The sequence below is a fragment of the uncultured Halopseudomonas sp. genome (assembly GCF_963977355.1).
GTDB lineage: Bacteria > Pseudomonadota > Gammaproteobacteria > Pseudomonadales > Pseudomonadaceae > Halopseudomonas.
This window is the reverse complement of record NZ_CAXBOV010000013.1, coordinates 57,672-115,342: the sequence shown is the minus strand read 5'-3', so window position 1 is coordinate 115,342 and position 57,671 is coordinate 57,672. Positions and strand designations below refer to the sequence as shown.

51 protein-coding genes and 1 tRNA gene (2 of these 52 cut by a window edge) are annotated in these 57,671 nt (G+C 57.5%); 21 read left to right on the top strand and 31 right to left on the bottom strand.

The genetic code is table 11. The features are described 5' to 3' along the window. On the bottom strand, positions 1-89 hold the start of the coding sequence (locus AAC076_RS09175) for an alpha/beta fold hydrolase (RefSeq protein WP_339844721.1). Its footprint begins 535 nt before the window's first position; the window shows 89 of its 624 coding nt (coding positions 1-89); its start codon is at positions 87-89; its stop codon lies off the left edge, out of view. 202 nt (positions 90-291) lie between these two features. Here AAC076_RS09175 and AAC076_RS09170 point away from each other — a divergent pair, with 202 nt between their 5' ends. From AAC076_RS09170 to AAC076_RS09150, 5 genes are read left to right on the top strand one after another with little or no spacing between them, the layout of a single operon-like run. Continuing rightward, positions 292-744 (top strand): DUF1043 family protein, encoded by a 453-nt coding sequence (locus AAC076_RS09170; protein WP_339844719.1) that lies wholly within the window; start codon positions 292-294, stop codon positions 742-744. Between the two features lie 56 nt (positions 745-800). Next, the gene (locus AAC076_RS09165; protein ID WP_339844718.1) at positions 801-1,937 is read left to right on the top strand and encodes an ABC transporter permease; all 1,137 of its coding nucleotides are present in this window, start codon (positions 801-803) and stop codon (positions 1,935-1,937) included. Continuing rightward, positions 1,934-2,746 (top strand): ATP-binding cassette domain-containing protein, encoded by an 813-nt coding sequence (locus AAC076_RS09160; protein ID WP_339844716.1) that lies wholly within the window; start codon positions 1,934-1,936, stop codon positions 2,744-2,746. The genes AAC076_RS09165 and AAC076_RS09160 overlap by 4 nt, the downstream gene beginning before the upstream one ends. Further along, entirely contained in the window at positions 2,746-3,681 is a 936-nt protein-coding gene (locus tag AAC076_RS09155) for an MlaD family protein (RefSeq protein WP_339844713.1), read from the top strand. Before AAC076_RS09160 ends, AAC076_RS09155 begins: the two co-directional genes overlap by 1 nt. After that, complete coding sequence (locus AAC076_RS09150) at positions 3,678-4,307, top strand: ABC-type transport auxiliary lipoprotein family protein (RefSeq protein WP_339844711.1); 630 nt, start codon at positions 3,678-3,680, stop codon at positions 4,305-4,307. The genes AAC076_RS09155 and AAC076_RS09150 overlap by 4 nt, the downstream gene beginning before the upstream one ends. A gap of 46 nt (positions 4,308-4,353) precedes the next feature. Here AAC076_RS09150 and AAC076_RS09145 read toward each other — a convergent pair whose 3' ends face one another. The 3 genes from AAC076_RS09145 to guaB all read right to left on the bottom strand — a co-directional run bounded on the left by AAC076_RS09145 (position 4,354) and on the right by guaB (position 8,067). After that, on the bottom strand, positions 4,354-4,827 hold the full coding sequence (locus AAC076_RS09145; protein ID WP_339844709.1) for a DUF4112 domain-containing protein: 474 nt from the start codon (positions 4,825-4,827) through the stop codon (positions 4,354-4,356). 63 nt (positions 4,828-4,890) lie between these two features. Beyond that, a complete protein-coding gene (gene guaA, locus AAC076_RS09140; protein ID WP_339844706.1) occupies positions 4,891-6,471 on the bottom strand; it encodes a glutamine-hydrolyzing GMP synthase in 1,581 nt (526 codons plus the stop codon). A 126-nt stretch (positions 6,472-6,597) separates the two neighbouring features. Then, positions 6,598-8,067, bottom strand: coding sequence for an IMP dehydrogenase (gene guaB / locus AAC076_RS09135; RefSeq protein WP_339844703.1), 1,470 nt, complete (start codon positions 8,065-8,067; stop codon positions 6,598-6,600). Positions 8,068-8,191: 124 nt separating this feature from the next. Between guaB and xseA the strand changes: the two genes are divergently transcribed. The 4 genes from xseA to AAC076_RS09115 all read left to right on the top strand — a co-directional run bounded on the left by xseA (position 8,192) and on the right by AAC076_RS09115 (position 14,064). Beyond that, complete coding sequence (gene xseA / locus AAC076_RS09130; RefSeq protein WP_339844701.1) at positions 8,192-9,574, top strand: exodeoxyribonuclease VII large subunit; 1,383 nt, start codon at positions 8,192-8,194, stop codon at positions 9,572-9,574. Positions 9,575-9,576: 2 nt separating this feature from the next. After that, complete coding sequence (locus AAC076_RS09125; RefSeq protein WP_339844698.1) at positions 9,577-10,410, top strand: peptidoglycan DD-metalloendopeptidase family protein; 834 nt, start codon at positions 9,577-9,579, stop codon at positions 10,408-10,410. A 691-nt stretch (positions 10,411-11,101) separates the two neighbouring features. Further along, positions 11,102-12,772: a 2-isopropylmalate synthase gene (leuA, locus tag AAC076_RS09120; RefSeq protein ID WP_339844696.1), complete on the top strand. Its 1,671-nt coding sequence runs from the start codon at positions 11,102-11,104 to the stop codon at positions 12,770-12,772. Positions 12,773-12,948: 176 nt separating this feature from the next. Beyond that, positions 12,949-14,064, top strand: a complete 1,116-nt coding sequence (locus AAC076_RS09115) for an alkene reductase (RefSeq protein ID WP_339844694.1) — start codon at positions 12,949-12,951, stop codon at positions 14,062-14,064. A 72-nt stretch (positions 14,065-14,136) separates the two neighbouring features. On the opposite strand, the gene der is transcribed toward AAC076_RS09115, so the two are convergent. From der to trmJ, 12 genes are all read right to left on the bottom strand, one after another. Further along, on the bottom strand, positions 14,137-15,591 hold the full coding sequence (der, locus tag AAC076_RS09110) for a ribosome biogenesis GTPase Der (protein ID WP_339844692.1): 1,455 nt from the start codon (positions 15,589-15,591) through the stop codon (positions 14,137-14,139). A gap of 95 nt (positions 15,592-15,686) precedes the next feature. After that, positions 15,687-16,799: an outer membrane protein assembly factor BamB gene (bamB, locus tag AAC076_RS09105; protein WP_339844737.1), complete on the bottom strand. Its 1,113-nt coding sequence runs from the start codon at positions 16,797-16,799 to the stop codon at positions 15,687-15,689. Between the two features lie 32 nt (positions 16,800-16,831). Continuing rightward, positions 16,832-17,473 (bottom strand): tetratricopeptide repeat protein, encoded by a 642-nt coding sequence (locus tag AAC076_RS09100; protein WP_339844688.1) that lies wholly within the window; start codon positions 17,471-17,473, stop codon positions 16,832-16,834. Positions 17,474-17,510: 37 nt separating this feature from the next. Then, entirely contained in the window at positions 17,511-18,788 is a 1,278-nt protein-coding gene (gene hisS / locus AAC076_RS09095) for a histidine--tRNA ligase (RefSeq protein ID WP_339844686.1), read from the bottom strand. Positions 18,789-18,803: 15 nt separating this feature from the next. Then, positions 18,804-19,916, bottom strand: a complete 1,113-nt coding sequence (gene ispG, locus AAC076_RS09090) for a flavodoxin-dependent (E)-4-hydroxy-3-methylbut-2-enyl-diphosphate synthase (RefSeq protein ID WP_339844684.1) — start codon at positions 19,914-19,916, stop codon at positions 18,804-18,806. A gap of 12 nt (positions 19,917-19,928) precedes the next feature. Beyond that, positions 19,929-20,933, bottom strand: a complete 1,005-nt coding sequence (locus AAC076_RS09085) for a RodZ family helix-turn-helix domain-containing protein (protein ID WP_339844682.1) — start codon at positions 20,931-20,933, stop codon at positions 19,929-19,931. Next, complete coding sequence (gene pilW / locus AAC076_RS09080; RefSeq protein WP_339844680.1) at positions 20,930-21,694, bottom strand: type IV pilus biogenesis/stability protein PilW; 765 nt, start codon at positions 21,692-21,694, stop codon at positions 20,930-20,932. Before pilW ends, AAC076_RS09085 begins: the two co-directional genes overlap by 4 nt. Before the next feature lie 25 nt (positions 21,695-21,719). After that, entirely contained in the window at positions 21,720-22,880 is a 1,161-nt protein-coding gene (gene rlmN, locus AAC076_RS09075) for a 23S rRNA (adenine(2503)-C(2))-methyltransferase RlmN (protein ID WP_339844677.1), read from the bottom strand. Positions 22,881-22,907: 27 nt separating this feature from the next. Then, positions 22,908-23,336, bottom strand: a complete 429-nt coding sequence (gene ndk, locus AAC076_RS09070; RefSeq protein WP_339844674.1) for a nucleoside-diphosphate kinase — start codon at positions 23,334-23,336, stop codon at positions 22,908-22,910. Between the two features lie 133 nt (positions 23,337-23,469). After that, entirely contained in the window at positions 23,470-24,621 is a 1,152-nt protein-coding gene (locus AAC076_RS09065; protein WP_339844672.1) for an IscS subfamily cysteine desulfurase, read from the bottom strand. Positions 24,622-24,633: 12 nt separating this feature from the next. Next, positions 24,634-25,452, bottom strand: coding sequence for a serine O-acetyltransferase (gene cysE, locus AAC076_RS09060; protein ID WP_339844670.1), 819 nt, complete (start codon positions 25,450-25,452; stop codon positions 24,634-24,636). Positions 25,453-25,454: 2 nt separating this feature from the next. Next, positions 25,455-26,234 carry a tRNA (cytosine(32)/uridine(32)-2'-O)-methyltransferase TrmJ gene (gene trmJ / locus AAC076_RS09055; protein ID WP_339844667.1) on the bottom strand — a complete coding sequence of 260 codons (780 nt, stop codon included), beginning with the start codon at positions 26,232-26,234 and terminating at the stop codon, positions 25,455-25,457. Between the two features lie 147 nt (positions 26,235-26,381). Between trmJ and suhB the strand changes: the two genes are divergently transcribed. Continuing rightward, positions 26,382-27,197 carry an inositol-phosphate phosphatase gene (suhB, locus tag AAC076_RS09050; protein WP_339844664.1) on the top strand — a complete coding sequence of 272 codons (816 nt, stop codon included), beginning with the start codon at positions 26,382-26,384 and terminating at the stop codon, positions 27,195-27,197. Between the two features lie 162 nt (positions 27,198-27,359). On the opposite strand, the gene secF is transcribed toward suhB, so the two are convergent. From secF to queA, 5 genes are all read right to left on the bottom strand, one after another. Further along, entirely contained in the window at positions 27,360-28,274 is a 915-nt protein-coding gene (secF, locus tag AAC076_RS09045) for a protein translocase subunit SecF (protein WP_339844661.1), read from the bottom strand. A gap of 10 nt (positions 28,275-28,284) precedes the next feature. Next, positions 28,285-30,153, bottom strand: a complete 1,869-nt coding sequence (secD, locus tag AAC076_RS09040; RefSeq protein WP_339844659.1) for a protein translocase subunit SecD — start codon at positions 30,151-30,153, stop codon at positions 28,285-28,287. A 61-nt stretch (positions 30,154-30,214) separates the two neighbouring features. Next, on the bottom strand, positions 30,215-30,547 hold the full coding sequence (gene yajC / locus AAC076_RS09035; protein WP_339844657.1) for a preprotein translocase subunit YajC: 333 nt from the start codon (positions 30,545-30,547) through the stop codon (positions 30,215-30,217). Positions 30,548-30,605: 58 nt separating this feature from the next. Further along, entirely contained in the window at positions 30,606-31,724 is a 1,119-nt protein-coding gene (tgt, locus tag AAC076_RS09030) for a tRNA guanosine(34) transglycosylase Tgt (RefSeq protein ID WP_339844736.1), read from the bottom strand. A gap of 5 nt (positions 31,725-31,729) precedes the next feature. Continuing rightward, complete coding sequence (gene queA, locus AAC076_RS09025) at positions 31,730-32,779, bottom strand: tRNA preQ1(34) S-adenosylmethionine ribosyltransferase-isomerase QueA (RefSeq protein ID WP_339844654.1); 1,050 nt, start codon at positions 32,777-32,779, stop codon at positions 31,730-31,732. A 151-nt stretch (positions 32,780-32,930) separates the two neighbouring features. On the opposite strand from queA, the gene AAC076_RS09020 reads away from it, so the two are divergent. The 3 genes from AAC076_RS09020 (at position 32,931) to AAC076_RS09010 (ending at position 35,692) form a co-directional block, all read left to right on the top strand. Then, positions 32,931-33,017: transfer RNA gene (locus tag AAC076_RS09020), tRNA-Leu, on the top strand. Between the two features lie 204 nt (positions 33,018-33,221). Next, positions 33,222-33,722 carry a DUF3015 family protein gene (locus tag AAC076_RS09015; protein WP_339844651.1) on the top strand — a complete coding sequence of 167 codons (501 nt, stop codon included), beginning with the start codon at positions 33,222-33,224 and terminating at the stop codon, positions 33,720-33,722. 71 nt (positions 33,723-33,793) lie between these two features. Continuing rightward, positions 33,794-35,692 carry a DUF4105 domain-containing protein gene (locus AAC076_RS09010; protein ID WP_339844649.1) on the top strand — a complete coding sequence of 633 codons (1,899 nt, stop codon included), beginning with the start codon at positions 33,794-33,796 and terminating at the stop codon, positions 35,690-35,692. A 69-nt stretch (positions 35,693-35,761) separates the two neighbouring features. Here the strand turns inward: AAC076_RS09010 and trxB are convergent, their stop codons facing one another. Beyond that, positions 35,762-36,709: a thioredoxin-disulfide reductase gene (gene trxB / locus AAC076_RS09005; RefSeq protein WP_339844647.1), complete on the bottom strand. Its 948-nt coding sequence runs from the start codon at positions 36,707-36,709 to the stop codon at positions 35,762-35,764. A gap of 196 nt (positions 36,710-36,905) precedes the next feature. Here trxB and cysZ point away from each other — a divergent pair, with 196 nt between their 5' ends. After that, positions 36,906-37,649, top strand: a complete 744-nt coding sequence (cysZ, locus tag AAC076_RS09000; protein WP_339844645.1) for a sulfate transporter CysZ — start codon at positions 36,906-36,908, stop codon at positions 37,647-37,649. Positions 37,650-37,702: 53 nt separating this feature from the next. Then, a complete protein-coding gene (locus tag AAC076_RS08995) occupies positions 37,703-38,926 on the top strand; it encodes a glycosyltransferase family 1 protein (protein ID WP_339844643.1) in 1,224 nt (407 codons plus the stop codon). Here AAC076_RS08995 and AAC076_RS08990 read toward each other — a convergent pair. The 3 genes from AAC076_RS08990 to AAC076_RS08980 all read right to left on the bottom strand — a co-directional run bounded on the left by AAC076_RS08990 (position 38,910) and on the right by AAC076_RS08980 (position 41,386). Beyond that, positions 38,910-40,019 carry an NADH:flavin oxidoreductase gene (locus AAC076_RS08990; RefSeq protein ID WP_339844641.1) on the bottom strand — a complete coding sequence of 370 codons (1,110 nt, stop codon included), beginning with the start codon at positions 40,017-40,019 and terminating at the stop codon, positions 38,910-38,912. The two genes, AAC076_RS08995 and AAC076_RS08990, sit on opposite strands and share 17 nt — an antisense overlap. 125 nt (positions 40,020-40,144) lie before the next feature. Then, entirely contained in the window at positions 40,145-40,732 is a 588-nt protein-coding gene (locus tag AAC076_RS08985; RefSeq protein WP_339844638.1) for a TetR/AcrR family transcriptional regulator, read from the bottom strand. 168 nt (positions 40,733-40,900) lie between these two features. Further along, positions 40,901-41,386, bottom strand: coding sequence for a peptidylprolyl isomerase (locus tag AAC076_RS08980; protein ID WP_339844635.1), 486 nt, complete (start codon positions 41,384-41,386; stop codon positions 40,901-40,903). Between the two features lie 146 nt (positions 41,387-41,532). Between AAC076_RS08980 and AAC076_RS08975 the strand changes: the two genes are divergently transcribed. The 3 genes from AAC076_RS08975 to AAC076_RS08965 are packed head-to-tail and all read left to right on the top strand — an operon-like array spanning position 41,533 to position 45,833. Further along, a complete protein-coding gene (locus AAC076_RS08975; protein WP_339844633.1) occupies positions 41,533-42,723 on the top strand; it encodes an acetate kinase in 1,191 nt (396 codons plus the stop codon). Between the two features lie 21 nt (positions 42,724-42,744). Further along, positions 42,745-44,871, top strand: coding sequence for a phosphate acetyltransferase (pta, locus tag AAC076_RS08970; RefSeq protein ID WP_339844631.1), 2,127 nt, complete (start codon positions 42,745-42,747; stop codon positions 44,869-44,871). Positions 44,872-44,927: 56 nt separating this feature from the next. Continuing rightward, the gene (locus AAC076_RS08965) at positions 44,928-45,833 is read left to right on the top strand and encodes an acyltransferase (RefSeq protein ID WP_339844735.1); all 906 of its coding nucleotides are present in this window, start codon (positions 44,928-44,930) and stop codon (positions 45,831-45,833) included. Between the two features lie 112 nt (positions 45,834-45,945). Here AAC076_RS08965 and AAC076_RS08960 read toward each other — a convergent pair whose 3' ends face one another. The 4 genes from AAC076_RS08960 to AAC076_RS08945 form a co-directional block, all read right to left on the bottom strand. After that, the gene (locus tag AAC076_RS08960) at positions 45,946-46,605 is read right to left on the bottom strand and encodes an OmpA family protein (protein ID WP_339844628.1); all 660 of its coding nucleotides are present in this window, start codon (positions 46,603-46,605) and stop codon (positions 45,946-45,948) included. A gap of 207 nt (positions 46,606-46,812) precedes the next feature. Next, positions 46,813-49,443: a LuxR C-terminal-related transcriptional regulator gene (locus tag AAC076_RS08955; RefSeq protein ID WP_339844625.1), complete on the bottom strand. Its 2,631-nt coding sequence runs from the start codon at positions 49,441-49,443 to the stop codon at positions 46,813-46,815. Positions 49,444-49,593: 150 nt separating this feature from the next. Continuing rightward, entirely contained in the window at positions 49,594-50,958 is a 1,365-nt protein-coding gene (locus AAC076_RS08950) for a DUF1329 domain-containing protein (protein ID WP_339844623.1), read from the bottom strand. A 284-nt stretch (positions 50,959-51,242) separates the two neighbouring features. Next, the gene (locus AAC076_RS08945; RefSeq protein ID WP_339844621.1) at positions 51,243-52,925 is read right to left on the bottom strand and encodes a fatty acid--CoA ligase; all 1,683 of its coding nucleotides are present in this window, start codon (positions 52,923-52,925) and stop codon (positions 51,243-51,245) included. A 217-nt stretch (positions 52,926-53,142) separates the two neighbouring features. On the opposite strand from AAC076_RS08945, the gene AAC076_RS08940 reads away from it, so the two are divergent. Both AAC076_RS08940 and AAC076_RS08935 read left to right on the top strand, forming a co-directional pair. Next, positions 53,143-54,324, top strand: coding sequence for an acetyl-CoA C-acyltransferase (locus AAC076_RS08940; RefSeq protein WP_339844619.1), 1,182 nt, complete (start codon positions 53,143-53,145; stop codon positions 54,322-54,324). Positions 54,325-54,334: 10 nt separating this feature from the next. Then, positions 54,335-55,054 carry an SGNH/GDSL hydrolase family protein gene (locus tag AAC076_RS08935; protein WP_339844617.1) on the top strand — a complete coding sequence of 240 codons (720 nt, stop codon included), beginning with the start codon at positions 54,335-54,337 and terminating at the stop codon, positions 55,052-55,054. Positions 55,055-55,093: 39 nt separating this feature from the next. Here AAC076_RS08935 and AAC076_RS08930 read toward each other — a convergent pair whose 3' ends face one another. Continuing rightward, positions 55,094-55,768 (bottom strand): 7-cyano-7-deazaguanine/7-aminomethyl-7-deazaguanine transporter, encoded by a 675-nt coding sequence (locus AAC076_RS08930; RefSeq protein ID WP_339844615.1) that lies wholly within the window; start codon positions 55,766-55,768, stop codon positions 55,094-55,096. Positions 55,769-55,968: 200 nt separating this feature from the next. Here AAC076_RS08930 and gltS point away from each other — a divergent pair, with 200 nt between their 5' ends. Then, on the top strand, positions 55,969-57,165 hold the full coding sequence (gltS, locus tag AAC076_RS08925; RefSeq protein ID WP_339844612.1) for a sodium/glutamate symporter: 1,197 nt from the start codon (positions 55,969-55,971) through the stop codon (positions 57,163-57,165). On the opposite strand, the gene AAC076_RS08920 is transcribed toward gltS, so the two are convergent. After that, positions 57,162-57,671 carry the 3' portion of a prenyltransferase gene (locus AAC076_RS08920; RefSeq protein WP_339844610.1) on the bottom strand. 384 nt of this gene lie beyond the right edge of the window, so the window shows 510 of its 894 coding nt (coding positions 385-894); its start codon lies off the right edge, out of view — the gene reads right to left on this strand; it ends in the stop codon at positions 57,162-57,164. The two genes, gltS and AAC076_RS08920, sit on opposite strands and share 4 nt — an antisense overlap.

Below are 57,671 nucleotides of genomic sequence, written 5' to 3'. Positions count from 1 at the left end.
GCCACCGGATCGTCAACGCGTGTCACCAGCAATTCAAGGGGGCCAGCTGGCCCTGCAATGGTTATTCTTTCCTCAAGTTTGTCGCTCATTAATACCCCCGTGAACATGTCCGCTAAATCGCCTCGACCAGCAGCAATTCGGGCCTGTGGAGGAGACCCTGAGCGTTGCCGGATACAGGCTACCCCCAAAGGGTACTAGCCTTGGCAGAGAAATGTCGTTACCGTTAGTACATTAGCTGTTAAGCCGCTTTCGTGCGGGCCTGACACCCAATCGCTCAATAGGGGAAGCACAGTGGAAGCAAGCGAAAACCTGTGGATTGCAGTAACCATTGCTCTGGCAGCTGGCGTCATTATCGGCATCGTGCTGACTCAGATAGCCAGGCGCGTCAGTGGTTCGTATTCGTCCGGCACCCGATCACAACTGGAAAGTCTGCAGTTGCGATTCGAGGAGTATCAGCAGGAAGTTTCAAGTCACTTCAAAACCACCGCGAGCCTGGTAGCACAGCTTAATCGCAGTCATCAGGAGATTCAGGAGCACCTTTCACAGGGTGCGATGGATCTGTCCCCTGATGAAATGACCCGTCAGCGTCTGCTGGCCGCCCTGGAAGAGCCTCCTGTCTCTCGCAAAAGGCCCAATGGCGAGCCCCTGTTCGACAGCCTTGAGCCTCCGCGCGACTATGCCCCCAAGGGTCAGGACAGCCCGGGCACACTGTCGGAAGATTATGGGTTCGACCGCAAGTCCTGATGCATCCTGCGGTGACCTGACACGGCCACCAACTACAATTGCGGATACCGATAAAGATGTCGGGCGCTGAGCCTCATTTCTTCCAACGCAGTGAGCAGGACCCGGCGCATCTGATCATCAGCGGCGACTGGGTGCTTGCTCACTACGCAGTGTTGCGCGAGCAAATAGGTCAGCAACATAGCCAGACTTCTGGCGCACAGAGTGCCGACTTGAGCGGCCTCGGCAAACTGGATACGGCCGGCGCCCAGCTGCTCGCCGAACTGCTGGGGCCCAAACTGTTGGCAACATTGGCGGAGCATGGTGAAGGTCTGGACTCCAAGCAGGGAACCCTGCTGCAGCGAGTCGCCCAGACCATAGAAGCCGATCCACCGCACCCTGCCAGACCGGGACTCCTGATTGTCGACCTTCTGGCTCGCGTTGGCGACGCCACGCTAACCTTCTGGCACCACCTGATTGAGCTGCTCGGCTTCACTGGCCTGGTACTTGCCAGCCTTAGTCGCAACATCCTGCGCCCGCGAAACTGGCGGCTGACCTCGCTGGTCGCACAGATCGAAGTCACCGGCCTCAATGCATTACCCATCGTAGCGCTGCTGACCTTCATGGTCGGTGCAGTCGTAGCGTTTCTGGGTGCGACGATTCTGGAAAGCTTTGGTGCGACCATCTACACCGTGGATCTGGTCGCATTCTCGTTCATGCGCGAGTTTGGCGTATTGCTCACGGCCATTCTGCTTGCCGGCAGAACCGCGAGCGCATTTACCGCCCAGATCGGCTCGATGAAAGCCAATGAGGAGGTTGATGCAATTCGCGCCCTGGGCCTCAACCCAATCGACTTGCTGGTACTGCCCCGCGTGCTGGCAATGCTGATAGCGCTGCCGATTCTTACCCTGGTTGCCATGTTTTCAGGCCTTTTGGGAGGTGCCCTTGTCTGCATGCTCTCTCTGGACATTTCTCCCACCATGTTCCTGGGCACGCTACAGCAGAACATGGATGTTCAGCATTTCTACGTCGGCATGGCAAAGGCGCCCGTATTTGCCTTCTTGATCGCCCTGATCGGGTGCCTCGAAGGCTTCAAGGTCACGGGCAGCGCCCAATCAGTGGGCGAGCACACGACGTCTAGCGTGGTGCAGTCCATTTTTGTGGTTATTCTGGTGGATGCCCTGGCCGCACTCTTCTTCATGGAGATGGGCTGGTGAGCGATACCACAGATAACGACCCGCTGATTCGGGTACGCGGGCTGCTCAACCAATTTGGCACGCAGACGATTCATGAGAACCTTGATCTGGATATCCATCGCGGCGAGATACTCGGCGTGGTCGGCGGCTCAGGCAGCGGCAAGTCGGTGCTGCTGCGCTCGATTCTGGGCTTGCGCCGCCCCACCGGGGGTCGCGTCGAGGTTTTCGGCGAAGACCTGCAGACGCTTGATGACGAAGCTAGATCTCAACACGAAAGACGCTTTGGTGTGCTGTTTCAACAGGGCGCGCTGTTTTCCTCAATGACCGTTGCTGAGAATATCGCTTTACCCCTCATTGAACACGGCGGCTTGAATCGCGCAGACGCCGAACACCTGGCACAGATGAAGATCGCTCTTACCGGGCTCAATGCCAACGCCGGGAGTAAATATCCTTCAGAGTTATCCGGCGGGATGATCAAGCGTGCAGCGCTGGCCCGCGCACTGGCACTGGATCCGGATATTCTGTTCCTGGACGAGCCGACTGCCGGCCTCGACCCTATCGGTGCCGCTGCCTTTGATGAGCTGATACGAACTCTGCGCGATGCGCTGGGTCTGAGTGTATTCCTGGTGACGCATGATCTTGATACGCTCTACGCAATCTGCGATAGAATTGCAGTGCTGTCCCAGAAAAAAGTGCTGGTGGCCGACACCCTCGAGCGGGTAGCGGCCGTAGACGATCCATGGATTCAGGAATACTTCCATGGTCCCAGAGGCCGCGCCGCGGCCGATGCGACCGACCGTAACAGACACCCGCCGGAGTATGACAGCTGATGGAAACCCGAGCTCACCACGTGCTGATAGGGCTCTTTACGCTGCTCGCTGCCGGCGCTGCCGTCGTGTTCGCACTATGGCTTGGCAGCGCGGCTAACAGCCGCGAATACAAGGAATACATCGTCGTCTTCAAAGAGGCAGTTACCGGCCTGTCACGCGGCAGTGCTGTGCAGTACAGCGGGATCAAGGTCGGAGACATCTACTCGCTGCAACTCGACCCCGAAGACCCTCGCCGCGTCCTTGCGAAAATCCGGGTGGGTACCGATGTACCCATCAAGGAAAACACTCGTGCACGCCTGTCCTTCACTGGGATAACCGGCAACTCGGTCATCGAACTGAGTCATGGCACGCCTAACAGCCCATTGCTGACCAGTAACAACGGGACTCCTGTTATCGTTGCCGCGCCCTCGCCTATTTCCTCATTGCTGGCCGACGGCGAAGATCTCATGACCAACGTCAACCAGCTGATGTCCAATGCCCGAAGCATCATGTCAGATGAGAATGCCGACAGCATTGGCCGTACCCTGACCAACGTCGAGCGCGCCACGGGTGGCATTGCAGCCCAGAGTGAAGATCTTGCGCGCCTGCTCGCGGAACTGACCAAGGCCAGCGAGCAAGTCAATGAAACGCTGGAACGCAGCAGCGATCTGGTAGTAAGCGCTGACAGGCTGCTCAACCAACAAGGCGCGCGCACGTTGAATCAGGCCGAGGAAGCACTGACATCCATCGCCAGCGCCAGCGGAACCCTGGAAAGCCTGCTGGACGATAACAGTGAAGCTTTTACATCGGGTATGCAGGGCCTTTCCCAACTGGAACCGGCCATCAACGAACTGCGCGCCACACTTAGCTCATTACGCACCATTACGCGCCGTCTCGAAGATAATCCCACGCGCTTCATACTGGGTCGCGATAGCATGGAGGAGTTCGAACCATGAAACAGGCCCACCGCAAGCTCCTGACGGGTATTTCGTTGCTGAGTACTTTATGGCTTTCCGCGTGCACCATCTTCCCGGAAGCCGAGTCGCTCAAAATCTACCAACTACCCGCGCCGGACATGACCGTCGCCTCCGGCGACCCTGTCCCTTTCACATTGCGAATCAGCACGCCCAGAGCGGGCTCGGTGCTGAGTAGTCCGCGCATGGTAGTCAATCCCCGGGGTAACGAGCTGCAGAACTACAAGGGCGCGCGTTGGACCGATCCAGCACCAGCTCTGCTGCGAGACCATCTGGCGCAGGCCTTCGAGCAACGTGGAGCATTTACCGCAGTGAGCACGGATGAGAACGCCTTCAGCGCTGACATTCACATGAGCAGCGACCTGCGACGTTTTCAGGTGATCTACGGAGATTCCGGACCCTATGCCCTTATCGAACTGAACGCCCGACTGATTGACCCCACAAGCCGGAATATTATTGCGGGCAAGACTTTTATTACTCAACAGCCATTGGCCTCTGAGGCCGTTCCCGGGGTGGTGAGTGCTTTCAAAAAGGCTTCTGATGAACTTGCCGCTAGGTTGATCGACTGGACGGCCAGTGAACTCTCGGGGAGGGCTGTAAGCCCCTGAAATATATATGCTCAGTTGATGCTGCGGCCCGCGGCCTTTTTGCGGGTCAGACGCCGGCCAGGTTGAGCAGGGCCTGGAATAGAAGCAGAACCAAATAGCCGACCAGAGCAACCAAACCCAGAAGTACGCTAGCCAGCCCCCAGACAAAAAAGCGACTACTGACCTCCGTTTCACGGGGGCTGTCCAGGTATTGATTGAGCAGGTTCACGTTACGATTATTGGCCTTCCAGGCAAAATCGAAAAGATCGCCCACCAGCGGCAAAGCACCTACCACGGTATCCACCAGGATATTGAACGCCATCTTCAGCATCAAAGCCTTGGAAGCGCCCATGCGCGCGGCCTCGGAGATCACCACGCTGGAAATCAACGCCGAGATGACGTCACCTATACCGGGGATGAGGCCTATAAGGCCATCCAGACCAAAGCGGGCATTGAAGCCCGGCACCTTGATAGAACTGTCGAGGAACCAGGCCAGGCGTTCCAGCTTCTTTCGGGTTTTCTCGTTACCTGTATTACGCATATGCAGTCTCACTCAATGGTTACAGTGAGACCCGCTTATACCGAATAAGATCCCAATGGCCGATCATTCCCACTCAATGGTCGCTGGCGGCTTGCTGGAGATATCGTAGGTGACCCGGGATACGCCAGTGATCTCGTTGATGATCCGATTGGATACGGTCTCCAGGAATTCGTAAGGCAGGTGCGCCCAGCGCGCCGTCATGAAGTCGATGGTCTCTACCGCACGCAGAGCGATTACCCACTCGTAACGGCGGGCGTCACCTACAACGCCCACGGAGCGCACCGGCAGGAACACCGCGAAGGCCTGACTGGTCTTGTGGTAGAGATCGGCACGGCGCAGCTCTTCGATAAAGATATGATCCGCACGGCGCAGAATGTCAGCATATTCCTTGCGCACTTCAGCGAGAATCCGCACACCCAAACCCGGACCGGGGAAGGGATGACGGTAGACCATGTCGAAGGGCAGGCCCAGTTCCAGACCGATCTTGCGGACCTCGTCCTTGAACAGCTCGCGCAGTGGCTCAACCAGCTCGAAGGCCATATCGTCCGGTAGGCCACCAACGTTATGGTGGGACTTGATCACATGGGCTTTGCCGTTCTTGGAGCCGGCAGACTCGATCACATCTGGATAGATGGTGCCCTGGGCCAGGTACTTCACGCCCTGGAGCCTGGTCGCCTCTTCATCGAAGACCTCAATAAAGGTGCGGCCGATGATCTTGCGCTTTTCTTCAGGGTCAGTAACGCCCAGCAACCGGGAAAGAAACTTCTCTTCGGCATTAACGCGAATGACCTTCACGCCCATGTTCTCTGCGAACATGGCCATCACCTGCTCACCCTCGTGCAGACGCAGCAAACCGTTATCCACGAATACACAGGTCAACTGATCATCAATGGCCTGATGCAGCAGCGCGGCGACTACCGAAGAGTCCACACCGCCAGACAGACCCAAAAGCACATTGGCATCGCCAACCTGCGCCCGCACGTTGGCGACTGCATCCTCAACAATGTTGGACGGCGTCCACAGGGCCTCACACGCGCACAGCTCAAGAATGAAGCGCGACAGCATGCGCTGTCCCTGGCGGGTATGGGTCACCTCCGGGTGAAACTGCAGGCCATAGAAATGGCACTTTTCATCGCCCATTGCCGCAATCGGGCAGCTCGGGGTGCTGGCCAGAATCTGGAAATTCTCGGGCAGCTCAATGACCTTATCGCCATGACTCATCCATACATCAAGGCTGAACTGACCATCCGCGTCGACATGGTCCTCAATACCTGCGAGAAAGTCGCTTTTGCCAACTATGTCGACCCGCGCGTAACCGAACTCATGTTTGTCGGAGCCCTGAACCTTGCCGCCGAGCTGCTCGGCCATGGTCTGCATGCCGTAACAAATACCCAGCACAGGCACACCTAGCGTAAATACGACTTCGGGAGCGCGAGGTGAGCCTGGCAGCGGCACGGACTCTGGCCCACCCGCGAGAATGATGCCCTTGGGGGCGAAATCACGAATCTCGTTTTCGTCCATGTCCCAGGCACGAATCTCGCAATACACACCAATCTCTCGTACACGGCGAGCAATCAACTGGGTGTACTGAGAACCGAAGTCCAGAATCAGGATGCGGTGGGCATGAATATCTTGATGGACCATGGGGCAGGCTCTCTGATGGGGGTTGCGCAAAAAAGCAGTGAAAATAATGACTGCAGCGATCGATCCGGGAATGCTCCCTGTCATGACCTGACTGTGCAGGCCGTGACAGAGGCTCCGCGCTGTCGCTTAACCAACCCGGTAGTTGGGTGATTCCTTGGTGATCTGCACATCGTGGACGTGCGACTCACTCATACCGGCATTGGTAATGCGCACGAACTGCGGCTTGGTGCGCATTTCAAGGATGTTGCTGCTGCCGGTGTAACCCATGGAAGCGCGCAGACCGCCCATCAACTGATGGATGATCGCAGCCAGCGAGCCCTTGTAAGGCACGCGTCCCTCGATGCCCTCGGGAACCAGCTTCTCGGCACCTGCACTCGAGTCCTGGAAATAGCGATCCGAGGAACCTTGGCTACCCGACATGGCACCCATGGATCCCATGCCACGGTAAGCCTTGTAAGAACGGCCCTGGAACAGCTCAACCTCACCCGGTGCCTCTTCGGTACCAGCGAACATTGAGCCCATCATCACTACCGAGGCTCCAGCGGCAATTGCCTTGGACAGGTCACCGGAGAAACGGATACCCCCGTCGGCGATCACCGGCACATCGTGATCCTTGAGCGCTGTGGCTACGTCGGCGATGGCGGAGATCTGAGGAACACCGACACCCGCGACAATACGCGTGGTGCAGATAGAGCCGGGGCCAATGCCTACCTTGACTGCATCGGCACCCGCTTCAACCAGGGCCAGTGCAGCCTCGGCAGTGGCGATATTGCCGCCAACCACCTGAATATCCGGATAGTTGTCCTTCACCCAGCGCACACGATCAAGCACACCGCGGGAGTGGCCATGGGCGGTATCGACAACCACCACGTCAACACCGGCAGCGGCCAGAGCGGCAACGCGTTCAGGTGTATCGGCACCGGTACCCACGGCAGCACCAACCAGCAGCCGACCCTGGTCGTCCTTGGTAGCGTTGGGATAAGCACGGGCTTTCTCGATATCCTTGACGGTCATCATGCCCTTGAGGCGGAATTCGTCATCAACGATCAGTACCTTTTCGATACGATGACGGTGCAACAACTCGCGCACTGCACCGGCGCTAACGCCTTCCTTGACAGTGACAAGCTTGTCCTTGCCGGTCATGACTTCGCGGACCAGGGCTTCCATGCGAATTTCAAAACGCACGTCACGGGCTGTGACAATACCCACCAGTTCACCGTTGGACAGAACCGGCACACCGGAAATATTGTTCACGCGGGTCAGCTCGACCAACTCACCAACAGTGGCATCTGCATCGATAGTGATCGGATCCTTGACGACGCCGGATTCGAATTTCTTCACCTTGCGTACTTCGGCAGCCTGCTGATCAACAGTCATGTTCTTGTGGATAATCCCCATGCCGCCTTCCTGGGCCATGGCGATAGCCAGGCGAGCCTCGGTGACGGTATCCATGGCAGCGGACAGCAGGGGGATATTGAGCTCGATGCGCCGGGTGAGCCGGGACTTGAGGCTGACGTCTTTCGGCATGACCTCGGAATAACCGGGCACAAGCAGAACATCGTCAAAGGTTAGGGCTTCTTGGCTTACACGTAGCATAGCAGGGCTCCCGAGCGGGAAAATGGAAGCAGGGCATTATACCTGCCACACGCATTACGCTCAATGAGTATCGCATTACAACCTGATTATTCTCTGCAGGCCTTCGGCAGGCTAAGATGTGCACATGAATGATGACGCCCTGTTTCAACGCCTTACCAAAGAACGCGACGTGCTTAGCGTCAGCCAACTCAATGCTCGCGCCCGCAGCCTGCTCGAGGACGTATTCCCGCAGATCTGGGTCGAAGGTGAGCTGTCAAACCTCGCCCGCCCCTCATCTGGCCACCTGTATTTCAGCCTGAAGGACAGTAAGGCACAGATCCGCTGTGCCTTTTTCCGTCAGCATGCCAGTCGCGTACGCCTGGCATTGAATGATGGCCTGCAGGTACGGGTACGCGGTCGCGTCAGCCTCTACGAAGGCCGGGGTGATTATCAACTGATTGTCGACAGCATGGAGTCAGCCGGCGACGGCGCCCTGCGCCTGGCATTCGACGCATTGAAAGCCAAGCTTCTGGAAGAAGGTCTGTTCGCCACTGAACGCAAACGGCCATTACCCACGCACCCTAAACGCATAGGCGTCATCACATCGCCCAGCGGCGCGGCAGTAAGAGACATCATCAGCGTATTTGGCCGGCGCGCACCCTTCATCGAACTGGTCGTAATCCCTACCCCGGTCCAGGGCCGTGACGCCGCACCGCAAATTGTGCGCGCCCTCCAACTGGCCGACCGATCAGGTTTTGACGCATTGATCGTTGCCCGCGGCGGTGGATCTCTGGAAGATCTCTGGCCCTTCAACGAAGAAATCGTTGCTCGCGCCCTGGCCGACTGCCAAACCGCGACAGTCAGCGCTGTGGGGCATGAGACCGACGTGTCGATTTGCGACTTCATTGCCGACGTGCGTGCGCCTACACCCTCTGCGGCCGCTGAACTGCTCAGCCCCGACAAGCAAGCCATGTTGCAACAGGTCGAACGCGTCCATCGGCAACTGCGCCAATGCCTGCGCGACCGCCTGGCCCGTGAGCACCTGCGCCTGGACAACCTGCGCCGCCGCCTGCGCCACCCAGGCGAGCGCCTGACTCAGCAAGCGCAACGTCTGGATGATCTGGAGCTGCGGCTCAAGCGAAGCGCACGCCAGCAACTGAACCTGATAGGTCAGCGCAATGAGCGATTACAAGCGCGTCTGCAGGCCCAGCATCCAGGTAGGCACCTGGCACTCCTGCGGCAACGCCTCGACCAGCTCGATCAGCGAATGCCCCGCGCCATGACGCAAACACTGCAGCAGCGCAGGCAACGTATGGAAAGCCTGGTCCAGACCCTCCATGTAGTCAGTCCCCTGGCGACGCTGGGCCGCGGCTACAGCATCCTGTTTGACCAGCAGGGCAAACCATTGCGCAGCCAAGCCGACACCAAACCGGGCCAGCGCATTGAAGCCCAGCTCAGCGATGGTCGCCTGGCCTTGCGCGTCGAAGACAATCTGGACGCACCACACACACTCCCACTGCTGGATTAACCATGCCGTTCAAGCGTCTATTCATTCTATTGTGTCTGGCAGCGTTCTCTTTCCCTGCCCAGGCAGAAGGCTTCATTACCCGACTATTAAACAAGCCAGTCCCCGGCGGCGTAGTTGTGGTCGCGCTGCCGGAGCAAGCCGATGCTCCTGCAGCGCAATATCGCGACCAACCGCTACTGGTGATCCGCGAGGACGGCGAGCGCTGGATCGCCATCGCAGGTATTCCGTTAACCGTAAAACCCGGCACCGAATACATCGAGACTGACAACGGACAACGCATTGCTTTCAAGGTTACCGACCGCAAATACCCCGAACAGCACATAAAACTGAAAAACCAGCAGCACGTCACGCCAAATCCCGAGCATCTGAAACGCATACAGCGTGAGCTGGACGAACAGATCACCGCCTACAAGCGCTTCAGCGCCCGCCAACCCAGCAATCTGCTCTTTGACCGCCCCGTGGAAGGCCGCCTTTCCAGTGCCTTCGGCCTGCGCCGATTCTTCAACGGTGAAGAACGCAACCCCCACTCCGGGCTGGACTTCGCCGCACCCACCGGCACTTCGATCAAAGCCCCAGCCGCTGGACAGGTGATTCTTACGGGTGATTATTTCTTTAACGGCAAAACGGTATTCGTTGATCACGGCCAAGGACTGATCAGTATGTTCTGCCATCTATCGGCGATCGACGTGAAGGTAGGCGATGAAGTCGCCCGCGGCGAACACGTCGGCAAGGTAGGCGCAACGGGCCGAGCAACCGGCCCCCATCTGCACTGGAATGTCAGTCTCAATAACACCCGCGTGGACCCGTCGATCTTCATCGGGGCTTTCATGCCATGACCATTATGGTCCGCAGGAAAGCTGGTTTGGATTTTGATCTTGGACAGCAAAATACGCATCACGCTAACACCCGTTGAGCGTAAAGCCTGGCGGGGTGGAGAAAGTGTCTGAAACATCGAGTGAGGCAGCCCCAGGCCGAGAGTCCACACCGACACGCTGCAAGTACGTCCCTGTAAGCTCGACGATGGCATCCATGCCATCGACGGTCGGCTTAGTCCTCTCGGCCTGCCACTGCTACTAGCTAATCAGTTGCCAGCGAGAGAACCCTCAATAGGGTCGTTAGATAAATTCTGGTTTTGAATTTGGACTGCAAACCCCGCATCACTCCGATGCTGGTTTAGCGCTCAGCCTGGCCGGGTGAAGAAAGTGTCTGAAACAGGGACGTTTCTGACAAGCCTCCAGGGAGGGATTCACGGCGGCTTTCGTAATCCCGCAAGACTGGGAGTGACCAACACCTATCCCCAACGAACTCTTTCGCTTCCAAATCGCACTCGAAGAATCACGCAACAATCCCCCAAAATCACCAATCCATAATCATCTGAAACCCGAATATCGCAACTTATTAGCTATTCCTGCCAAATTTAAAACACCCATTGCAATAAAAATTACCAACCGCTAACTTTCACTGCAACAACACCCCATTGAGTACCCGCCCGACCCACAAGGTATCGGGCCGAAGAGGAAGCAGACCATGAGCATGCTCAAAGATCCGTCCAGCAAATATCGTGCATTCGAGCCGGTAGATATTCCCGATCGCCAATGGCCATCGCGGTCGCTTACCGAAGTACCGATCTGGTGCAGCTCCGACCTGCGTGACGGCAATCAATCGCTGATCGAGCCCATGGACCCCGCGCGCAAACTCAAATTCTTCCAGACCCTGGTCAAGGTTGGCGTCAAGCAGATCGAAGTGGCTTTTCCGTCTGCCTCCAAAGCCGACTTCGACTTTGTACGCAGCCTGATCGACGAAGGCCACATTCCCGATGACGTTACTATTCAGGTGCTCACCCAGGCCCGGGAAGACCTGATCAAACGTACATTCGAGTCCGTACGCGGCGCCAAGAAAGCGATTGTTCACGTTTACAACGCCACGGCGCCCAGCTTCCGCAAGATCGTCTTCAATCAGGATAAAAAGGGCGTCGTCGATATTGCTGTCAACGCCGCCACCTTGATCAGACAGCTCGCGGCAGAGCAGCCAGAAACCCAGTGGACCTTTCAATACTCACCGGAGATTTTCACCTCGACCGAACTGGAGTTCGCCGTTGAAGTCTGTGATGCCGTGCTCGACGTATGGCAGCCGACACCCGATAACAAGGTCATTCTGAACCTGCCGGCAACAGTCGAGATTGCCACGCCCAACCACTACGCTGATCAGATCGAATGGTTTGGTCGGCACATCAGCCGTCGCGAGAGCGTGCTGATCAGCCTGCATACGCACAATGACCGGGGCACCGGTGTAGCTGCCACCGAACTCGGCCTGCTTGCCGGTGCCGATCGCGTCGAGGGCTGCCTGTTCGGTAATGGTGAGCGTACCGGCAATGTCGATCTGGTTACTCTGGCACTCAATTTCTATACCCAGGGCATCCACCCAAAGCTGGATTTTTCCGATATTGATGCGGTGCGCAAGGTAGTGGAAGAATGCAACCAGCTCTCGGTACATCCAAGGCATCCCTATGTAGGTGACCTGGTCCATACCGCCTTCTCCGGCTCGCACCAGGACGCTATCCGCAAGGGTTTTGCCCAACGCAAACCCGACGCAGTGTGGGAAGTGCCCTATCTGCCCATTGATCCCGAGGACATCGGCCGCAGTTACGATGCGGTCATTCGAGTCAATAGCCAGTCAGGCAAAGGTGGCATCAGCTACTTGCTCGAACAGGGTTATGGCATCAGCCTGCCACGCCGCATGCAAATTGAATTCAGCCAGGTTGTACAGGGCGAAACCGACCGCCTCGGCCTCGAAATGAGCGGCGCGCAGATTCATGAGCTCCTGGATCGGGAGTATGTCCAGGCAACCAGCCCCTATGCCTTGATCCGGCACAGACTGCAGGAAGAAAACGGCACCAGCGCCGTCGACGTAGAGGTTCTGAACCAGGGCGACACACTGCATTGGCGTGGTCTGGGCAAAGGGCCCCTTGAGGCGCTTGTTGCGGGCTTACCCGTATCAGTCGAGATAATGGATTATCACGAGCATTCGATTGGCTCGGGCACCAACGCCAAAGCAGCCGCCTATGTTGAAATCCGCCTGGACAACGGTCGCCCCCTGCACGGCATCGGGATCGACGAAAACCTCACCACGGCCAGCTTCCGTGCTTTGTTCAGCGCCCTGAACCGTGCTCTTCGTCAGGCCGAGGCGCAAGCCGCCTGAGTATCAACGGATAACAACGCGCCGAGCCCAGCGTCCGGCGCGTGTTCTTTCAATAGATTCGATTAACTGCCCTGACACATCTGGTTAAATCCGTTGCGCTTGTCAAAAGAAATGTCGCCCCCATAATACTGGCACTTTCTGCTCTCTCTGAAGCAGGCAACAAGGAGTCGTACCAGATGTCTCGATCCCCTCTTCTCACGCCCATTCGCCTGGGTAGCCTCGACCTGCCCAACCGGGTAATCATGGCACCGCTGACTCGTCAGCGCAGCAAACAGCCCGGCAACATACCCTACGAGCTTAACGCGACCTATTACCGCCAGCGAGCCAACGCGGGCCTGATCATCAGCGAAGCTGTACAGATCAGCCCAGAGGGTCAGGGCTACGCCTGGACTCCTGGCATCCATAGCGCAGAGCAGATTGCCGGCTGGAAGCAGATCACCCAGGCGGTACATGAGGCTGATGGCCGGATGTTCCTCCAGCTTTGGCATGTCGGCCGTATCTCTCACCCATTACTGCAGCCAGAGGGTGCCGATCCAGTAGCACCCTCGGCTATCCAAGCCAAAGCCGAGTGCTACGTACAGGAAGCCGACGGCAGCCATCACAAGGCACCAACCGCGATGCCTCGCGCACTGGAAACCGAAGAGCTTCCGCGGATCGTTGCTGATTATGCCAAAGCAACGCACAACGCGCTGGATGCCGACTTTGATGGCGTTGAAGTACATGCGGCAAATGGCTATCTGCTCGATCAGTTTCTCTGCTCCAACAGCAACCAGCGCACTGACAACTACGGTGGCAGCCTCGAGAACCGGGTGCGCCTGGTGCTTGAAGTAGTCGACGCGGTTATTGCCGCCACAGGCGACAGCGGTCGAGTCGGCATCCGTATTTCCCCCATGGGCACATTCAATGGCGTGGACGATGCGGACCCCAGGGAAACGTTCACTCACCTCCTACGTGAGCTCAACACACGCAATCTGGCCTACTTGCATGTCAACCGCCCTGACTGGATCGGCGGCGTCTACGAGGGTTTCGACGCGCTTCTCGAAACCCTGCGCGAGCTGTATGACGGGCGCCTGATTCTGGCTGGCGGCATGAACGCGGAGTCTGGCGCCCAAGCTGTTGAAGACGGTCTGGCTGATGTGGTGGCCTTCGGACGTCCCTACATTGCCAATCCCGATCTGGTGCAGCGTATCAAGGCTCGCGCCCCCTGGAACGACATCAATCCGGCGACTCTCTACGGTGGTGCAGAAGTGGGCTATACCGACTATCCAACCATGGACCAGTCTGACTCCTGATTAGCGCCCACAAAAAACCCGGCTTTCAAGCCGGGTTTTTTGTGCACCAAGACGCCAGCAACAACCATAGGCTTATCGCTTCTTGTCCTTGCGCTTTTTCTCTTCCTTCTTGTGATGACTCATCAGTCGGCGCTTCTTGTTCACCTGGCGATCAGTCAACCCGGTCTTGCGATCAGCAAAGGGATTCTCGCCGCCCTTATATTCGACCCTGATTGGCGTGCCCGCCATTCCCAGCACCTTGCGGAAGGTATTCTCCAGGTACTTGGTGTAAGACTGGGGTACGTTATCCACCTGATTGCCGTGAATAATGATGATCGGTGGATTGGAACCGCCCAGGTGAGCGTAGCGTAGCTTTATGCGGCGACTGTTGACGACCGGCGGCTGGTGATTGGCCACGGCGTCTTCAAGTATCTGGGTCATGCGGTTGGTCGGCACTTTGGTCATCGCGCTGGCAAAGGCCTTGTCGACTGACTTGTAGAGCAGGCCCACACCACTGCCATGCAATGCCGAGATAAAGTGCAGATCGGCAAACTGGGCGAAGATCAGACGGCGCTGCAATTCGATTTTGACGTATTCCTTCTCCCGCTCATCCATGCCGTCCCATTTGTTCACGGCAATAACGAGAGCTCGTCCAGCATCCAGCACGAAGCCCAACAGGTGCAAATCCTGCTCCACAACACCCTCACGGGCATCAATGACAAAGATGACGACGTTGGAATCCTCGATCGCCTGCAACGCCTTGATTACCGAAAACTTCTCGACCGCTTCCGAGACCCTGCCGCGCTTGCGCACACCCGCAGTATCGATCAGCGTGTATGGTTTTTCATAACGTTCGTAGGGAATATAGATGGTGTCACGGGTGGTACCCGCCTGGTCGAATACCACCACCCGGTCCTCCCCGAGCATCCGGTTGACCAGGGTCGACTTCCCCACATTGGGACGACCAATGACCGCAATCTTGGTACCAATCGCTTCTACAATACGCGGAGCCTTACCCTCTTCCCCTTCGGCCAGTGGCTCCTGGGTCAGACTGCCGATGCCGTTTTCACCAAACACCAGCTCAAGCATGGGATTGATGTTGCGGCCATGGGCTGCGGCAATCCCGATCGGCGAACCCAGGCCAAGCTTGGAAAACTCGCCCTGGATTGAATCCTGGTCGGCACCGTCTATCTTGTTGGCAATCAGATAGGTGTGTTTATTGCGCTTGCGCAGATGCTGGGCAATCAGCTCGTCGGCAGCGGTTCTTCCGGCTCTTGAATCGACCAGGAACAGCACTGCGTCGGCCTCTTCGATCGCCTGCAGGGACTGGCCAGCCATGACCGTGTCTATACCCTGTTCGTCGCCACTGATACCACCCGTATCTACCAGGATGTAGCGCTTGCCCTGCCAGGTTGCCTCGCCATACTGGCGATCACGGGTCAGACCCGCAACATCGGCAACGATAGCGTCACGACTCTTGGTCAGACGATTGAATAACGTGGACTTGCCGACATTGGGCCGCCCCACGAGGGCGATTACAGGAACCATGAATACTCCGCGCACGGACTACCGTGCAATAAACGAAAACGGCCGCTGCGCCATTTCAGGGGGCAGCGGCCGGGAAAGTATAGCTTCATTTGGAACTAGGGAGGCGTGAGCGCCACCAGATCACCACTATTGCCGTACACATAGAGGGTATTGCCGAGCACGATGGCCGGCGCACGAACGCCAGCGCCATCTACCCGTACCCGGCCGACCATCCGGCCATCGGTCTGGGCCAGCAAATGCACATAGCCGTCAAAATCGGCTACGGCGATATAGCTGCTGAACGCTACCGGTGCCGTCAGGCTGCGTCGCATAAGGCTATCATTAACCCAAAGAGATTCACCGCGCGAACGATCCAGTGCTTCAACCCGGCCATCAGCGTGGCTTACATAAACGCTACCGAAACCTTCACCAGCTCCAACCAGGCTTGACGCCTCTTTCTGCCAGCGAACAGTGCCTGTATTCACATCAACAGCTGCAAGTGCACCCTGGTAACTGGTGACATACAGCGTTTCGTCAACCAGCAACAGCAGTCCGTCAACATCGACCATCCGCTCCAGCTCGGTACGGCCCTGGGGCTGAGCAACCCGCGCCTCCATGATCGGCAAACCGGAATCAGCCGCTAGACCAACAACGCGTCCGCTGGACAAACCAGCAAAAACCCGACCGCGCGAGATCAAAGGAGTACTGTGCCCCCGCAGGGTCAGTACCGGAACGCTGGACTCATAGACCCAGCGCTGACTGCCATCACTGATATCCAGAGCGGTAATCTTGTCATCCAGGGTCTGAACCACGACGACATCACCGTTGGTCTGCGGCGGCGCGAGAACCTCGCTCGACACCCGTGCACGCCACATTTCCGAACCGTCTTCTTCATCAAGAACGATAACATCACCGTCCAGTGTGCCGACCATGATGCGCCCGCCACCGGTACCGACGGCACCCGAAACGCGCTCGTCGAGCTTGACCTGCCACTTCACATCGCCGGTATCCCGGTCCATTGCAACTACCCGGCCCTTGGCGTCAGCTGCATAAAGTGTCAAACCATCAAGCGACGGCATCAGCTGGTTGTACAGCTTGCCCTGGCCAGCCCCGATGTTCCGCTTCCAGTTACGCTCAAGCTCCACTTCAGCGGTGAAATCCTGCAACTCTGCCGGAGCGAGCTCTTTTTTGCCGGAACCACTGCAACCTGCAAACAGCACGGCTGCCATGGTGATAGCCAAATACGGGAACTTCAGGTTCACTAGACTTCCTCCGCCAGATCATTGAGCTTCAACTGTAATTGCGGGCGTGCCTGGGGATCTTCAAGCGCTGCCAGTGCAGCCTGATAGGCAGTGCGGGCATCGGCTTCGCGACCAAGCTCCAGCAACAAGTCACCTCGAACCTCTTCCCGGCTTGCCAACAGCGCACCGGACACTTCACCGGTCAGCAGCTCAAGCGCCTCTTCGGCGCGATCCTGTGCAGCCAATACACGGGCCAGACGTTGACGGGCAACCTCTTCCATTACCGGGTCACCTGCATCACCAACAACCTCGTTCAGCAGGGCTTCAGCCGCAGGCAGATCTTCTGCCTCTACTGCCAGGCGCGCCTGCATCAATGCCGCAAACTGCGCGTAGCGCGTGCCGCTGTACTCTTCACGAATCTGCTCGGCGAGTTCTGCACCGCGAGCACGGTCCTCGGTACCTCCATCCCCCAATACCGATTCCAGCATGGACTGATAGAGCGCCGAAGCGTTGGCTGCCTTGTTGTCCTGGTAATTACCCCAGCCCTGCCAGCCGAATACGCCAGCCAGGGCAATTACGACACCAGTAAGCAGAGGAACGCCGTGCTTTTTCCACAGTTCCTTGATCTTCTCTACCTGTTCTTCTTCTGTCTCGTACGTCACCCCAGACTCCTTGCCTGAACTAAGCGGCTTCTTCCGCTTATAATAATTGTTGAAGACGCGCCGGCAGCTCGTGCCAGGCAATATTTTCCTGCTGCGCATCGCTGCGTAGCGGTTTGATTCCGATCTGCTCTGCCGCCGCCTCGTCTTCGCCTAGAATAAGCGCAAAGAGTGCCCCGGACTTGTCGGCCTTCTTGAACTGGCTCTTGAAGCTTCCGCCGCCACAATGCACCACCAGACGAATACCCGGCAAGGCCTCACGCAGCTGCTCAGCAAGTCTGAAACTGGCTACCGCAGCCGCCTCGCCAAGCGTAACGAAGTAAACATCCACCTGACGCGCCAGCGCACTCGGGACAAGATCCAGTGTCTGAATCAGAAGCAGCAAACGCTCAATACCCATGGCAAAACCAACAGCCGACGCCGGCTTGCCACCCAACTGCTCGACCAGACCATCATAGCGACCACCCGCGCAGACTGTACCCTGAGCGCCCAGCTTGTCAGTCACCCATTCGAACACTGTCAGCCCGTAATAGTCCAGCCCGCGAACCAGTCGCGGATTAATAACATAGGGCACGCCAGCGGCATCAAGTAATGCACGTAGCCCTTCGAAGTGCAGGCGAGCCTCTGCATTCAGAAAGTCGGCCAGGCGAGGCGCATCGGCCAACAGGGCCTGGGTATCGGGATTCTTGCTATCGAGCACCCGCAGCGGGTTGCTCTCCAGACGACGCTGACTGTCTTCATCAAGCTGATCGAAACGCTCACGCAGGTAAGCCACCAGCTCATCGCGGTAACGAGCGCGATCCTCGCTGCTCCCCAGGCTGTTGAGTTCAAGCGTAACCGCGTCCTGCAAGCCCAGCTGCTTCCACAGCCGCCAACTCAACAGGATCAGTTCTGCATCAATATCCGGTCCGGCGATATTGAAGGTTTCCACGCCAATCTGATTGAACTGACGATACCGTCCCTTCTGCGGTCGCTCATGACGAAACATCGGACCTGCGTACCAGACCTTCTGGCTTACTCCGCCACCCAACAGACCGTGCTCGAGCATGGCACGCACACAGCCCGCCGTGCCCTCAGGACGCAAGGTCAGCGAATCGCCGTTGCGATCAGCAAAGGTGTACATCTCTTTCTCGACAATATCGGTCACTTCGCCAATGGAACGCTTGAACAGCTCCGTAGGCTCGACGATCGGCATACGCACCTGCTGGTAGCCATAGCCACTTAGCAGATCCGCCACAGTTCTTTCGAAGTATTGCCATAGGGCGCTGTCGGCGGGCAGAACGTCGTTCATGCCGCGCACGGCTTGCAGGGTCTTCAATGCATCTTTCCTTAATCAGCCACGGGCGATGGTGTTGGCTTCCAGCGCCTGTTTGGCGGCAATCTTGTCTCGTATGAGCTTTTCCAGCGTATCAACCAGATTAACGTTATCGACCTTCTGATTCGGGGTGCCGCCAACGTAGATCAGATTGTTGGGTGAGCCGCCTGTAAGACCAATATCAGCTTCTTTTGCTTCGCCCGGTCCGTTGACCACGCAACCAATCACCGCTACGTCCAGAGGCACGACAACATCCTCCAGGCGCGCTTCAAGTTCGTTCATGGTCTTGATCACATCGAAATTCTGCCGAGAGCAGCTTGGGCAAGCGACGAAATTGATGCCCCGCGAGCGCAGGCGCAAGGATTTGAGCAGGTCGTAACCTACCTTGATCTCTTCCACCGGATCAGCGGCCAGGGAAATACGAATGGTATCCCCGATGCCCTCAGCGAGCAGCATGCCCAGGCCAACGGCTGACTTGACCGTTCCCGAACGCAACGCTCCGGCTTCGGTTATACCCAAATGCAAAGGTTGATCGATCTGGGCCGCCAGCAGCCGGTAGGCGCCCACGGCCATAAACACGTCGGAGGCCTTCACGCTGACTTTGAAGTCCTGGAAGTCGAGCTTGTCGAGATACTCGACATGGCGTAATGCTGACTCCACCAAGGCCTCAGGCGTAGGCTCACCGTATTTTTTCTGTAGGTCTTTTTCCAACGAACCCGCGTTTACACCGATACGAATCGGAATGCCGTTGTGACGCGCTGCATCAACAACTGCACGTACCCTGTCTTCGCGCCCGATATTACCCGGATTGATCCGCAGGCAGTCCACGCCCAGCTCGGCAACGCGCAGAGCAATCTTGTAGTCAAAGTGAATATCGGCAACGAGCGGCATGGCAGTTTGCTTGCGAATTTCGCCAAAGGCCTCCGCAGCCTCCATACTCGGCACCGACACTCTTACAATGTCTGCACCCACTGCTTCCAACTGCCTGATCTGAGCAACCGTAGCGGCCACATCACAGGTCTCGGTATTGGTCATGCTCTGAACAGAAATAGGCGCATCGCCGCCGACCAGTACCGATCCGACACGAATCTGGCGCGACACTCTACGTTTGATAGGGGATTGGTGATGCATCGCGTTGCTCCTTCAGCCCAACCGCAGGCGTACCACGCCTGACTCGCGGACGCTTTGCGTGTTCACTGGCTCGCCATTGAAGGCGATAGTCGAAACAGCCTCAACAGCACCTATCACTACATCGATAGGCCCCTGATGATCGATCGACAGTGATTGACCTGACTGCATCAAGCTGCTGTGCAGAGATTCGCCACCGGGGGTCGTCACCTGTACCCAGCAGTCGCCACTGAACTGCATCCGCAAACCTCTGCCTGTCGTTGATGGCTGCTCTGCAGTCTCCACAACGGCCTCCTGATCGACAACGGCAGCGCGCGCAGGCTGTTCAACTGCTGCCTGCGGCTCCGCAGCGCCGGTCGCTGTACCCTCCTCGGAGGATGCAGAATCGTCCTGTGCAGCTGGCTCCTGGGTATTTCCTTCAGCATCCACCACTGAAGATAGCGGGCCTGGCATCGCGATAGAGGCATCCTCGGACAACAATGGCTCCGAGGCAAAATCCTCGGGCAGCGCCATGGCGTCCACTTCAACTTCGTCAAGAACCTGGCTGGCAATATCGGACACATCATCAACAGATCGTGTCGGCTGGCTGTCGTACCACCACAGCAGGATCGAAGCGACAATGGCCACCGCAACAATGACGGTTGTCCAGGTCACGAGCATGCCGCCTGCCTTGCCCGGTCTGGCCATCTTGTCGATGCCGCTGACCTGACGCTCACGCACCTCTATACCGCGGGACCTGTCATATTCAAGCACCAGACGGTTGGCGTCCAGACCCAGCAAACGTGCATAACTGCGTACATAGCCCCGTGCGAACGTATCACCGGGCAGCTGATCGAACCGTCCGGCTTCCAGGTGGACCAGTATTTTCTCTGGAAGCCGCAAACTGGTCGCAGCCTCTGCAGTACTCAGACCCTTGGCTTCGCGTGCTGCCTGCAACGTCGCGCCCGGATGGGCCATCCTTCCGTCATCGGGCCGAAATTCACCATTTGGCGGCATCGCATCTCGCTGCTCTGTACTCATGATTGATCTGCTGCCTTCAATGCTTGCGCTTCCGGACTTGTGGGATACAGGCGGCGCAACTGCAGAGCGTAGCTTGCAGCGCGATTGTGATCTTCAAACCTACGTGCCAGCTGAATACCTAGCCAGAGGCTGGCTGCATTCTGCCCGGAAAACTGGGTGAAACTGCGATAGTAGTCCCATGACGGGACGTAATTCTGTTGGGCGAACTCGATCTTTGCCATTTCCAGCAACGCAAGAGGTTGCCGGCTATTCAAGCGCAGAGCCCGTTCAAAGCTCGCCTTGGCTTCCTCCGGCTGATTCATCCGCTGATAAGTCAGACCGATGTTTTCAAAGACTCTGGAGCGCTCACCGTACAGGTTGTCCTGGGCGGCCTGCTGGAAGTAACCGAGCGCATCCTGATAACGCTCTTCACTGAGCAGAAAAACTCCGTAATTGTTCAATATTCGGGGATTGTCTGGCTCACTGGCCAGTGCATCCCGGTAATGCTTGTCCGCCGAGGTGGTTTCACCTTCCTGCTGGAACACCATCGCCAAAGCCAGGTGCGCCGCGGCCGAACGAGGGTCTATTTTCAACGCTTCACTCAGCGGCGCCTTCGCACTTTCAGTTTCGCCTTCACGCAGGTAGCCCAGGCCCAGCTGAATATAAGCATCACGCCCGGCATCCGGATCAGGCTTGTTTTTCTGCGGCTGATCACTGGTTGTTACGCACCCGCTGAGGGTGAAGGCTGTGAGCAATATTACCGCGATCATCATTCTGTTCATCACAATCGATCCTCGGTTGGATGGCTTACCGGTCCGCGTTGGAAGGCTGCGCAACAGGCGACCCGTCAACCGGCAATTCTCTAAGAGCGATGTAGCGTTCACTGCGCCGGGTACGATCCATGACCTGGCCAACCAGTTGACCGCAGGCGGCATCGATATCTTCACCCCGGGTCGTGCGCACGGTGACGTTGTAGCCCGCCTTGTGCAGCATATCCTGAAAGCGGCGGATACTGTTGTTACTTGGCCGCTCGTACCCGGAATGGGGGAAAGGGTTGAACGGTATGAGATTGATCTTGCAAGGGGTTTCGCGCAGTAGCGCTATCATCTCTTCCGCGTGTTCTGGCTGGTCGTTGATATCCTTGAGCATGGTGTACTCAATAGTCAGCACCCGCTTTTCGCCAAGTCTGGCCATGTAACGATTACAGGCAGGCAGCAAGACTTCCAGGGGATACTTCTTGTTCAACGGCACCAGTTGGTTACGAAGGGCGTTATTTGGCGCATGCAGCGAAAGCGCCAGTGCCACATCAGTCACTTCGCCCAACTTCTCGATCATCGGCACCACGCCGGAAGTCGACAAAGTAACCTTACGTTTGGAGATCCCGTAACCCAGGTCATCCATCATCAACAACATGGCATCAAGCACATTGTCGAAATTGAGTAGCGGCTCACCCATACCCATCATAACCACGTTGGTAATCGCGCGATCACTCTTGGCCGGGATACTGCCGAAGGACTTGTTGGCAATCCAGACCTGACCGATGATTTCGGCCACGCTCAGATCACTATTAAAACCTTGCTTGCCGGTAGAGCAGAAACTGCAGTCCAGCGCACAACCCGCCTGGGAAGACACGCACAGAGTGCCGCGTCCATTCTGGGGGATGTAGACAGTCTCCACGCAGCTGCCAGAGGCAACTCTTACGACCCACTTGCGTGTACCGTCGGTGGAGATGTCTTCGCTGACGACTTCCGGCGGACGAATCTCGGCGCAGGCTGCGAGCTTCTCGCGCAGGGCCTTGCTGACATTCGTCATGTCGTCGAAATTATCAACACCCTGGTGATGAATCCACTTCATTATCTGTCCGGCACGGAAGCGCTTTTCCCCGAGGCTCTCGAAGAAGGCTTCCATTTTCGGCTGGGTCAGACCCAGCAGATTTACTTTGCCGTTGACATTGCTTGTGGCAGTCACATCATCACCCTGGTGTTGAAAATCATCTTAGCCGCGCGAGCAGAGATCGGTTTCTGCGAAAAAGTAACCGATTTCGCGAGCCGCGGAAGTAGTAGAGTCCGAACCATGTACGGCGTTGGCATCAATGGATTCAGCGAAATCAGCGCGGATAGTGCCCGCATCAGCTTCCTTGGGGTTGGTAGCACCCATCAGTTCACGGTTTTTCAATACTGCGCCTTCGCCTTCCAGCACCTGAACAACAACCGGACCGGAGGTCATGAAACCAACCAGATCCTTGAAGAAAGGACGCGCGCTGTGCTCGGCATAAAAGCCTTCAGCATCGGACTGGGACAGCTGAACCATCTTGGCAGCGACAACACTCAGACCGGCCTTTTCGAAACGGCTGATGATCTGACCAACTACGTTCTTGGCAACTGCGTCGGGCTTGATGATAGACAGGGTACGTTCTACGGCCATGGAAAACTCTCCAGAAATATAAATGTAAGTTGAGAAATTATGCGGAATTGTTAACCCGCGGATTATACGCAGGTTAGAGGCAAATACATACCGGCCGGCAGATTCATCGGCACAGCGCGGATGGGCTAGCCGTTCAGGCGACCTGGCGTAATCGCGGGACCACCGCACAGAGTATCTGCGCAGCACGTTTCACTTCGTCGATCGTGGTGAAGCGACCCAGTGAGAGTCGAAGCGAACCCTGGGCAAGCTCATTGGTCATGCCCAATCCTCGTAATACATAGGATGGCTCAACAGAGGCAGATGTACAGGCCGAACCGGAAGAAAGTGCCAGATCCTTCAATGCGAGCAAAAGCAGCTCCCCATCGACTCCGGCAAAAGCCAGATTGAGGTTGTGTGGCACGCGCCGTTCACGGCTACCATTAACGAACACCTCGGGCAAAACGGCCAAACCGGCCAGCAGCAGGTCGCGCAGTTCGCTGATGCGCTGGTTTTCCTGACTCATCAACTCTCCGGCCAAAGCGAAGCACGCCCCCATACCAACGATCTGATGGGTCGGCAGAGTCCCAGATCGCATACCACGCTCATGCCCTCCGCCGTGAATCAGTGCTTCAAGACGCAGCCCTGGATCGCGGCGTACAAAGAGCGCACCCACACCTTTTGGCCCATAGGTCTTGTGCGCACAAAATGACATGAGATCGACCGGGAGCTCATGCAGATCAATCAGCAGCTTTCCGGTGGACTGAGCCGCGTCCACATGCATCAGGGCGCCGCCTGTGCGGGCGATATGCCCAAGAGCGGCGATGTCGTTGATGGTGCCGATCTCGTTGTTCACATGCATCAATGATACGAGAATGGTGTCCTCACGCATCGCCTGCTGCAGCTGCTCAGGCTCAATAATGCCCTCAGCCGAGGGCTTGAGCCAGGTCACCTCAAAGCCCTCGCGTTCCAGCTGATGACAGCTGTCGAGCACCGCTTTGTGTTCGATTTGTGACGTGATGATGTGCCGTCCGCGCTCGGCGCGACTATAGGCCGCGCCCTTGATGGCCAGGTTATCGGACTCTGTCGCGCCGGACGTCCAGATGATTTCCCGTGGATCGGCACCCACCAGATCCGCAACCTGGCGCCGGGCAAGCTCCACCGCCTCCTCGGCCTTCCATCCGAAAATGTGCGAGCGTGAAGCGGGATTGGCAAAATTCCCGTCCATCGTCAGACACCCCATCATCTTTTCGGCGACGGCGGGGTCTACCGGAGTGGTGGCAGCGTAATCGAGATAGATCGGCAACATTGGCATCGTATCCTATGAACGCCCGGCTTCGCTGGAGTTACCCGGCTTGACTTCAATGCTATCGACTTCGGCCTTGAGCAGGTCGAAGTCCTCACCCCCAAGTGCAGGAAGCTCCTTGGCACAGTAATCACTGCCCAGCTCACCCAGCGCCTGACACATACCCTCGAGACGACCATCCACAGCCTGCATGTGGTCGAGCATCTGTCCGATGGCACGAGCCACCGGGTCAGGCGTATCACGGGTTACCCCATACGCATCGAAGCCCAGCTTTTCAGCCATTGCCTGACGCTTGGCGCATTGCTCGTCAGCCTTGTCCGACTCTTTCGGAATGATACGACCAGGAATACCAACCGCAGTTGCACCGGCCGGCACCGCCTTGGTAACGACCGCGTTGGAACCGATCTTGGCACCAGCACCCACCGTAAAAGGACCCAGCACCTTGGCACCGGCGCCCACGACCACGCCGTCTTCCAGCGTAGGGTGGCGCTTGCCCTTGTCCCAACTGGTGCCGCCGAGGGTGACGCCCTGATACAAGGTTACATCGTCACCGATCTCGGCTGTCTCACCAATCACCACACCCATTCCGTGGTCAATAAAGAAACGTCGACCGAGCTTGGCTCCCGGATGAATTTCGATCCCCGTGGCCCAGCGGGCGAAATTCGACACCATACGCGCCACCAGCCGGGCATTGCGCATCCACAACGCATGGGCCAGGCGATGCAGCCATATGGCGTGCAAACCGGGATAGCAGAACAGCACTTCCACTGTGCTGCGTGCTGCCGGGTCCCGGTGGAACACACTGGCAATATCTTCCTTCATACGCTTGAACATGATTAACGTCTCCGCTCACCGGTCGCTTTCACGCCGATAGCTTTCTGTGTTTCGGTGAGGATGCCACGCAGAATATTCATTTCCATCCGGTTTATCCGGATACGGCCGTACAGGCGGCGTAGCCTTGGCATCAGCTGTCTTGGTTTGTGCGGGTCAAGGAAGCCGATTTCAACCAGCACCTGCTGCAAATGGCCAAAATACTGCTCCATTTCCTCGGCAGTGGTCGGAATTTCATTCTGAGTCGCTGTGGTTTCAATCTTTTGCATGTGCGTGGGCTGATTCTGGCGCTTTAACACCAGCATGCGCAGCTCATAGGCGAGCACCTGTACCGCGGCCGCCAGATTCAAGGAGCTGAACTCAGGGTTTGATGGTATGTGCACATGAAACTGACAACGCTGCAGCTCGTCACTGGTAAGGCCGGAATCTTCACGCCCGAACACCAGCGCCACCTGTGCATCTGGCAGCTCGGCAATCTGGTCCAGCACTTTTTCTGCAGCCTCGCGCGGGTCCACCACCGGCCAGGGAATGCGCCGGTCACGCGCACTGGTACCCATGACCAATACGCAATCGGCAATAGCCTCCTCAAGCGTTGGGACAATCAAGGCGCCTTCGAGCACATCGTCTGCCCCGGCGCCGCGGGCGGCAGCATTGGGATCCGGAAAACGCTGCGGATCGACCAGCACCAACCGGGTAAGCCCCATATTCTTCATCGCGCGGGCTGCGCCACCGATATTGCCGGGATGACTGGTGTTAACCAGAACCACTCGAACATTGTCCAGCACGTTAGCACTCCACGAAGGTTGCGCCGGTTGGCGAGGAACCGCACATCTTACAAAAGCCAGCACACAAAGGCCATGATGCATTCATGTTGGCGTGCTTATCTGCTACAATTTCCGGCTCTTCAAAACCCCCTAATCAGAGACACCCGTATGCAGCCCATGTTGAACATCGCCCTGCGCGCCGCACGCAGTGCAGGAGAACTGATCTATCGCTCTGTGGAGCGGCTTGACGTTCTGACCGTCAACGAGAAAGAGGCCAACGATTACGTTACCGAAGTTGACCGGGCTGCCGAACAGACCATCATCGGCCACCTGCGCAAGGCCTACCCGAATCATGGCATCCACGCCGAAGAATCCGGTTTTCAGCCGGGTCAGGGTGATGGGGCCGACATTGTCTGGATCATCGATCCACTGGACGGCACCACCAATTTCGTTCGCGGCATTCCTCACTATGCAGTGAGCATAGCCTGCCGGATCAAAGGCCGGATCGAACACGCGGTGGTGCTGGACCCGGTTCGTCAGGAAGAGTTCACCGCCAGCCGTGGCCGTGGCGCATCGCTTAACGGCAAGCGCCTGCGCGTGACCTCGCGCAAGACTCTGGATGGCGCATTGCTGGGTACAGGCTTCCCGTTCCGCCAGAATCAGATGGAATCGCTGGACAACTACCTGGGCATGTTCCGTAGCTTGATTGGACAGACAGCCGGCATTCGCCGTTGCGGCGCTGCCAGCCTGGATCTCGCCTACGTTGCCGCCGGGCGCTACGACGCGTTCTGGGAAGCCGGTCTGGCCGAGTGGGACATGGCTGCGGGCACGCTGCTGATTCAGGAAGCGGGCGGTCTGGTCAGCGACTTTACCGGCGACCACCACTTCCTCGAGAAAGGCCACATCGTGGCGGGCAACCCGAAATGCTTCAAGGCAGTGCTCACCGCGATCCAGCCACACCTGGCACCCAGCATGAAGCGCTAAGGCGCTTCAGCAGATACCAGTAGCAAGCTTTTCGGACACTGGTAGTTCGGGAAAGCTGGAAGCAAAAAAGGTTCTTCGCTTTGGTCCGCATCACTTCGGACTTCAGCCAAGAACCTTTTTTTAGACCTGCACGCTCCAGTTGGGACTTTAAGCCTGACGCAGCTAGGGCCTGTCGTCCGCCTCTTCTTCAATCTGCGGCGGTATGAGATCTTCGCGGGTCAGGTTCATCGTCATCAGCAGACCGTTAGCCACATAGATTGACGAGTAAGTACCAATACCCACACCGATGATCAGTGCCAACGCAAAGCCCTGAATATTCTCGCCACCGAAGAAATACAGTGCGAAAAGTACCAGCAAGGTCGATGCCGACGTTGCCAATGTCCGCGCGAGCGTCTGGGTAGTGGAGACGTTGATCACCTCTTCCAGTTCGACATTGCGCATCACCCGCAGGTTTTCCCGCACCCGGTCGAACACCACGATGGTGTCGTTCAGCGAGTAACCGATCACAGCTAGCAATGCGGCCAGCACAGTGAGGTCGAAGGAAATGCCGAAGAACGAGAAAATACCGAGCGTGAAGATTACGTCGTGGACCAGCGCGACGATGGATGCCACGGCGAATTTCATCTGAAAACGCAGCGACACATAGAGCAGAATTCCGCCCATTGCCAGCAGCATACCCAGACCGCCCTGGTCACGAAGCTCTTCCCCGACCTGCGGGCCAATGAACTCGATACGCTTGACGGTAACTTCACCGCTCTCTTCACCGCGGACAATCTCTGCGATTCGGCTACCCAGATCAGGATCATCACTAGCCAGGCGGATCAGCACGTCGGTGGATGCACCGAAGTTCTGCACTACCGCATCGTCATAACCCGCAGCACGCAAAATAGTGCGGACTTCGGAGAGATCAGCTGCAGACTCATACTGCAGCTCGACCAAAGCACCGCCTGTAAAGTCGAGCCCCAGATTGAGCTGCTTGACCGCAAGACTGGCGATGGAGCAGATCATGAGGACAATGGCGACGGCGTAGAACAGCTTGCGCAGCCCCATGAACTTGATGGTTTTACTGGTAATCATGTCGCGCTCCTCACAGCCACAGCTTCTTGATGTCACGTCCACCAATGGTCAGATTGACCATCGCCCGGGTGACCATGATGGCACTGAACATCGAAGTCAGGATGCCCAGCGAGAGCGTTACTGCAAAGCCCTTGATCGGGCCGGAACCCATGGCAAACAGAATCACACCCACAAGCAGGGTTGTCAGACTGCCGTCGATGATCGCCGAAAAAGCCTTGTCGTAGCCTTCATGAATAGCCCGTTGCGCAGACACCCCTCCGGCGATTTCCTCCTTGATACGAGAGAAGATCAGCACGTTGGCATCCACAGCCATACCCAGGGTGAGCACGATACCCGCGATCCCTGGCAAGGTCAGCGTAGCGCCCAGCAGCGACATCAATGCCAACAACAGAACCAGATTGAAGCTCAGGGCCACACCGGCGTAGATACCAAACACCTTGTACAGCACCAACATGAAGATCAGAACCAGGACAAAACCTGCCTGCGTGGCCGATACACCCTTGGCAATGTTCTCGGCACCCAGGCTTGGACCTACGGTGCGCTCTTCAACAAAGTACATCGGTGCAGCGAGACCGCCCGCGCGAAGCAACAGCGCCAGCTCGGAAGCCTCAGCCGGTGAGTCCAGGCCGGTAATCCGGAACTGGTTGCCCAGTGTGCTCTGAATCGTCGCCAGGCTGATGATGCTCTTTTCCTCGATAAAGGCTGGCACATCAACTTCAACCATCTCACCGTCGACTTCCTGTTGAACCTTGCGTGAAATCTGTCGTTGCTCGATGAAGATCACCGCCATACCGCGTCCCACGTTGTTGCGGGTGGCTCGCGTCATCATGTCGCCGCCCGGGCCGTCGAGACGTATATTGACCTGAGGCTGGCCGTTCTCATCATAGTTGGACTGGGCGTCGGTTACCTGATCACCGGTCAGGATAATGCTGCGCTCAACATCCGCAGGGGGACGCTTGTCGCCACGAAAGTCGAAGGTCTCGACCGTAGCGCGTGGTGCATCAGACTCTGCCCCCAGACGAAACTCCAGGTTCGCTGTCTTGCCGAGAATACGCTTGGCTTCGGCAGTATCTTGCACGCCGGGTAGCTCCACAACGATACGGTTTGCCCCCTGGCGTTGAACCAGCGGTTCAGCCACACCCAACTCGTTAACCCGGTTACGCACCGTGGTCAGGTTCTGGCGTACCGAGTAGTCGCGAATCTCTGCCATCTCGGCTTCAGTCAGGGTCAGGCGCAGCACCTCCAGCTCCTCACGACTGACCGTAGTCATCTGAAACTGGTTGTAGTCGGCACTGATCAGACGCTGCGCTTCAGACAACTGCGCCTCATCGGTAAACCCGAACTGCAGCACATTACCCTGATTCGGCATGCTGCGATAACGCACGCGCTCTCCGCGCAGCAGATTGCGGATTTCGCTCTCGTACACATTGACCCGCGCTTCTATCGCCTTGTCCATGTCCACTTCCAGCAAGAAGTGCACACCACCAGACAGGTCGAGACCCAGCTTCATCGGGCCAGCGCCGATATTCATCAGCCACTGCGGTGTGGTTGGAGCAAGGTTTTGAGCAACAACAAACTGCTGGCCAAGGGTGCGTCGCACTACGTCCTGAGCAGCCAGTTGATCTGAACGATTGACCAGGCGCACAAGACCGGAACGATCCAGGTCACCCAGATCAGTGCCCTTGGTGGCAATACCAGCGTCCTGTAACGCGGCCTCTATCCGATCCAGCTCACGCTGCTCGATAGTCTGGCCGGTCTGAGCGCCGGAAATCTGGATGGCCGGATCGTCCGGATAAAGATTGGGTAGAGCGTAGATCACGCCGAGAACCAGCACGGCGACGATCAGCAGGTATTTCCAGAGGGGGTAACGGTTGAGCATATCGGAGCCCGATAACAATCCGGGCGCCAAAGGGCGCCCGAAGAAAGGTGGTTGGTGCGGATCAGATGGCTTTCAGTGTGCCCTTGGGCAGCGCTGCAACAACAGCGCCCTTCTGGAACTTCAGCTCCTGGCCTTCACTTACTTCCAGCACGATGAACTCGTCGGTGACTTTCTTTACCTTGCCGAGAATCCCGCCGCCGGTCACGACCTCGTCACCTACGCCCAGACCACCAATCAGATTTTTGTGTTCCTTGGCCCGCTTGGCCTGTGGACGCCAGATCATGAAATAGAAGATGACCAGGAAACCGACCAGGAAAATCCATTCGAAACCACCACCCATGGGTGATGCTGCTCCTGGCGTTTGAGCCATGGCGGCAGGTATGAAAAAGCTCATGTGACACTCCTGTAGTATTTACTCGAAAGAAAGATCAAGGGCGCTTCCAGAGCGCTTTTCAGGCCTCCAGGGGAGGTACCGGCAAGCCAATCCGAGCGTAGAAGTCGTCCACAAAGGCGCTCAATGTACCTGTTTGGATGGCACCGCGCAAACCGCCCATCAGTCGCTGGTAATAGCGCAGATTGTGGATAGTGTTGAGCATGCTGCCGAGCATTTCGTCACACTTGTCCAGATGATGCAGATATCCACGGGAAAAATGCTGACAGGTATAGCAGTCGCAGGTCGGATCCAGGGTCGAGGAATCGTGTTTGTGCACCGCATTGCGGATCTTGATTACGCCTGCATCAACAAACAGATACCCGTTACGGGCGTTGCGCGTAGGCATAACACAGTCGAACATATCGACTCCCCGGCGCACGCCCTCAACAAGATCCTGGGGCTTGCCGACACCCATCAGATAACGTGGCTTATCCGTCGGCATGTGCTGAGGTAGAAAATCCAGCACCTTGATCATTTCTTCCTTCGGCTCACCAACAGACAGACCGCCAATAGCCAGGCCATCAAAGCCAATCTCGTTCAATCCCTCCAGCGAACGCAAGCGCAGTTCTTCATGCATGCCTCCCTGCACAATACCGAACAAAGCGGAGGGGTTATCACCGTGGGCGACCTTGGAACGCTTGGCCCAACGCAGGGACAGCTCCATGGAGACACGGGCAGTATCCACGTCAGCCGGATAGGGCGTGCATTCGTCAAAAATCATCACAATGTCAGAGCCCAGATCACGCTGGACCTGCATGGATTCCTCCGGCCCCATGAACACCTTGGCGCCATCCACCGGTGAGGAAAAATACACGCCCTCTTCCTTGATCTTGCGCATGGCACCGAGGCTGAAGACTTGAAAACCACCGGAATCAGTCAGAATCGGACCCTGCCACTGCATGAAGTCGTGCAGGTCACCGTGCGCCTTGATCACCTCGGTACCCGGTCGCAACCACAAATGAAAGGTGTTGCCGAGGATGATCTGGGCGCCAATGGCCTCGACATCGCGAGGCAGCATACCCTTGACCGTACCGTAGGTGCCCACGGGCATAAATGCTGGGGTTTCCACCACGCCGCGGGGGAAAGTCAGCCGACCGCGACGCGCCTTGCCGTCGGTAGCCAGCAACTCAAAACTCATGTGACTCATGCTGCGTCCTCGGGGCCGGCCGCAGCCGGATTGCGGGTGATGAACATCGCATCACCGTAACTGAAAAAGCGGTAATGCTCCGCGACCGCCGCCTGGTAAGCCGCCATGGTCTGCGGGTAACCGGCAAATGCCGACACCAGCATCAGAAGAGTCGATTCCGGCAAATGGAAATTGGTCACCAGTGCATCCACCACGTGGAACGGGCGACCAGGGTAGATAAAAATATCGGTATCGCCACTGAAAGGTTTCAGCTCGCCATCACGGGCAGCGGTTTCCAGGGATCGCACGCTGGTAGTACCCACCGCGATCACCCTACCCCCACGTGCCTTGCAGGCATTGACCGCCTCGACCACATCCGCACCAACTTCCAGCCACTCACTGTGCATCAGGTGGTCTTCGATGCGCTCGACTCGAACTGGCTGAAAGGTGCCAGCACCCACGTGCAGAGTTACCTCGGCGCGCTGCACGCCCTTGTCGGAAATTGCCTGCAGCATTTCCTGGTCGAAGTGCAGCCCTGCGGTAGGCGCCGCTACTGCCCCGGCTTTCTGTGCATACACGGTTTGATAGCGTTCGCGATCTGCTGGCTCATCGGCGCGGTCGATATAGGGAGGCAGGGGCATGTGCCCGACCCGCTCAAGAAGCGCCAGCACATCCTCGTCAAATGCCAGCTCGAAGAGCGCATCATGCCGAGCAACCATCACCGCCACCGCGCCACCGTCAACAATGATACGACTGCCGCCCTTGGGCGACTTGCTGGCCCTGACATGCGCCAGCACCCGGCGCGCGTCGAGCACACGTTCGACAAGGATCTCGAGCTGGCCCCCGGTTTCCTTGCGGCCGAATAGCCGGGCCGGAATTACTCGGGTATTGTTGAAGACCATCAGATCGCCCGGGCGCAGGTACTCCAGCAGATCAATGAAATGCCGATGGCTCACATTGCCGCTCGGGCCGTCCAGATACAAAAGTCGGCTACCGCGACGCTCCGCCAGCGGGTGGTGTGCGATCAGACTGTCTGGCAGGTCGAAATGAAAGTCGCTGAGACGCATGCGGAGATGGCTTCCAGGCGGAGTAAAAGGGCCGCACATGATAGCCGAAACCCGAACACCAGGCCAAAGAAAGCGCATTTATTACAGCTTCCGCCATTGACCACCAACCCACGGGATTCGTATACTCCGCGCCGTCTGTACGAAAGCACGGGCCTCGATGGCGGAATTGGTAGACGCGGCGGATTCAAAATCCGTTTCTGGTGACAGAGTGGGAGTTCGATTCTCCCTCGAGGCACCATTTGCATAGCAAATGGTCATTCATAAAGACACACTCCCTCCCTGTAATGCCCTCGGTAAAAGCACCCTTCGCACGCTTCCCGCAAGCGAATTATCGACAATGGCAAAATGCTATTGCCGTTTTTCAGACCTTGAAATATATTGCGTTTCCTTGGTGTTTTTATGACTCAAGGGAATAATAAATAATTCAGGAAGAATGCAAAAAATGAAAATCAAAATCTTGGCAACCGCCGCCCTCGTTGCCTGTGTATCCGTAAGTGCTCCGTCCTTCGCCCAATCCAAAGTCGCAGGTTCCGGCCCGAATCCGTACGTGGATTGCGGCATCGGCGCAGCTCTGTTCCCCACCGTAGGCTGGGCTGCAGTCACGTCCAACGTAATCTGGGATATCGGTACCACAGCGGTGACATCCGCCACCATGAGCCCGGAAACCTGCTCAGGCAAGAACCTGGCTGCAGCACTGTTTATCAATGACACCTACGAAAGTCTGGCTGAAGAGACTGCCAAGGGTGAAGGTGAACACTTGACTACATTGCTGAATATTCTCGAGTGCGATTCGGGCAGTCATTCGGCAGCCATCACAAGCGCACGCAACAGCCTTTCTGGCCAAGTAGGCGCCGACGGCTTTGAAAACATGCCCCATATCGAAAAGGCCGCGGGCCTTTACGATGCCATGGACCAGGCTGTCAGCCTGAGCTGCCAGGCTTGAGTCAGTGGGTCGTCGGTGCCGCGCACCGACGACCCTCTTCCCGCAGTATCCCAGACCAATAAGATTTCCGCGTGCGCCATTCCCTCTTGCAACACTTGTTCCGTCTGTTCGGCTGCTTATTATTGATTAACAGTCAGCACGCAATATCAGGCGACCAATCGGACGTACTTCGAGAGCTTTCCAGCCACCCTGTCTGGCTTAAACTGCTCCACTACGAAAAAAGCGGATTAATACAGCATCGCCTGCAAAGTGCTATTTCAAGTCCTGAATTCTTTCTTGCAGCCGAAGGCAGTCAGAATCCGCTTGCTGAGTTGCAGGCTACCCTTAGTGCATTCAAGGAACGTGCTGATGCAAATGATGCTACGGGATCACACGCCGCCTGCCGTTTTCCAGCGCGCGCTATCTGGCTCAAGAGCCAACTTGGCGCCGAACTGGAAATAGACAAAGACGTTACCTGTCCTGAACTGGACAAATGGACGCGCCACAATACCGTTTCATCCGTCAGCGTGGTCTTCGCCACCGGCTATCTGGGCAACCCCGCCTCGTATTACGGCCACACTTTGTTGAAATTCAATTTCACAGATGACCACAGCCAAGGCGGCCTGATGGATGCCAGCCTCAACTATGGCGCCATTGTGGAAAACGACGATGATCCCATCACCTATATATTCAAAGGCATTTTCGGCGGTTATGACGGCGGCTTCAGTCATATCAATTTTTATTTTCACAATCACAACTACGGCGAAAACGAACTTCGTGACATGTGGGAATATCAATTGGACCTGCCCCCAGAGGCTGTCAAACTGGTCACCGCCCATGCCTGGGAAGTACTGGGAAAGCGTTACACCTACTACTTCTTTCGACGCAATTGTGCGTACCGCATGGCTGAGATACTCGAGATTGTCGAGGGCCTGGAGATCATACCGGACGGTCGGCCCTGGACCATACCGCAAAGCTTGATCCAAAGCCTTGGGAGCGCCAGCTACCAAAATAGACCGCTGCTGAGCGAGGTGAGTTACCACCCTTCCCGTCAGTCCCGGTTATATGGCAAATACCAAGGGCTAAGCCGGCCTGAACAACAGCTCTTCAAAGAACTGGCACTCGAGGAGATTCACTTTGAGGATGTCTCATTTACTCTCCAGAGCCTCGACTCCCGTCAGCGCATCCTGGATACCCTGCTCGATTACTACCAATTTATACGGGATCGGGAGGCTGGCGCGGAGGATCCCGCTAATCTTGCCCACCGACAGACACTGGCAATGCGTTATCAACTACCTCCCGGCTTACCATCGTTTGATACCAAGGAGCCAGAATCACCCCATACCGGCAGAGCTCCAAGCTGGTTTCAACTAGGTCTTAGCTACAATTCCGACACCTCTGGCGCCCTATCGCTGCGATTGAAACCTGCCTATTACGACGCGCTTGATGCAGACCATGCCCACGTCAAAAGAGCTGCGCTGAGCATGGGTGATTTGCGCTTGCACATTTCCGACCTGGGCATTCAGCTAAAGCAGCTGGACCTGATTTCCATCGCCAGCGTGAGTCCCGCGATGACCGGACTGCCGGGTGATACGGGCACTGCATGGAATCTCAAAGTTAGCGTAGAACCCCTGCGCCTCGACTGCGAGCACTGCCTCGTACCACGCGTACAAGCAGATCGGGGTTACGGCTTTCGGCTTGATGAAAGCCTGCTTGCTACCACCTACGTGGGTGCAGCTGTGCAGGAAAATCGCTTACAGGAAGGCTACGGTTTTGCGCGAATGGGTGCACGATTGAACCTGGAGACCGAATCATTATGGGATGCACAAATACAGGTAGAGCACCGGATTCCGGTCGCCGGAAGGATTTCTACCTATAATGCCTGGCGCTTGGAAGCGCGAAGGAGCATGGGCAATAACCAGGATCTGCGACTGTTGTACGAGCGCAACCGGGGTGATGAACTCACCCTGGCACTGGGGTGGTACTGGTAGAAACAACGAGGCCCCCTAAAAAGGGGGCCTTACTGGTATTGCGAACGCCTGTCACCTTCAAATGCGCTATTACAGCTCGTCCAGATACCGCTCCGCATCCAGTGCAGCCATGCATCCGGCGCCAGCCGAAGTGATCGCCTGACGATACACGTGATCGGCTACGTCGCCCGCGGCAAATACACCCGGTATGTTGGTCGCAGTTGCATTTCCTTCCGTACCGCTCTGGATCTTCAGATAGCCGTCTTTCATATCGAGCTGATCTTCGAACAGACTGGTATTGGGCGTATGGCCAATGGCAATGAAGACACCGCTGAGCTTGATGTCTTCGGTTTCACCAGTGGTCTTGGCGACACGCATGCCGGTCACGCCAGTTTGGTCGCCCAGCACCTCATCCAGCGTCGCGTTGAGCTTGAGCTCGATCTTGCCTTCAGCCACCCGGGCCAGCAGTTTGTCGACCAGGATCTTCTCGGCGCGGAACACTTCGCGGCGATGCACCACGGTAACCTTGCGAGCGATGTTGGCCAGGTACAGCGCTTCTTCAACTGCGGTATTACCGCCACCGATAACCGCCACATCCTGGTTACGGTAGAAAAAACCGTCACAGGTAGCGCAGGCTGAAACGCCCTTGCCCATGAAGGCCTCTTCCGAAGGCAGGCCCAGATAGCGGGCAGAGGCACCGGTGGCAATGATCAATGCGTCACACTGATACTCGCCCTGATCGCCCCACAGGGTGAAAGGACGCTTGGTCAGATCAACCTTGTTGATATGGTCAAAGAGAATCTCGGTTTCGAAACGCTCGGCATGCTCACGCATCCGCTCCATCAGAGCCGGTCCCTGCAGGCCCTCGACATCGCCTGGCCAGTTGTCGACGTCAGTCGTAGTGGTCAGCTGACCGCCCATCTGCATTCCCGTGATCAACACGGGCTTGAGGTTTGCGCGCGCGGCATACACAGCGGCGCTGTAACCTGCCGGGCCGGATCCGAGAATAATCAGACGGGTGTGACGTACATCGGTCATGCTGCCTCCAGAGCACCGCCATGGCGGTAAGGTTAATATGCGAGAGATCGGTTCAGGCCGGGGTGTCCCGACGGTAAGTGTCGGATCGCATGGTAGGCCATGCATGCCGGCACTGGGTATTCCAATCGTTGTATAAGCCGGATAGTTTAACCCTATCGCAGCGCTCTTTTACCTTCTTTAAGCAAGGATCTGTTTCATGAAGCAAACATCAGCCCCGTTGAGCGGCCCCGATTATCTGCGCCAGGGCTGGCAACTCGTACGTCAGCCGGGCTTACGCCGCTTTGTGGCGATCCCGTTATTGCTCAATCTGGCCGTTTTTGCCGGGCTGATTGGCTGGGGGATACGCCAGTTCAATATATGGATGGCGCAGTTGATGGCAACGATACCCCAGTGGCTGAGCTTTATCGAATGGCTGCTCTGGCCACTCTTTGCACTGCTGGTGCTGCTGGTGCTGTTTTTTGGCTTCAGCATCCTGGCCAATCTAATCGCTTCGCCCTTCTACGGCTTTTTGGCCGAGAAAGTGGCCGAGCAGGAACGCGGAGAAGTCAGCCCGTCTACCGGCCTGCGCGACATCATGCTGGCAGTGCCGCGCGCCCTGGGCCGAGAGTTACGCAAGATTGCCTATTACCTGCCACGCCTGATCATATTGCTATTGCTGAGTTTCGTGCCGGTCATCAATCTGATCAGTTCACCGCTATTGATCGCCTTTGGCGTATGGATGATGGCGGTGCAGTACATCGATCTTCAGGCTGACAATGATCAGGTCAGCTTTATTGATCTGCTGCGCTGGATGAGAGGCAGGCGTCTGCTGTCAATGGGCTTCGGTCTGCCAGTCTACGTGGGCATGCTGATTCCACTGATCAACCTGCTGGTAATGCCCTCCGCCGTGGCAGGCTCAACACTGCTCTGGGTGCGTGAACGTGGGGCCGCGCAGACATGAATTCGTTATAAAAGCGTCATATTTGCATCATGGCGCCACCCCATACTGGGATCATGAAAACTAATCCCGCCCCGAGAAAGTGCTTTGCTCTGGTCACCGAAACCTACGCACCCCAGGTGAACGGTGTCGCCAATACCCTTGGCTATTTGTGCCGGGGACTATTGCAACGTGGCCACCAGATTCAACTGATAAGACCCGCCCAACCCGGCGAGCGCCCGGGCATCAGCAACGGCCCTGAACTCCTGGAGCGGCGCGTCAACGGCATGGCCATTCCACGCTACCCCGAGCTTCAGTTGGGCCTGCCAGCCAGCAACAGACTGCGTGCCATGTGGAAGCTACAGCGGCCAGACGCGATCTACCTGGCTACCGAAGGGCCGCTGGGATGGTCCGCGCTGCGCGTTGCCAGGAAGATGGGAATCCCGGTCATCAGCGGCTTCCATACTCATTTCCAGCAATATGCCGATCATTACGGAGTGGGCCTGCTGCAACAACCCGTCATGAGTTATTTGCGCTGGTTCCATAATCGTACCCAACTGACCCTGACTGCATGCCCTACTCAACAGAAAGAGCTTATGCGCGCAGGGCTGGATAATCTCGTCCTGCTTGGTCGAGGGGTCGATTGCGAGCGATTCCACCCCAGCCATCGCAGCGCAGAACTGCGCCAGCAATGGCGCGCGCAAGAGAGTGACATCGTACTCCTGCACGTGGGCAGACTCGCTCCGGAAAAAAATCTGTTACTTCTGGTGCAGTCCTGGAAAGAAGCGCTTCACACAGCGCAGCATCCGGAACGACTGCGCCTGGTCATTGTGGGCGATGGTCCCATGCGCGCAGATTTACAGCAGCAATTACCCGACGCTCTTTTCACCGGCTGGCTGAACGGCGCAGGCCTGGCCAAGGCCTATGCCAGCGCCGACATATTCGTTTTCCCAAGCGTGATTGAAACCTTTGGCAACGTGGTCACGGAAGCCATGGCGTCGGGCCTTGCCATAAACGCTTTCGACTCTGCCGCTGCGCACCAGCATATACGCGACCGCTTCAGCGGCTGCCTTGCCCCCATCGGTGACGCAGAAGAGTTTGCCAGCAATCTGGCATGGCTGATTGAGGACGCAGAAGGTAGGCGGAGCGTGAGGATACACGCGAGACATCGGGCCTGTCAGCTTGGCTGGGGCCCGGTGGTCGATCGATTCGAAGGTTACCTGAGCAGGGCTGCATCAGGCCAGGCGAAGGCGGCACGAGCCGCCCCCGCCAGAGACCCAGGGCTCAAGCCAGGGTCTTGAGAGCCTCACGGCTGAAGGGAAGAATCTCGCTGAAACGACCCTCACGGACCTTATCAGCCCACTCGGGATCGACGATCAGAGCACGACCTACTGCCACCAGATCAAACTCGTTAGCGCCCAAGCGCACCAGTAGATCATCGATGTTGGCGGTCTGGGCGACCTTGTCCGTCTTGACCATAAACTCCAGAAACTCGCCGTCCAGGCCGACACTGCCTACGGTGATACAGGGCTTACCGGTGATCTTGCGAGTCCAGCCAGCCAGGTTCAGATCAGACCCTTCAAACTCCGGCTCCCAGAAGCGACGCTGCGAGCAATGGAAGATGTCCACGCCAGCGGCAACCAGCGGCGCCAGAAAGGCTTCCAGCAACTCCGGTGTGAGAGCCAGGCGCGCAGTGTAATCCTGCTGCTTCCACTGGGAAAAACGGAAGATGATCGGGTACTCTGGGCCCACAGCAGCGCGAACGGCACTGATCACTTCCACGGCGAAACGTCCGCGATTCTCCATGCTGCCGCCATACTCGTCATCACGGGTATTGGTGCCTTCCCAGAAGAACTGGTCAATCAGGTAACCATGGGCGCCGTGCAGCTCGATTGCATCACAGCCAATTTCCTTGGCATCGCGAGCAGCCTGGGCAAAGGCTTCGACCACGTCGCGGATGTCATCATGGGTCATACCATGGACAATTTTCCGGCCGTCCTTCAACTTCTCCATCGGACCGTAACCAGGTACGTCTGCGTTCGGCTCTGAACCCAGACGGCGTGTGTTACCTACGTGCCACAATTGCGGCGCAATCTTGCCACCCACTGAGTGAACCGCATCGACTACCTTCTTCCAGCCAGCCAGAGACTCTTTTCCATGGAACGCCGGTACATCGGGGTAGCCACTGGCTGCCGCATGATTGACCGTGGTGCCCTCGGTGATGATCAGGCCCACTCCGGATTCGGAGCGGCGACGGTAGTATTCGACTACCTGTTCGGTCGGTACACCGTTGGGGGAAAAGTTGCGGGTCATCGGCGCCATGACGATGCGATTGTTGAGGGTAAGCGGGCCGTACTGAAAAGAGGCAAACAAGGGGCTGGTATCAGCGGACATAGGTAAAACTCCTGCGGTAATTATGTAACTGTATCTGGTTACGGATAGGGATATGAACTGGGCGACCTTGATTCCAGGCTCAGCGAGTGGACCGGTCGTCTTGTTATCAAATAATCAAACCGGTCTCAAGGCCGCAGCAAACGCTCCAGCTGGCTTATAAATACCCTCAGCGGACCTATCTGTCGGTCCACCTTCATACGCAGCAATGCACCTTCCCATGCAGCACCAATGAAGGCGCCCAGTGCATGGGGGTCCTGATCAGCGGGTAGCTCGCCGGCCTCACGTGCCTCAACCAGACAGTTGGCCAGAAGCTCGCTCGAGCGATTAAGGATGGCACTGGCGGCGTAGCCTATAGGTTGGCTGTCACCTGCCTTTTCGTGGCACAGGCTACCTATGAAGCACTGATGCGTTGGCTCCTGCTGGTTGGCAAAGTAGCCGACCAGATCCCGGTAAAAACGCAGAATCCGCTCGCGGGGGCTTACGTCATCAGACTGCAACGCATTACCGAAACGCTCGAGCCTCGGCAGGTAATAGTAGTGCAGCGCCTGGATCGCAAAATCTTCCTTGCTCTCGAAGTAATGATAGAAGGACCCCTTGGGCACCCCGGCGCTCTGGGTTATTTCCTGCACACCGGTACCGTTGTAGCCCTTGAGCAACATGACCTCTGTACCGGCCGCCAGAATACGTGCGCGCTTGTCTTGGATTGCGTTCATACAATCACTATACGACCGGTCACCTATTATTAATAGGACGCCGCTGCTTCATTGATGTAATTGATAACACTGAATAGCCAAACGGCGGGCACAAAAAAGGCTTCCCAAGGGAAGCCTTTATCACTGCGAGGTATTGGCCCGGCCGTCAGCCGGGACCCTCAACCCGTATCAGTGCTCGACGCCACCTTCACCATGGATATGACCATGGGCGATTTCGTCTTCGGTCGCATCACGCACTTCAACCACCTTGACCTCAAAGGTCAGGCGCTGGCCAGCCAGCGGATGGTTGCCATCGACGGTCACTTCGTCACCCTCGACTGCAGTGATGGTCACGATCTGCATGCTGCCATCGGGGCCTGAGGCATGGAACTGCATGCCAGGCTCAAGCTCATCAACACCTTCGAACATGTTGCGGCCCAGCACGGCTACCAGTTCGGCACTGAATTCGCCGTAGGCATTTTCAGGCTCAACGGTCACTTTCAGCTCGTCGCCGGGCTGCTTGCCTTCAAGTTCCTGCTCAAGACCGGGAATAATGTTGCCCGCGCCCTGCAGGTAAACCAGCGGACCACCACCAGCAGACGAATCAAGTACTTCGCCGGCATCATCGGTGAGTGTGTATTCAATCGATACGGCTTTGTTCGCAGCAATCTGCATAATTCGTCACCTGTCTTTTCGCTTAAAACGGGGCAGTTTACGCCGTTTGGCCGCTGAACGCACGGGTTGACCGATGCACGGTGGGCCTAGACTATGATGCTTAACAATTTCAGGCCTCCATCTGGTCGACGACTTTCGAGGTAACGATGGCCCAGCGACTGGTTCTGGTTATCAATTGCGGCAGCTCTTCCATCAAATTCGCCCTGCGCCGCGAGGGCGATCGGGCAGCTCTGCTCAGCGGCATGGCCGAGCGCGTGGGCAGCGACCGCGCAACCCTTGAGTGGAAAACGGCGAACAAGCGGGAAGAAACCACTCTTAGCGATGGCGACCATGGCACAGCCATGGCTGCCTTGCTGCCCCTGATCGAGCAGCACGCCGGTCAACCAGTGGCTGCCGTGGGTCACCGGGTGGTCCATGGCGGTGAGCACTTTACCGGCGCCCAGCTGATTGACGACAGCGTGATCGCAGCCATCAACGCCAATGCCGATCTGGCACCGCTGCACAACCCGGCTAACCTGATTGGCATCCATGCCGCCATGGCCGTGTTTGACGACATACCCCATGTGGCTATTTTTGATACCGCGTTTCACCAAAGCATGCCTGCCCATGCCTATCGTTACGCACTACCGGAAAACCTCTACCGCGAGCACGCCATCCGCCGTTACGGCTTCCACGGCACCAGCCATCAGTATGTTACCCATCAGGCGGGGGAACTGAGCGGACATGGCCCTGGAAAAGGTGCCTGGCTCAGTGCTCACCTGGGCAACGGCTGCTCCAGCTGTGCGGTGCTCGATGGCCGTAGCCTGGACACCAGCATGGGCCTCACGCCCCTGGAAGGTCTGGTCATGGGCACGCGCAGCGGCGATGTCGACCCTAACCTGCATGCCCATCTTGGCCGCACCCTGGGCTGGGATCTACCGCGTATAGAGCAGTTGCTTAATCGCGAAAGCGGGCTGCTCGGGTTATCCGGCCTGTCCAACGACATGCGGCAGCTGGAGCAGGCCGCCACGGACGGTCACGAAGGCGCGCGACTGGCCATTGAGGTGTTCTGCTATCGGCTTGCACGTTCGTTGCTTGGACTGAGCGCTGCGCTACCACGACTGGACGGGCTACTGTTTACCGGCGGTATCGGCGAGAACTCGACCCGTGTACGTGCCCGCACGGTGGAGCACATGGCCGTGATGGGTTTCAAAATCGACTCGAATGCCAACGCAGGTCTGGCCAGAGGCATCGCCGCGCCCATCCATGCTGATGGTTCTCCGGCCATATGGGTCATCCCTACGGACGAGGAACGCCAGATAGCTGACGAGAGTCTGGCGTTGCTCGACCAACCATAATTCAACAGACGGGACGCTTGCATGCATACCTTCTTCATCGCTCCAACCGGCTTCGGGGTCGGTCTTACCTCGATCAGTCTGGGTCTGATTCGCTCACTACAGCGAACGGGCCTGCGCGTACACTTTCTCAAACCCATCGCCCAACCTCATCCAGGCGATCTGGGCCCTGAACGCTCGACCGAGCTGATCAGCCGCACCCTTGATCTCAAACCGCCCAAGCCCCTGGCATTGGCCGATGTGGAACACCGGCTGGCCAACGGGCAGCTCGACGAGGTTCTGGAAGATATTGTCAGCCGCTATCAGCTGGCTGCAGTAGACGCCGATGTAGTGATTGTCGAGGGCATGGTGCCCACCCGTCAGGCCAGCTATGCAGCGCGCATCAACCATCACCTGGCGCGCAGCCTGGATGCGGATGTGATTCTGGTCACCGCCCCGGATGACGACGACATGTCGAGTCTGGCTGACCGCATCGAGATTCATGCCCAGGGTTTTGGTGGGCCGAGCCATCCCAAGGTGCTCGGCGTGATCGTCAACAAGGTACGCGGACTCGAGCTGGCGGACCGACTGCCCAGCGACCGTAGCGAACTCAAACGCACCCTCAAGGAGTTTGCCCTTGCACTCAAACAGGAATCCCAGGTACTGGATACCGAGGACTTCCGTCTGATCGGCTGCATCCCCTGGGAAGAAACCCTGAACGCGCCGCGCACCTCCGACGTAGCCGAGCTGCTGCATGCCACCGTATTGAACGAAGGCCACATCAATAGTCGCCGCGTCATGGAAATTGCCCTGTGCGCGCGCACGGTACCGAATATCGTCGAGCGCCTGAAACCGGGTACCTTGATTGTCACCCCCGGCGACCGCGACGACATCATCATTGCCGCCAGCCTCGCATCTCTCGCGGGCACCCCCCTGGCAGGATTGATGCTTACCAGCGGATTCGCCCCCGACGAACGGGTCATGCAGCTCTGCCAGCCGGCACTCGCCGGTGGCTTACCGATCCTGGCCACAGACACCAATACCTTTGACACAGCGACCCGGCTCGACCGCATGAATCGCGAGATTCCGGTAGATGATCACGAACGTGCGGAACAGGTCACCGAGTTTGCCGCATCCCATATCGATCACGCCTGGCTGGAGCGTCGCTGCGACGCGCCGCGCGAAGCACGGATGTCACCACCGGCCTTCCGCTACCAGTTGATGACTCGCGCTCAAAAGGCCGCCAAGCGCATCGTTTTGCCTGAGGGTGACGAGCCGCGCACTGTACAGGCCGCGGCTATCTGCCAACGCAGAGGTATTGCCCGTTGCGTACTGCTGGCAAAGCGTGAGTCGGTAGAAGCGGTGGCCCGGGCCCAGCACATAACGCTTCCTGAAGATCTCGAGATAATCGATCCGGAGGAAGTGCGCGAGAAGTACGTCGACAAGATGGTCGAATTCAGAGCCGGCAAGGGTCTGAATGCACCCATGGCGCTGCAGCAACTTGAAGACAACGTCGTACTGGGCACCATGATGCTGGCCCTGGACGAGGTGGACGGGCTGGTATCCGGCGCCATTCACACCACGGCAAACACCATCCGGCCAGCCTTTCAGCTGATAAAGACCGCACCGGGCTACAACCTGGTGTCTTCGATCTTCTTTATGCTCTTGCCCGAGCAGGTACTGGTCTACGGGGACTGCGCAGTCAATCCGGACCCCAATGCCGAAGAACTGGCCGAAATCGCGATTCAAAGTGCCCGGTCAGCCGAATCCTTCGGGATCCCGGCGAGGGTAGCCATGATCAGTTACTCGACAGGCAAATCCGGTACCGGCGAGGATGTCGAGAAGGTCCGCGAGGCAACCCGCATCGCTTCCGAGCGCGAGCCCGGTCTTCTGATCGACGGCCCGCTCCAGTATGATGCTGCCGCGATTGCCAGCGTCGGCCTGCAGAAAGCACCAGATAGTCCGGTGGCCGGCAAGGCAACCGTGTTCGTGTTTCCAGACCTGAATACCGGTAACACGACCTACAAGGCGGTGCAGCGCAGTGCCAACGTGGTCAGCGTTGGCCCAATGCTGCAGGGCTTGCGCAAACCGGTAAACGATCTGTCCCGCGGCGCCCTGGTGGATGATATTGTCTATACCATTGCGTTGACCGCCATACAGGCAGACAAATAAAAAACGATCAGAGGGCCGGATGATTCATGCCGGCCCCATTGAAAGAGCACCCTTCCATGCTGAGTTTCCTGCCTCACGCCCTGCGCGGCGCCCTGGCTACCCTGCTGTTGATACTCAACACGCTGATCTGCTTCAGCGTTCTGTTCCCGATATCCATTATCAAATTGCTACCCATGCCACGACTGCAGGTGCTCTGCACCCGCGCGATAATCCGCATTGCCGAGTTCTGGATACGCTGCAATAGTGGCTGGATGAGCCTGACTGGCAAAACCGAATGGGATATCCAGGGAGTCGCACAACTGGACTATGACGGCTGGTACCTGGTCACAAGTAACCACCAGAGCTGGGTCGATATTCTGGTGCTGCAGCACAACCTCAATCGCCAGATGCCGATGCTCAAGTTCTTTCTCAAGCAGGAACTGATCTGGGTTCCGATTATCGGTATCTGCTGGTGGGCACTGGATTTTCCGTTCATGAAGCGTTACAGCAAGGCCTATCTGGCGCGTCACCCTGAAAAGGCAGGTCAGGACGTGGCGGCCACCCGCCGGGCCTGCGAGAAATTCAAGACCACTCCGGTTGCCATTTTCAACTTCCTTGAAGGCACCCGACTCACACCCGCCAAGCACGCCGAACAGAAGTCACCGTTCAAGCATCTGCTCAGGCCCAAGTCAGGCGGGATCGCCTTTGTACTTGACGCGATGGGGTCGCAGCTGCGCTCCCTGGTGGACATTACCCTGCACTACCCCGACGGCAACCCGAGCTTCTGGGATCTGTTGAGTGGGCGGGTGAGAAAGGTCGTCATGCGCTGTGAACTCAAGCCCATTCCGGTGGAATTCTTAGGCCGCGATTACCAGAATGACAGTGCGTTCCGGGAAGCTTTCCAGGCCTGGGTCAACACCCTGTGGGAGGCCAAGGACAAGCAACTCGACCAGCTGCACCGGGAATATCCTCCCGGCGCATAACGCGGACAACGGAATCATGATGAAAAAAAACGCAGCCCTGGGGCTGCGTTTTTCGTCTGGCAAGGCTGACCGATAACTATGTATCGCCGGTCGGCTCACACCGTCATGCGGTTTACTGCTGGGTTGGCCGCAGGTTGATTTCCACGCGACGGTTCTGCGCACGACCATCAGCGGTATCATTGCTGGCGATCGGCTGGCTCGGCCCCACACCCATTGCACTGATACGTGCGCTGGAAACACCATTGCTGGCCAGGTATGACGCTACGCTCTGCGCCCGGTCGCGGGACAAGCGCATATTCAGATCGTTGCTGCCCGTGCTGTCGGTATGACCGATGATCTCGACCCCATTCTTGTCGAACTCCTTGAAGACCTTGACCAGAGAATTGAGGGTGGGATAGAAGCTGCTGGAAATGTCAGAGGAACCACTGGCGAAAGTGATGTTACCCGGCATGACCAGCTGCAGGTTCTCGCCATTACGCACGACGCGCACACCGGTACCCTCAAGCTCCTGGCGCAGGCGCTGTTCCTGCTTGTCCACGTAGTAACCGTAACCGCCGCCTGCTGCACCGCCTACGGCGGCACCAATCAGCGCGCCCTTGGCCCGATCATCGCTGCCAGAGGTGGCTGCGCCAATGGCTGCGCCCGCAGCTGCGCCGCCCAAGCCGTAGAGCGCAGACTTGCCGGTCTGCTGCTCGCCGGTGTACGGATTACTGGTACAACCAACCAGCATCAAGGTACTCAGGCTGGCTGCGATCATCATTTGCTTTTTCATGTATTCATTCCTTTTTTCGTAAAACGTGTGAATAGGTTAGCACAGCCTCGCGAGGAGACAGCGAGGTTCGCAGCACGGGCGTGGACCGCACCGACATCAACCAATAAAAACGTGACGCAGGTATCAGCCACGGCTGGTGGCAACTGCAGGGATGGAGGTAAACCTACCCTGAAGCACTGTACAACGCAATCGTGGCCCGCCAGCAACCTAGCCAAGCAGACCCAGAAGCTTGCCCTGCGCCACCGCCTGGGTGCGTCGCGCCACGCCGAGCTTGTGGTTGATGCGCCGGGCATGACTTTTCACCGTGTGCAAGGATATGAACAGAGTTTCACTGATTTGCTGATTGGAGTGTCCCTGCGCTATGCACTCCAATACGGCGAGCTCCCGAGTGCTCAAAGGCTCGATCTGCGGGGACTCCAGAACCTGGCTAACTGCCGGCAACTTCTCTTGAAGCTGAGTTCTCAGGGGGGACGGAGGGGCATTATGCAAAACGCGCTGGACCAGCACAGGCATATGCGAGAGTAGCGGCACGAACGGCCCTATGATGGTGTCATCAGCCGCCCAGGCAATGGCCCTGAGCAGCAACTGCTGGGCCTGGGCAGGGCGCTGACTGCGGGCCAGCATCTGCACCAACTGCGTCATGACCGACAGGGCTTGCAAGCGCTCACCCTGTGCCTGTAATTGCTCCAGGCAATCCCAAAGCAAGGCTTCAGCCTGATCCTGTTCGCCCCTACCCCATAACAGCCGAGCGTAAACCCGCTCGATTACCATTGGCAGTACATGAAAAAAGCTGGGCGGCGCAGCCGGCTCATCAAGACAATAGGTCTGGCGCAGCCGGGGCAGCCATTGCTCGGCCAGCTCCTGCCGCCCTGCGCTGATCCAAAGATCACTTTTCAGGGCCGTGCCCCAGCCGAGGTAAAAAACCGGCGGAATATCCCACTGGTGCATCAATCGCTCCGCCTCCGCCAGCAGCTCGAAGGCCTGCCCGAATCCGTCGCGCCGTCGAGCTTCAATGCCTGCCAGCAAACAATAACCAGGCAAAACGTGAATATCCCGACAGGCGCGGGCCTCATCAATACCCTGCCGGACCTCACGGCGAGCCGCCCGGGGATCACCCAGCTGCCCAGCAAGGTATCCATGCAGGATCGTCAATCTGGCCCTTATCGCCAGACCCTGCGGGTAATCCAGAGCGCCCAGAACCTCAAGTTGTTGGCCGAGCAGCCGGTAGGCTCGAGCCACCTCTCCACGGGCCTGGAGCAGCCGAGCACGCACCAGCGCCACCTGCGCCTCGAACAGGACATTGCCACTGCGCTGGGCCAGTTCCAATGCGTTTCTGGCCCAGCGTCTGGACTCGTCCAGGTCCTTCTCGCACAAGGCTATATCAGCGAGTATCAGCATGGAGATCAGTTGGCTACCGACGTCCCCGGCTTCCAGACACTGCAAGCTTTCACGGGCACAGCTGGACGCCTCAGTCAGCGCCCCGGCAGCTCTGGCAATATAACTCTGCTGGGCCAGCGCCTGACCCAGCAGCCTGCGCTGCGCTTGAGCATCGGGTTGCGGCAGGAAGTACTGCAGACGGGCAAGCATGACCCGCGCGTCCTCCAGCTGACAGGCCAGCGCCAACGTCCAGCCATGCACCAGCACCAGCGGGGCAGAACTACCCTGCAAAACACGCGGCAGGATCGCCTTCCAGCGCAACAGGGTGCTTACATGTTGCTCGGCAAGCAGTTGGTCGAGAGGCAAATGCTGAGCCAGTGCCGCAGCTTCGTCCGGTCGCTCCGCAGCCAACGCCTGCTCCACCGCATCGGCAATACGTCCATGCTCGCGGAACCAGTCACAGGCACGCAAATGCAGGCCCTGCCGGTACGGAAGTCCCTGGGCGGCACCACCCTGGCGAAGGACATCACAGAACAGATGATGAAAGCGGTACCAGGTGCCTTGCCGATCCAACGGCACCAGAAACACCTGGTGCTGGAGCAGCCAGTCAATGATCGCACCGCTGTCATCGGCGTTACGCACCTGATCGCACAGCTCGGCAGTAAAATGATCAAGCCAGATAATCTGAGACAGAAACTCCTGAACGTGACTCGGCTGCGCCCCGATCACCTCCTCCAGCAAATACTCCTGCACCAACTGCTCTTCACTCACCGTGGCCTGCGGCCCTCCAGAACGGGCAGTCAGCGCAAGCAATCGTAGCCCTGCGAACCAGCCCTCATTACGCTCGATCCTCTGTCGTAGCCATTGACGATCCGCCACGTCTACGCCCGCGCCCTCAAGAAAGGCCCAAGCGTACTGCGGATCCAACCGCAATTGTCGCTCGTCAAGCTCCAGCACCTGATTGGCTACCCGCATGCGTGCAAGCGGCCATGTTGGACGACCACGACTGGTTATAAGAATCTGAAAGCATGCAGGCAAACGTTCAAACAACAGGGCGCACAGACTGTCCGTGGCATCGTTACGGGCCAGATGATAATCGTCAAGAATCAGCAACACCGGATGTTGTGACCCATGTTGCCGCTCCAGGTCACGCGTCAGGGAGGCTATCAGAGGCTCGATGACGAGCGGTTGATGGTCTTGTTGTTGCGCAAGCAGAGCCAGCTCGGAGGTACCCAGGCCAGGAAACAGCGCCTGCAACCCCTCAATCAGACTGCGTAGCAGTTGCGCAGGCGCGGCGTCCCGACGCTCCAGCGCCACCCAGGTAGACAGCCAGGGGCTCGGAAGCTGCTCGGCCACTTCTGCAGCGAGCGTACTCTTGCCTGCACCGGCAGGCGCGCAGATAAGCACAACACGGCATTGGGCCGCGCTCTGAATCAAGCGAACGAGTTCGGGTCTGGGCAAATGATCAGCCGGCAGCGGGGGCCGGAACATCTTGCCAGGGGAAGAGATGGCAACGGGCATGCCGCCAAGTTTAGCGGGATGCGCCTGGAGATATATTGTCGATTTGTAACGAACCGGGCTACAGCATTGCGCTGCAGCCCAGAGCGATTATCAGCGTACGCCAGCCTGACGCAGTGCAGCGGGCGTGAAGTCCGATGCGCTTGAGGCGTGCTGGTAGTTGTAGTCCTGAGCTTCTTCGTTGTTTAGGCCCATAACCAGATAACGACCGGCGAGCACGTCATACAGCGTTTCGGCGGCAAAACCGGGTACCTGATCCTTGTAGCGATGCAGGGCATGGGCTTCGGCTACACGCCACATGGTGCCACGAGCGTCGTAGTGATCGATGTGAGCGGCCTGCCAGGAGTCCTCATCAACAAACATGTGGCGCTTGGCATAGATATGACGCTGATCGGGCTTTACGTTCGCCTCGACTTCCCACACGCGGTGCAGCTCGTAGCGAGTCAGATCGGGATTGATGTGGCCAGCCTGGATAATGTCGCTGTAGTCGTGCTCAGGCGAACCCAGGTTGTAGCTGTTATAGGCAATGTACATTTCCTTCTTGCCCTTGAGCTCCCAGTCGTAACGATCAGGTGCACCGTTGTACATATCCAGGTTGTCGGAAGTACGCATACCGTCGGCTGCAGTACCTGGACCGTCATAGGAGACCTGAGGGGCACGGCGCACACGACGCTGACCGGCATTGTAGATCCAAGCCGTACGCGGTGTATCTACCTGGTTGATGGTCTCGTGTACCAGCAGCACGTTACCGGCCAGGCGGCTCGGGTCGGTTACCTGCTGTTTGAAGTAGTAAAGGATGTTATCCATGGTGCCCGGTGTGAAATCACTCAGGCCCTGGGGAATCACATACTCTTCGTTGAAACGTACTATGGTGTAGCTACCATTGGTCTGCGGAGTCGCTTGCACGATGATGCGCTGCAATGACTCACCGCGGAAGCGGGTCATGTGATTCCACACCACTTCCAGACCATTGGAGGGGATCGGGAAAGCAATGGCCAGACGATAATCTTCCAGCCCGTTACCGCCGGCTGCCAGTTTGGTGTTGGCGGCGTTATCACGCGCTGCGCTGTAAACCGCGTCAGGCATGGCAACACTGCGACGACTTTCGAAAACCGGCATGCGGAAGGTTTCAGGGTAACGCTTGAACATCGCAATCTGGCCAGGCGCAAGGTTGTCAGCATACTGCTCATAGTTTTCGGCAGTGATCACAAACAGTGGCTGGTCGTCGGCGAAGGGGTTGGATGCAAAGCCGTTAGCGTTTACAGGCGCAGCGTCCGTCGCCAGACCACCGGTCCACTCGGGGATGGTCCCTGCAGCGTTACCTGCTTTCTCTGCACCCACGGGTGTCAGGGTATTGCCCAGCGATGCAACCTGCTCGGGCGTAGCGGCCGCCATGCTTGCTGAGCTGAAAGCCAGCAGCGAGACTGCCAATGCGGAATGTCTGAAATTAGGTTTCATAGTTGCTCTGCCTTGCCTGTGGCCAGGAATCTGAACCCGGCCGATTGAAGGATGCCATTGCTGTGCAGCACAGCGTATGCAGCCGAGCACTCTACCTGAGCGCCGGCCGGTAAGAGACCGTCCAAAGTATGAATCTGTCTGGCAGACATACCCCGGGGCCCCACCGTTATAAGGCGTGAAACCAACCTTCATGCCGGAGAAACAGCCTAACGGACTACCTCCCCGGCCGGCAAAGATAACGCAACCGGCCCGGTGTTACCGGCCAGCTGCGATCTTGAATACGCTCAGAGCGTAGACAGGAAGGGGGCTTCAGCCTCTTGCCATTTGACAATCTCGCCACGAATCAGTTTCTTGTCGAGCTTGCCAACACTGGTTTTGGGTATTTCGGTAACACATGCGATCTGGTTCGGAATGGCCCACTTGTTGATTCGGCCTTCCTCGGCGTAGGGCTTGAGATGGTCTCGCAGAATGCGCGCGTCCATTTCCTTGCCATCATGGGGCACGATCAGTGCAAAAGGACGCTCATCCCACTGCGGATCAGGCACACCCACCACAGCCACTTCTTTCACAGCCGGACTTTGGCTGATCAGATCTTCGAGCTCCAGGGAGGAAATCCACTCCCCGCCAGTCTTGATCACGTCCTTGATACGGTCGCGAATCTCAATGGTGCCCATCTCGTCAATGGCCGCCACATCGCCGGTATGCATCCAGCCGTGGGTCCAGAGCTCCTTGCTCTTCTCCGGTTCACGGAAATACCCCTGGGTCAGCCAGGGAGCGCGCAGCACCAGCTCACCCTGGGTCTTGCCGTCGTGCGGCAGGAACCCGCCCTGCGGATCCATCAGGCGCGCCTCAACCATGGGAACAGGTGTGCCGGCCTTGATACGATAGGCAGCACGGTCATCTTCAGTACCCTGCTCCAGCTCCAGATTGATGTAACCACTGGAGATCAGCGGGCAGGTCTCGGACATGCCGTAGGCCGCCGACAGGATCATGCCCTTTTTCTTGGCCACCTCGTACAGGCTGCGATTCAACGCGCTGCCACCGATGATCACCCTCATACCGCCGAAGTCCATGTCCTTGGCACCCTCGGCATTGAGCACCATTTGCAGAATGGTCGGCACGCAGTGGGAGAAGGTAACCTTTTCTTCGCGGATCAGCTTGCACAGCATTTCCGGCTCGTAACGACCCGGATACACCTGCTTGGTGCCCAGCAAGGTTGCCGTGTACGGAATACCCCAGGCGTGCACGTGGAACATCGGTGTGATGGGCATATACACATCACGATTACCAAACAGCCGCACACTATCCAGTCCGCCCATGGTCGATGCCTGGGTCAAGGTATGCAGCACCAACTGGCGATGGGTGAAGTACACACCCTTGGGGTTACCCGTGGTACCGGTGGTGTAGAAAGTGGTAGCGACTGAGTTTTCGTCGAACTCGGGGAAGTCGTAGGTCGGCTTGGCCGCGGCCAGGAGCTCTTCGTACTCACCTACCAGATCAGGAAGCTCGGCGGTTTTCTCCGGCCCATCGGTCAACAATATGGTTTTCTTGACTGTGGTGAGTTGATCCTCGATCGCCTTGTAAATCGGTACAAACTCGCTGTTGACCAGCACAAAAATATCTTCGGCATGGTTCATCGTGTACAGAATCTGATCGGGCGACAGGCGAATATTGATCGTATGAAGAACAGCGCCGATCATCGGGATGGCGAACATGCACTCCAGATAGCGGTTAGTGTCCCAGTCCATCACGGCAACCGTATCACCGGCTTTGACACCCGCATCAGTCAGGGCATTGGCGAGCCGGCAAACCCGCTGATTGAGCGTGGTGTAGTCGTACCGGCTGATATCGCGGTAGACAATTTCCTGGGTGCGCTCATAGCGCTGACCGGATAGCAGAATGTTCTTGATCAGCAACGGTGTGGCATGCGCCTCGTCCGTTGGTTTGATGACACGGGTATTAAGCATTGTAATGACCTGTATTGTTGGGCTTGTCTGGTCTGGATGCGGCCTTGGGCCAAGCATGCCTTTTACTATAGCCAAGTTTATACCTGGCTACCTATCCCTCCTAAGTATGAACCTGATCACACTCATCCAGCGAGTATACTGAGCAGGTATAATGATGCAATCGGGTCGATACATGACCCTTCATTCAAAATCAGTCAGCATTTTTCAGGAGCACAGCATGTCCGATAACCACATTGTCATCGTCAGTGGCGCGCGCACCCCAATGGGCGGTTTTCAGGGCAGTCTGTCCAGCGTACCTGCAGTCGATCTGGGTGCGGTGGCAATCCGTGAAGCGGTCAGTCGGGCGGGCATCCAACCTGCTGACGTGGAAGAAGTGATCATGGGGTGTGTGCTGCCGGCAGGTCTGAAGCAGGGCCCCGCCCGCCAGGCCAGCCTTAATGCTGGCCTGCCCGCAGCTACAGGCTGCACCACCATCAACAAGCTGTGCGGCTCGGGCATGAAAGCCGTCATGTTGGCTCACGATCTGCTCAAGGCAGGGACCAACAGCATTATGGTCGCCGGAGGCATGGAAAGCATGTCCAATGCCCCCTATCTGGTGGAAAAAGCCCGCGGTGGAATGCGCATGGGACATGGCGAAATCAAGGACCACATGTTCCTCGATGGTCTTGAGGATGCGCGCACCGGCCGCCTGATGGGCTCATTTGCACAGGAAACAGCCGACAAGCACGGCATTACCCGTGAGGAGATGGATGCATACGCCATCGAGTCCCTGACCCGCGCGAAAAAGGCCATCGACAATGGCTCACTGGACAGCGAAATCGTGCCGGTCACGGTCACCAGCCGCAATAGTGAAGTCCTGGTAAAGGATGACGAGCAGCCGCACAACGCCAATATCGACAAGATCCCCGGCCTGCGCGCTGCCTTCGGAAAGGACGGCACCATCACCGCCGCCAATGCCAGCTCGATCTCCGATGGCGCCAGCGCCCTGGTACTGATGACCGCAGCAGAGGCTGACAAACGAGGCCTCAAGCCCCTGGCCCGTATTGTCGGTCACGCCACACAGAGTCAGGATCCGAGCGAGTTCACCACAGCCCCGGTCGGCGCCCTGAGTAACCTGTTCGAGAAGACGGGCTGGAACAAGGATGACGTGGACCTGTTTGAAATCAACGAGGCCTTTGCCATGGTCACCATGCTGGCCATGCGTGAACATAATCTTGACCATGCCAAGGTCAACATCTTTGGTGGCGCCTGTGCCCAGGGTCACCCGGTCGGCTCCACCGGCTCGCGGATCATAGTCACGCTGATCAACGCCCTGCAAAAAACCGGTGGCAAGCGTGGTGTTGCGGCGTTGTGCATCGGTGGTGGCGAGGCAACGGCAGTTGCAGTAGAGCTGGTCTGACCCGCTCGCGATGCACCTGCCCTTCTGGCTGACTACCGCCCTGCTATCGCCTCTGCTGCTCTACCAGGGCAAGCGGGCGAGACGCACAACGCCTCGTCTACCCGAGGGCAGTGGTAACCCCTGCGGCCAATATGGTGAAGGCGCCCCTGCCCGGCGGATTCTTGTTCTTGGCGAGTCCACGGCCGCGAGCGTCGGGGTTGTTACCCACGATCAGGGCCTGGCCAGTCAACTGGCCAGACAGATTCACCAGCGCACAGGCCAGACCACCGCCTGGCATACCTTTGGCATCAATGGCATCCGCATGCAGGCATTGATCGCTGAGCTGGATAAAACGCAACTGCCAGCGGCCGATAATGTGCTGTTGAGCATGGGGGTCAACGACACCACGGGGTTTACCTCGCGAAGCCGTTTTTGTGATCAGCTACTTGCCCTGCGCCAGCTGCTCGCCGTGCGTTACCCGGCGCCGCTGATACTGCTAAGCGTACCTCCCATGCACCTGTTCACCGCCTTACCCTCACCGTTACGGCAGATCATGGGGTGGCGTGCCAGACAGCTTGATGCGGTCTACGCCCGTCTTGCTCACGAGAAACCGAAGGATTTCGTCCATCTGGAGTATCCCCTCGTTACCGAGCCCGGACTGCTCGCCGCGGACGGTTACCATCCAGGCCGGAGCGGTTATCAGCAGATTGCCGAGGCACTGGCTAGCAGTCGGACGGATCTGTTTCGCTGACCAAAGCTTACCACTGGCGAGCGGCCCGAAGCCGGCAGCTCAGCTGCTTCTGCCAATGGCGGGCGAAGGACTCGGCGCAGCGGATGGCAGGAGCCTTACGATCCAGCTCAATAACATCCCATATAGCGGCACGAACAGCACCAGACTGATGATCAGCTTGATCGCATAATCAACCGTTGCGATCTCGACCCAATTAGCCGCCATGAACGGATCATCGCTGCGCCAGAACGCTACCGAGAAGAACAGATAGGTATCCAGCAGGTTGCCGACCACAGTCGACGCAGCCGGGGCGACCCACCACTGGCGCAGCTGACGCAGGCGATCAAACACCTGAACATCGAGCAACTGGCCCAGCGCATACGCCAGAAAGCTGGCCACCGCGATGCGGAACACAAAGAGGTTGAACTCCCCCAGCGCCGCCAGGCCACCGAACTGCGCTTGCTGAAATACTACCGACACCACGTAAGAGGCCACCAGTGCTGGCAACATCACCCGCGCAATCACGCGCCGCGCCGCATGCTTGCCCATCAGGCGCACCGTCAGATCGGTTGCAAGAAAGATGAAAGGAAAACTGAAAGCACCCCAGGTGGTATGCCAGCCGAACAGGGTGACAGGCAGCTGCACCAGATAGTTGCTGACAATGATGATGAGGATGTGAAACGCAATCAAACCCGCCAGAACGGCGCGGTTGACCGTAGAAGATAACAACGACATGTGATGTCCTTTTTGGGATGAAATGGGGTTAGGGAACCCATTGCCGCAACCACTGCGGTTACGCGCGGCCGTCATTCTAGCGTTTTGCCAGCCAAAAAGGTACCAGCGCAGACGGGCGGTACCGCGCGCTATGATCCGAATCAATTCATCGTCACGGTGGCTTTGCTAGTCTTGTGACCAAGCCCCGTCAGGACAGTCCCATGGAAATAAACACACCCGTCACTGTGGCAATAGCGATCATAGCCCTCTGGATGGGTTTCCATATAAATCGGCGGGTAGCCTTTCTGCATACCTACAACATTCCGCCGGCGGTGACTGGCGGCTTGCTGATCAGCGCACTGGTTGCAGTAATTGAAGCCACATCGAAGCAGGACATTCGTTTTGATCTGCACCTCAGGGATCTGCTACTGATCACTTTCTTCAGTACTATTGGGCTGTCGGCGCACCTGCGGCAGATGCTCGAGGGCGGCAAAGCGCTGGCAATCATGCTGGGGCTGGCAGTCGTACTGCTGATATTCCAGAACCTGACCGGTACTCTCGTGGCGATTATTGCTGGCGAGAGCCCCCTGCTCGGGCTTATTGGCGGCAGCGTCTCCCTGGCAGGCGGTCACGGTACGGCCATCACCTGGGGCCAGTTATTCGAAGCCCATTTTGGTCTGACCAACGCCAGTTCCATGGGTATGACCTTCGCCACGGCGGGCCTGATCATGGGCGGCTTGATAGGCGGGCCAGTGGGAGCCTGGCTCATCAAACGCCATGGTCTGCATTCGGACGCCGCAACCGCCGAAATCCAGCATATCGAGTCAGGCAACAAGGTGACTTACATCATTGAGCTGAACAGCGTCCTGACTGCCGTGCTGTTGATCGCACTGTGCTTTGCCCTGGGCGCGTCGATCTATGGTTGGCTCTCAGGGGTTGGCATCCGCCTGCCAGCATTCCTCACGGCGATGTTCCTGGGTATAGCGCTGACCAACGGGTTGGAACTGTTCAAGGTCACTATCGACCACCGACCCATCCAACTGGTGGGTGATCTGAGTCTGCAGCTGTTCCTCGGCATGAGCCTCATCAGCCTGCCCCTGTTGTCACTGCAAGGCGCCCTCGGAATGATCAGTGTGGTCATGCTGATGCAGGCAGCTGTTATTACCCTGCTGACCATCTTTGTAGTCTTTCCGCTGCTGGGCCGCGACTATGACGCCGCCTGCATCAGCTCCGGTTTTATCGGCATGGGGCTGGGCGCCACACCAATCGGCATAGCCAACATGAACGCCCTTACCAACCGATTCGGCCCTAGTCCCAAGGCCTTTCTGGTCATCCCGCTGCTGGGCGCCTTCTTTATCGATATAGCCAACGCCACGCTGGTGCAGTTATTGCTGAGTCTGGAGATGTTTCAGGGCTAGTGGCCAAGAAAGAGCGTGATGGATAACACCAGCGGCGTAACAACCGCAGCGAACACATTCAATGCCAGATAGGGCCTCAATCGACCGATCTGATCTCCATATCGCCGGGCGCCCATCCAGACGAAAAGCCCGATCGCAGCGGGCAGTAAAGCGAGCAGACAGAGAGACGGCAGCGTTCCTGAGTCAACGCCCAAAACAATGACCAACATCGCCGCCGCCGCCATGAAACCGTAAACGCCAGTAGCAAACTCCACACCGTAGGCTATCGGTAGATGACGTCGCCCTACCTGGCGATCAGCCTGCATATCCGGGAACTGATTGAGCAGCAACAGGTTATTAGCCAGAAAGAAAGACACCAGGGACACTCCGGCAGCAACAACGCTGTAGTGCCCGGTGAGTACAAAATGGGTGCCAACCACCATCAAAGGACCAAAGGCGATACCCGGCGTGACAAGGCACAGCCAGGGACGTTGGTTTATCCACCGGGTGTAGAGCACGATTATCGC

Excerpts from the sequence above, each read along its gene's own strand:
- AAC076_RS09165 (WP_339844718.1), top strand. The coding sequence starts at position 801 with ATGTCGGGCGCTGAGCCTCATTTCTTCCAACGCAGTGAGCAGGACCCG.
- AAC076_RS09155 (WP_339844713.1), top strand. The coding sequence starts at position 2,746 with ATGGAAACCCGAGCTCACCACGTGCTGATAGGGCTCTTTACGCTGCTC.
- AAC076_RS09150 (WP_339844711.1), top strand. The coding sequence starts at position 3,678 with ATGAAACAGGCCCACCGCAAGCTCCTGACGGGTATTTCGTTGCTGAGT.
- AAC076_RS09145 (WP_339844709.1), bottom strand. The coding sequence starts at position 4,827 with ATGCGTAATACAGGTAACGAGAAAACCCGAAAGAAGCTGGAACGCCTG.
- guaA (WP_339844706.1), bottom strand. The coding sequence starts at position 6,471 with ATGGTCCATCAAGATATTCATGCCCACCGCATCCTGATTCTGGACTTC.
- guaB (WP_339844703.1), bottom strand. The coding sequence starts at position 8,067 with ATGCTACGTGTAAGCCAAGAAGCCCTAACCTTTGACGATGTTCTGCTT.
- xseA (WP_339844701.1), top strand. The coding sequence starts at position 8,192 with ATGAATGATGACGCCCTGTTTCAACGCCTTACCAAAGAACGCGACGTG.
- AAC076_RS09125 (WP_339844698.1), top strand. The coding sequence starts at position 9,577 with ATGCCGTTCAAGCGTCTATTCATTCTATTGTGTCTGGCAGCGTTCTCT.
- leuA (WP_339844696.1), top strand. The coding sequence starts at position 11,102 with ATGAGCATGCTCAAAGATCCGTCCAGCAAATATCGTGCATTCGAGCCG.
- AAC076_RS09115 (WP_339844694.1), top strand. The coding sequence starts at position 12,949 with ATGTCTCGATCCCCTCTTCTCACGCCCATTCGCCTGGGTAGCCTCGAC.
- der (WP_339844692.1), bottom strand. The coding sequence starts at position 15,591 with ATGGTTCCTGTAATCGCCCTCGTGGGGCGGCCCAATGTCGGCAAGTCC.
- bamB (WP_339844737.1), bottom strand. The coding sequence starts at position 16,799 with ATGGCAGCCGTGCTGTTTGCAGGTTGCAGTGGTTCCGGCAAAAAAGAG.
- ispG (WP_339844684.1), bottom strand. The coding sequence starts at position 19,916 with ATGCATCACCAATCCCCTATCAAACGTAGAGTGTCGCGCCAGATTCGT.
- AAC076_RS09085 (WP_339844682.1), bottom strand. The coding sequence starts at position 20,933 with ATGAGTACAGAGCAGCGAGATGCGATGCCGCCAAATGGTGAATTTCGG.
- pilW (WP_339844680.1), bottom strand. The coding sequence starts at position 21,694 with ATGAACAGAATGATGATCGCGGTAATATTGCTCACAGCCTTCACCCTC.
- ndk (WP_339844674.1), bottom strand. The coding sequence starts at position 23,336 with ATGGCCGTAGAACGTACCCTGTCTATCATCAAGCCCGACGCAGTTGCC.
- AAC076_RS09065 (WP_339844672.1), bottom strand. The coding sequence starts at position 24,621 with ATGTTGCCGATCTATCTCGATTACGCTGCCACCACTCCGGTAGACCCC.
- cysE (WP_339844670.1), bottom strand. The coding sequence starts at position 25,452 with ATGTTCAAGCGTATGAAGGAAGATATTGCCAGTGTGTTCCACCGGGAC.
- suhB (WP_339844664.1), top strand. The coding sequence starts at position 26,382 with ATGCAGCCCATGTTGAACATCGCCCTGCGCGCCGCACGCAGTGCAGGA.
- secF (WP_339844661.1), bottom strand. The coding sequence starts at position 28,274 with ATGATTACCAGTAAAACCATCAAGTTCATGGGGCTGCGCAAGCTGTTC.
- secD (WP_339844659.1), bottom strand. The coding sequence starts at position 30,153 with ATGCTCAACCGTTACCCCCTCTGGAAATACCTGCTGATCGTCGCCGTG.
- yajC (WP_339844657.1), bottom strand. The coding sequence starts at position 30,547 with ATGAGCTTTTTCATACCTGCCGCCATGGCTCAAACGCCAGGAGCAGCA.
- tgt (WP_339844736.1), bottom strand. The coding sequence starts at position 31,724 with ATGAGTTTTGAGTTGCTGGCTACCGACGGCAAGGCGCGTCGCGGTCGG.
- queA (WP_339844654.1), bottom strand. The coding sequence starts at position 32,779 with ATGCGTCTCAGCGACTTTCATTTCGACCTGCCAGACAGTCTGATCGCA.
- AAC076_RS09015 (WP_339844651.1), top strand. The coding sequence starts at position 33,222 with ATGAAAATCAAAATCTTGGCAACCGCCGCCCTCGTTGCCTGTGTATCC.
- trxB (WP_339844647.1), bottom strand. The coding sequence starts at position 36,709 with ATGACCGATGTACGTCACACCCGTCTGATTATTCTCGGATCCGGCCCG.
- cysZ (WP_339844645.1), top strand. The coding sequence starts at position 36,906 with ATGAAGCAAACATCAGCCCCGTTGAGCGGCCCCGATTATCTGCGCCAG.
- AAC076_RS08995 (WP_339844643.1), top strand. The coding sequence starts at position 37,703 with ATGAAAACTAATCCCGCCCCGAGAAAGTGCTTTGCTCTGGTCACCGAA.
- AAC076_RS08990 (WP_339844641.1), bottom strand. The coding sequence starts at position 40,019 with ATGTCCGCTGATACCAGCCCCTTGTTTGCCTCTTTTCAGTACGGCCCG.
- AAC076_RS08985 (WP_339844638.1), bottom strand. The coding sequence starts at position 40,732 with ATGAACGCAATCCAAGACAAGCGCGCACGTATTCTGGCGGCCGGTACA.
- AAC076_RS08980 (WP_339844635.1), bottom strand. The coding sequence starts at position 41,386 with ATGCAGATTGCTGCGAACAAAGCCGTATCGATTGAATACACACTCACC.
- AAC076_RS08975 (WP_339844633.1), top strand. The coding sequence starts at position 41,533 with ATGGCCCAGCGACTGGTTCTGGTTATCAATTGCGGCAGCTCTTCCATC.
- pta (WP_339844631.1), top strand. The coding sequence starts at position 42,745 with ATGCATACCTTCTTCATCGCTCCAACCGGCTTCGGGGTCGGTCTTACC.
- AAC076_RS08965 (WP_339844735.1), top strand. The coding sequence starts at position 44,928 with ATGCTGAGTTTCCTGCCTCACGCCCTGCGCGGCGCCCTGGCTACCCTG.
- AAC076_RS08960 (WP_339844628.1), bottom strand. The coding sequence starts at position 46,605 with ATGAAAAAGCAAATGATGATCGCAGCCAGCCTGAGTACCTTGATGCTG.
- AAC076_RS08950 (WP_339844623.1), bottom strand. The coding sequence starts at position 50,958 with ATGAAACCTAATTTCAGACATTCCGCATTGGCAGTCTCGCTGCTGGCT.
- AAC076_RS08945 (WP_339844621.1), bottom strand. The coding sequence starts at position 52,925 with ATGCTTAATACCCGTGTCATCAAACCAACGGACGAGGCGCATGCCACA.
- AAC076_RS08940 (WP_339844619.1), top strand. The coding sequence starts at position 53,143 with ATGTCCGATAACCACATTGTCATCGTCAGTGGCGCGCGCACCCCAATG.
- AAC076_RS08935 (WP_339844617.1), top strand. The coding sequence starts at position 54,335 with ATGCACCTGCCCTTCTGGCTGACTACCGCCCTGCTATCGCCTCTGCTG.
- AAC076_RS08930 (WP_339844615.1), bottom strand. The coding sequence starts at position 55,768 with ATGTCGTTGTTATCTTCTACGGTCAACCGCGCCGTTCTGGCGGGTTTG.
- gltS (WP_339844612.1), top strand. The coding sequence starts at position 55,969 with ATGGAAATAAACACACCCGTCACTGTGGCAATAGCGATCATAGCCCTC.